This window comes from Roseomonas chloroacetimidivorans (genome assembly GCF_049629625.1).
Taxonomy (GTDB): domain Bacteria; phylum Pseudomonadota; class Alphaproteobacteria; order Acetobacterales; family Acetobacteraceae; genus Roseomonas; species Roseomonas chloroacetimidivorans.
This window is the reverse complement of sequence record NZ_JBNBZS010000019.1, coordinates 1-53622: the sequence shown is the minus strand read 5'-3', so window position 1 is coordinate 53622 and position 53622 is coordinate 1. Positions and strand designations below refer to the sequence as shown.

General features: G+C 69.3%; 59 protein-coding genes and 1 pseudogene (1 of these 60 only partly in view). 29 read left to right on the top strand and 31 right to left on the bottom strand.

Going from position 1 to position 53622, the window contains the following annotated elements; genetic code table 11:
- Together aroB and ACO1BU_RS16030 are read left to right on the top strand one after the other, a co-directional pair.
- On the top strand, positions 1 to 271 hold the 3' end of the coding sequence (gene aroB, locus ACO1BU_RS16035) for a 3-dehydroquinate synthase (RefSeq protein WP_424136971.1). Its footprint begins 1454 nt before the window's first position; the window shows 271 of its 1725 coding nt (coding positions 1455-1725); its start codon lies beyond the left edge, outside the window; its stop codon occupies positions 269 to 271.
- A gap of 77 nt (positions 272 to 348) precedes the next feature.
- The gene (locus ACO1BU_RS16030; protein ID WP_424136970.1) at positions 349 to 903 is read left to right on the top strand and encodes a DUF2889 domain-containing protein; all 555 of its coding nucleotides are present in this window, start codon (positions 349 to 351) and stop codon (positions 901 to 903) included.
- Positions 904 to 934: 31 nt separating this feature from the next.
- On the opposite strand, the gene ACO1BU_RS16025 is transcribed toward ACO1BU_RS16030, so the two are convergent.
- Complete coding sequence (locus ACO1BU_RS16025; RefSeq protein WP_424136969.1) at positions 935 to 1222, bottom strand: BolA family protein; 288 nt, start codon at positions 1220 to 1222, stop codon at positions 935 to 937.
- 90 nt (positions 1223 to 1312) lie between these two features.
- Between ACO1BU_RS16025 and ACO1BU_RS16020 the strand changes: the two genes are divergently transcribed.
- From ACO1BU_RS16020 to ACO1BU_RS16000, 5 genes are read left to right on the top strand one after another with little or no spacing between them, the layout of a single operon-like run.
- On the top strand, positions 1313 to 1903 hold the full coding sequence (locus tag ACO1BU_RS16020; RefSeq protein WP_424136968.1) for a J domain-containing protein: 591 nt from the start codon (positions 1313 to 1315) through the stop codon (positions 1901 to 1903).
- 50 nt (positions 1904 to 1953) lie between these two features.
- The gene (gene cobS / locus ACO1BU_RS16015) at positions 1954 to 2964 is read left to right on the top strand and encodes a cobaltochelatase subunit CobS (RefSeq protein ID WP_424136967.1); all 1011 of its coding nucleotides are present in this window, start codon (positions 1954 to 1956) and stop codon (positions 2962 to 2964) included.
- A 7-nt stretch (positions 2965 to 2971) separates the two neighbouring features.
- Positions 2972 to 3607, top strand: coding sequence for a glutathione S-transferase family protein (locus tag ACO1BU_RS16010; RefSeq protein ID WP_424136966.1), 636 nt, complete (start codon positions 2972 to 2974; stop codon positions 3605 to 3607).
- Entirely contained in the window at positions 3604 to 5481 is a 1878-nt protein-coding gene (gene cobT, locus ACO1BU_RS16005) for a cobaltochelatase subunit CobT (protein WP_424136965.1), read from the top strand. The genes ACO1BU_RS16010 and cobT overlap by 4 nt, the downstream gene beginning before the upstream one ends.
- Positions 5482 to 5518: 37 nt before the next feature.
- Positions 5519 to 6484: an esterase-like activity of phytase family protein gene (locus tag ACO1BU_RS16000; protein WP_424136964.1), complete on the top strand. Its 966-nt coding sequence runs from the start codon at positions 5519 to 5521 to the stop codon at positions 6482 to 6484.
- Here the strand turns inward: ACO1BU_RS16000 and ACO1BU_RS15995 are convergent.
- The 4 genes from ACO1BU_RS15995 to ACO1BU_RS15980 all read right to left on the bottom strand — a co-directional run bounded on the left by ACO1BU_RS15995 (position 6469) and on the right by ACO1BU_RS15980 (position 9996).
- A complete protein-coding gene (locus ACO1BU_RS15995; RefSeq protein ID WP_424136963.1) occupies positions 6469 to 7233 on the bottom strand; it encodes a sensor histidine kinase in 765 nt (254 codons plus the stop codon). The genes ACO1BU_RS16000 and ACO1BU_RS15995 overlap by 16 nt on opposite strands.
- Positions 7234 to 7350: 117 nt before the next feature.
- Positions 7351 to 7647, bottom strand: coding sequence for a 50S ribosomal protein L28 (gene rpmB, locus ACO1BU_RS15990; RefSeq protein WP_424137023.1), 297 nt, complete (start codon positions 7645 to 7647; stop codon positions 7351 to 7353).
- Between the two features lie 110 nt (positions 7648 to 7757).
- The gene (locus ACO1BU_RS15985) at positions 7758 to 8024 is read right to left on the bottom strand and encodes a hypothetical protein (RefSeq protein ID WP_424136962.1); all 267 of its coding nucleotides are present in this window, start codon (positions 8022 to 8024) and stop codon (positions 7758 to 7760) included.
- A 37-nt stretch (positions 8025 to 8061) separates the two neighbouring features.
- The gene (locus ACO1BU_RS15980) at positions 8062 to 9996 is read right to left on the bottom strand and encodes an ABCB family ABC transporter ATP-binding protein/permease (RefSeq protein WP_424136961.1); all 1935 of its coding nucleotides are present in this window, start codon (positions 9994 to 9996) and stop codon (positions 8062 to 8064) included.
- A gap of 210 nt (positions 9997 to 10206) precedes the next feature.
- Between ACO1BU_RS15980 and ACO1BU_RS15975 the strand changes: the two genes are divergently transcribed.
- The 4 genes from ACO1BU_RS15975 (at position 10207) to ACO1BU_RS15960 (ending at position 13370) form a co-directional block, all read left to right on the top strand.
- Complete coding sequence (locus ACO1BU_RS15975; RefSeq protein WP_424136960.1) at positions 10207 to 11052, top strand: NUDIX hydrolase; 846 nt, start codon at positions 10207 to 10209, stop codon at positions 11050 to 11052.
- 347 nt (positions 11053 to 11399) lie between these two features.
- Positions 11400 to 12176 (top strand): hypothetical protein, encoded by a 777-nt coding sequence (locus ACO1BU_RS15970; protein ID WP_424136959.1) that lies wholly within the window; start codon positions 11400 to 11402, stop codon positions 12174 to 12176.
- A gap of 195 nt (positions 12177 to 12371) precedes the next feature.
- Positions 12372 to 12881: a hypothetical protein gene (locus tag ACO1BU_RS15965; RefSeq protein ID WP_424136958.1), complete on the top strand. Its 510-nt coding sequence runs from the start codon at positions 12372 to 12374 to the stop codon at positions 12879 to 12881.
- Between the two features lie 30 nt (positions 12882 to 12911).
- Entirely contained in the window at positions 12912 to 13370 is a 459-nt protein-coding gene (locus ACO1BU_RS15960; protein WP_424136957.1) for a DUF421 domain-containing protein, read from the top strand.
- An 81-nt stretch (positions 13371 to 13451) separates the two neighbouring features.
- Here the strand turns inward: ACO1BU_RS15960 and ACO1BU_RS15955 are convergent, their stop codons facing one another.
- Positions 13452 to 14192 (bottom strand): SDR family NAD(P)-dependent oxidoreductase, encoded by a 741-nt coding sequence (locus tag ACO1BU_RS15955; RefSeq protein WP_424136956.1) that lies wholly within the window; start codon positions 14190 to 14192, stop codon positions 13452 to 13454.
- Between the two features lie 196 nt (positions 14193 to 14388).
- On the opposite strand from ACO1BU_RS15955, the gene ACO1BU_RS15950 reads away from it, so the two are divergent.
- The 3 genes from ACO1BU_RS15950 to ACO1BU_RS15940 all read left to right on the top strand — a co-directional run bounded on the left by ACO1BU_RS15950 (position 14389) and on the right by ACO1BU_RS15940 (position 16387).
- On the top strand, positions 14389 to 15594 hold the full coding sequence (locus tag ACO1BU_RS15950) for an MFS transporter (protein WP_424136955.1): 1206 nt from the start codon (positions 14389 to 14391) through the stop codon (positions 15592 to 15594).
- Between the two features lie 145 nt (positions 15595 to 15739).
- Complete coding sequence (locus ACO1BU_RS15945) at positions 15740 to 15895, top strand: hypothetical protein (RefSeq protein ID WP_424136954.1); 156 nt, start codon at positions 15740 to 15742, stop codon at positions 15893 to 15895.
- A gap of 36 nt (positions 15896 to 15931) precedes the next feature.
- A complete protein-coding gene (locus ACO1BU_RS15940; RefSeq protein ID WP_424136953.1) occupies positions 15932 to 16387 on the top strand; it encodes a cupin domain-containing protein in 456 nt (151 codons plus the stop codon).
- 145 nt (positions 16388 to 16532) lie between these two features.
- Here ACO1BU_RS15940 and ACO1BU_RS15935 read toward each other — a convergent pair whose 3' ends face one another.
- The 6 genes from ACO1BU_RS15935 to ACO1BU_RS15910 form a co-directional block, all read right to left on the bottom strand.
- Positions 16533 to 17339, bottom strand: a complete 807-nt coding sequence (locus tag ACO1BU_RS15935; protein WP_424136952.1) for a lipid-binding SYLF domain-containing protein — start codon at positions 17337 to 17339, stop codon at positions 16533 to 16535.
- 130 nt (positions 17340 to 17469) lie between these two features.
- The gene (locus ACO1BU_RS15930; protein WP_424136951.1) at positions 17470 to 18096 is read right to left on the bottom strand and encodes a histidine phosphatase family protein; all 627 of its coding nucleotides are present in this window, start codon (positions 18094 to 18096) and stop codon (positions 17470 to 17472) included.
- A 56-nt stretch (positions 18097 to 18152) separates the two neighbouring features.
- Entirely contained in the window at positions 18153 to 18953 is an 801-nt protein-coding gene (locus ACO1BU_RS15925) for an ABC transporter permease (protein ID WP_424136950.1), read from the bottom strand.
- Positions 18953 to 19717: an ABC transporter ATP-binding protein gene (locus ACO1BU_RS15920; protein WP_424136949.1), complete on the bottom strand. Its 765-nt coding sequence runs from the start codon at positions 19715 to 19717 to the stop codon at positions 18953 to 18955. Before ACO1BU_RS15920 ends, ACO1BU_RS15925 begins: the two co-directional genes overlap by 1 nt.
- Before the next feature lie 108 nt (positions 19718 to 19825).
- A complete protein-coding gene (locus tag ACO1BU_RS15915; protein ID WP_424136948.1) occupies positions 19826 to 21001 on the bottom strand; it encodes a hypothetical protein in 1176 nt (391 codons plus the stop codon).
- Positions 20998 to 21897 carry a serine/threonine-protein kinase gene (locus ACO1BU_RS15910; RefSeq protein WP_424136947.1) on the bottom strand — a complete coding sequence of 300 codons (900 nt, stop codon included), beginning with the start codon at positions 21895 to 21897 and terminating at the stop codon, positions 20998 to 21000. Before ACO1BU_RS15910 ends, ACO1BU_RS15915 begins: the two co-directional genes overlap by 4 nt.
- Before the next feature lie 132 nt (positions 21898 to 22029).
- Here ACO1BU_RS15910 and rfaE2 point away from each other — a divergent pair, with 132 nt between their 5' ends.
- Entirely contained in the window at positions 22030 to 23481 is a 1452-nt protein-coding gene (gene rfaE2, locus ACO1BU_RS15905; RefSeq protein ID WP_424136946.1) for a D-glycero-beta-D-manno-heptose 1-phosphate adenylyltransferase, read from the top strand.
- Between the two features lie 40 nt (positions 23482 to 23521).
- On the opposite strand, the gene ACO1BU_RS15900 is transcribed toward rfaE2, so the two are convergent.
- Both ACO1BU_RS15900 and ACO1BU_RS15895 read right to left on the bottom strand, forming a co-directional pair.
- Complete coding sequence (locus ACO1BU_RS15900) at positions 23522 to 24094, bottom strand: DUF4142 domain-containing protein (RefSeq protein WP_424136945.1); 573 nt, start codon at positions 24092 to 24094, stop codon at positions 23522 to 23524.
- Between the two features lie 115 nt (positions 24095 to 24209).
- Positions 24210 to 24695, bottom strand: coding sequence for an MmcB family DNA repair protein (locus ACO1BU_RS15895; protein WP_424136944.1), 486 nt, complete (start codon positions 24693 to 24695; stop codon positions 24210 to 24212).
- Between the two features lie 60 nt (positions 24696 to 24755).
- On the opposite strand from ACO1BU_RS15895, the gene ACO1BU_RS15890 reads away from it, so the two are divergent.
- The 3 genes from ACO1BU_RS15890 to ACO1BU_RS15880 are packed head-to-tail and all read left to right on the top strand — an operon-like array spanning position 24756 to position 26552.
- Positions 24756 to 25271: a YcgN family cysteine cluster protein gene (locus ACO1BU_RS15890; protein WP_424136943.1), complete on the top strand. Its 516-nt coding sequence runs from the start codon at positions 24756 to 24758 to the stop codon at positions 25269 to 25271.
- Positions 25268 to 26221: a dihydrodipicolinate synthase family protein gene (locus tag ACO1BU_RS15885; RefSeq protein WP_424136942.1), complete on the top strand. Its 954-nt coding sequence runs from the start codon at positions 25268 to 25270 to the stop codon at positions 26219 to 26221. Before ACO1BU_RS15890 ends, ACO1BU_RS15885 begins: the two co-directional genes overlap by 4 nt.
- Positions 26222 to 26237: 16 nt before the next feature.
- Complete coding sequence (locus ACO1BU_RS15880; protein ID WP_424136941.1) at positions 26238 to 26552, top strand: cupin domain-containing protein; 315 nt, start codon at positions 26238 to 26240, stop codon at positions 26550 to 26552.
- On the opposite strand, the gene ACO1BU_RS15875 is transcribed toward ACO1BU_RS15880, so the two are convergent.
- Positions 26533 to 27636 carry an acyltransferase family protein gene (locus tag ACO1BU_RS15875; protein ID WP_424136940.1) on the bottom strand — a complete coding sequence of 368 codons (1104 nt, stop codon included), beginning with the start codon at positions 27634 to 27636 and terminating at the stop codon, positions 26533 to 26535. The two genes, ACO1BU_RS15880 and ACO1BU_RS15875, sit on opposite strands and share 20 nt — an antisense overlap.
- Before the next feature lie 103 nt (positions 27637 to 27739).
- Between ACO1BU_RS15875 and ACO1BU_RS15870 the strand changes: the two genes are divergently transcribed.
- Complete coding sequence (locus ACO1BU_RS15870) at positions 27740 to 28459, top strand: M48 family metallopeptidase (RefSeq protein ID WP_424136939.1); 720 nt, start codon at positions 27740 to 27742, stop codon at positions 28457 to 28459.
- 71 nt (positions 28460 to 28530) lie between these two features.
- Positions 28531 to 31242: a hypothetical protein gene (locus ACO1BU_RS15865; protein ID WP_424136938.1), complete on the top strand. Its 2712-nt coding sequence runs from the start codon at positions 28531 to 28533 to the stop codon at positions 31240 to 31242.
- 4 nt (positions 31243 to 31246) lie between these two features.
- Here the strand turns inward: ACO1BU_RS15865 and ACO1BU_RS15860 are convergent, their stop codons facing one another.
- The 4 genes from ACO1BU_RS15860 to ACO1BU_RS15845 form a co-directional block, all read right to left on the bottom strand.
- Positions 31247 to 32029: an SDR family oxidoreductase gene (locus ACO1BU_RS15860; RefSeq protein WP_424136937.1), complete on the bottom strand. Its 783-nt coding sequence runs from the start codon at positions 32027 to 32029 to the stop codon at positions 31247 to 31249.
- A gap of 4 nt (positions 32030 to 32033) precedes the next feature.
- A complete protein-coding gene (locus ACO1BU_RS15855) occupies positions 32034 to 33014 on the bottom strand; it encodes a Bug family tripartite tricarboxylate transporter substrate binding protein (protein WP_424136936.1) in 981 nt (326 codons plus the stop codon).
- A gap of 146 nt (positions 33015 to 33160) precedes the next feature.
- Complete coding sequence (locus ACO1BU_RS15850; protein ID WP_424136935.1) at positions 33161 to 33976, bottom strand: enoyl-CoA hydratase; 816 nt, start codon at positions 33974 to 33976, stop codon at positions 33161 to 33163.
- A 72-nt stretch (positions 33977 to 34048) separates the two neighbouring features.
- A complete protein-coding gene (locus ACO1BU_RS15845) occupies positions 34049 to 35272 on the bottom strand; it encodes a CaiB/BaiF CoA transferase family protein (RefSeq protein ID WP_424136934.1) in 1224 nt (407 codons plus the stop codon).
- A gap of 95 nt (positions 35273 to 35367) precedes the next feature.
- Between ACO1BU_RS15845 and ACO1BU_RS15840 the strand changes: the two genes are divergently transcribed.
- The gene (locus ACO1BU_RS15840) at positions 35368 to 36045 is read left to right on the top strand and encodes a GntR family transcriptional regulator (protein ID WP_424136933.1); all 678 of its coding nucleotides are present in this window, start codon (positions 35368 to 35370) and stop codon (positions 36043 to 36045) included.
- A gap of 513 nt (positions 36046 to 36558) precedes the next feature.
- Positions 36559 to 39165, top strand: a complete 2607-nt coding sequence (locus tag ACO1BU_RS15835; protein ID WP_424136932.1) for a hybrid sensor histidine kinase/response regulator — start codon at positions 36559 to 36561, stop codon at positions 39163 to 39165.
- A gap of 132 nt (positions 39166 to 39297) precedes the next feature.
- On the opposite strand, the gene ACO1BU_RS15830 is transcribed toward ACO1BU_RS15835, so the two are convergent.
- Positions 39298 to 39642: an Hpt domain-containing protein gene (locus ACO1BU_RS15830; protein WP_424136931.1), complete on the bottom strand. Its 345-nt coding sequence runs from the start codon at positions 39640 to 39642 to the stop codon at positions 39298 to 39300.
- 203 nt (positions 39643 to 39845) lie between these two features.
- Between ACO1BU_RS15830 and ACO1BU_RS15825 the strand changes: the two genes are divergently transcribed.
- Together ACO1BU_RS15825 and ACO1BU_RS15820 are read left to right on the top strand one after the other, a co-directional pair.
- On the top strand, positions 39846 to 40973 hold the full coding sequence (locus tag ACO1BU_RS15825) for a family 8 glycosyl hydrolase (RefSeq protein WP_424136930.1): 1128 nt from the start codon (positions 39846 to 39848) through the stop codon (positions 40971 to 40973).
- A 160-nt stretch (positions 40974 to 41133) separates the two neighbouring features.
- Positions 41134 to 41352, top strand: coding sequence for a hypothetical protein (locus ACO1BU_RS15820; RefSeq protein WP_424136929.1), 219 nt, complete (start codon positions 41134 to 41136; stop codon positions 41350 to 41352).
- Between the two features lie 16 nt (positions 41353 to 41368).
- On the opposite strand, the gene ACO1BU_RS15815 is transcribed toward ACO1BU_RS15820, so the two are convergent.
- Genes ACO1BU_RS15815 through ACO1BU_RS15805 form a run of 3 tightly spaced genes read right to left on the bottom strand, consistent with a single transcriptional unit; the run spans position 41369 to position 44465 of the window.
- Positions 41369 to 42553 carry a multidrug effflux MFS transporter gene (locus ACO1BU_RS15815; protein ID WP_424136928.1) on the bottom strand — a complete coding sequence of 395 codons (1185 nt, stop codon included), beginning with the start codon at positions 42551 to 42553 and terminating at the stop codon, positions 41369 to 41371.
- On the bottom strand, positions 42550 to 43407 hold the full coding sequence (locus ACO1BU_RS15810) for a TIGR01459 family HAD-type hydrolase (RefSeq protein ID WP_424136927.1): 858 nt from the start codon (positions 43405 to 43407) through the stop codon (positions 42550 to 42552). Before ACO1BU_RS15810 ends, ACO1BU_RS15815 begins: the two co-directional genes overlap by 4 nt.
- Positions 43407 to 44465, bottom strand: a complete 1059-nt coding sequence (locus ACO1BU_RS15805) for a quinone-dependent dihydroorotate dehydrogenase (RefSeq protein ID WP_424136926.1) — start codon at positions 44463 to 44465, stop codon at positions 43407 to 43409. The genes ACO1BU_RS15810 and ACO1BU_RS15805 overlap by 1 nt, the downstream gene beginning before the upstream one ends.
- Positions 44466 to 44612: 147 nt before the next feature.
- On the opposite strand from ACO1BU_RS15805, the gene ACO1BU_RS15800 reads away from it, so the two are divergent.
- Complete coding sequence (locus tag ACO1BU_RS15800; RefSeq protein ID WP_424136925.1) at positions 44613 to 45431, top strand: DMT family transporter; 819 nt, start codon at positions 44613 to 44615, stop codon at positions 45429 to 45431.
- An 82-nt stretch (positions 45432 to 45513) separates the two neighbouring features.
- Positions 45514 to 46575: an alpha/beta hydrolase family protein gene (locus ACO1BU_RS15795; protein ID WP_424136924.1), complete on the top strand. Its 1062-nt coding sequence runs from the start codon at positions 45514 to 45516 to the stop codon at positions 46573 to 46575.
- 12 nt (positions 46576 to 46587) lie between these two features.
- On the opposite strand, the gene ACO1BU_RS15790 is transcribed toward ACO1BU_RS15795, so the two are convergent.
- Genes ACO1BU_RS15790 through ACO1BU_RS15780 form a run of 3 tightly spaced genes read right to left on the bottom strand, consistent with a single transcriptional unit; the run spans position 46588 to position 47876 of the window.
- Positions 46588 to 46956: a DUF952 domain-containing protein gene (locus ACO1BU_RS15790; RefSeq protein WP_424136923.1), complete on the bottom strand. Its 369-nt coding sequence runs from the start codon at positions 46954 to 46956 to the stop codon at positions 46588 to 46590.
- 49 nt (positions 46957 to 47005) lie between these two features.
- The gene (locus tag ACO1BU_RS15785; protein WP_424136922.1) at positions 47006 to 47515 is read right to left on the bottom strand and encodes a cell wall hydrolase; all 510 of its coding nucleotides are present in this window, start codon (positions 47513 to 47515) and stop codon (positions 47006 to 47008) included.
- A gap of 1 nt (position 47516) precedes the next feature.
- A complete protein-coding gene (locus ACO1BU_RS15780) occupies positions 47517 to 47876 on the bottom strand; it encodes a hypothetical protein (protein ID WP_424136921.1) in 360 nt (119 codons plus the stop codon).
- 125 nt (positions 47877 to 48001) lie between these two features.
- Here ACO1BU_RS15780 and ACO1BU_RS15775 point away from each other — a divergent pair, with 125 nt between their 5' ends.
- On the top strand, positions 48002 to 48223 hold the full coding sequence (locus ACO1BU_RS15775) for a hypothetical protein (protein ID WP_424136920.1): 222 nt from the start codon (positions 48002 to 48004) through the stop codon (positions 48221 to 48223).
- 6 nt (positions 48224 to 48229) lie between these two features.
- Here the strand turns inward: ACO1BU_RS15775 and terL are convergent, their stop codons facing one another.
- Positions 48230 to 49297 (bottom strand): phage terminase large subunit, encoded by a 1068-nt coding sequence (gene terL, locus ACO1BU_RS15770; protein ID WP_424137022.1) that lies wholly within the window; start codon positions 49295 to 49297, stop codon positions 48230 to 48232.
- 198 nt (positions 49298 to 49495) lie between these two features.
- Between terL and ACO1BU_RS15765 the strand changes: the two genes are divergently transcribed.
- A complete protein-coding gene (locus ACO1BU_RS15765) occupies positions 49496 to 49789 on the top strand; it encodes a hypothetical protein (RefSeq protein WP_424136919.1) in 294 nt (97 codons plus the stop codon).
- Positions 49790 to 50120: 331 nt separating this feature from the next.
- On the top strand, positions 50121 to 50357 hold the full coding sequence (locus ACO1BU_RS15760) for a hypothetical protein (RefSeq protein WP_424136918.1): 237 nt from the start codon (positions 50121 to 50123) through the stop codon (positions 50355 to 50357).
- 608 nt (positions 50358 to 50965) lie between these two features.
- On the opposite strand, the gene ACO1BU_RS15755 is transcribed toward ACO1BU_RS15760, so the two are convergent.
- The 4 genes and pseudogenes from ACO1BU_RS15755 to ACO1BU_RS15740 form a co-directional block, all read right to left on the bottom strand.
- Positions 50966 to 51502: a hypothetical protein gene (locus ACO1BU_RS15755; RefSeq protein ID WP_424136917.1), complete on the bottom strand. Its 537-nt coding sequence runs from the start codon at positions 51500 to 51502 to the stop codon at positions 50966 to 50968.
- A 926-nt stretch (positions 51503 to 52428) separates the two neighbouring features.
- Entirely contained in the window at positions 52429 to 52989 is a 561-nt protein-coding gene (locus ACO1BU_RS15750; RefSeq protein WP_424136916.1) for a glycoside hydrolase family 108 protein, read from the bottom strand.
- Positions 52989 to 53234 carry a hypothetical protein gene (locus ACO1BU_RS15745; protein WP_424136915.1) on the bottom strand — a complete coding sequence of 82 codons (246 nt, stop codon included), beginning with the start codon at positions 53232 to 53234 and terminating at the stop codon, positions 52989 to 52991. The genes ACO1BU_RS15750 and ACO1BU_RS15745 overlap by 1 nt, the downstream gene beginning before the upstream one ends.
- Positions 53231 to 53622 (bottom strand): annotated as a pseudogene (locus ACO1BU_RS15740) (hypothetical protein); the annotation flags it as partial. The pseudogene ACO1BU_RS15740 and the gene ACO1BU_RS15745, both read right to left, overlap by 4 nt.

Genomic DNA, 53622 nt, shown 5'->3' with positions numbered 1-53622 from the left:
CTCACTTTCCGCCCGGCTGGGCTACTGCGCCCAGGAATGGCCGGGCCGCGTCATGGAGCATCTGGCGGCGGTTGGCCTCCCCGCACGCCTCCAGGACCTGCCGCGCCGCTTTTCGGTGGAGGCGCTGATCGGCCGGATGCGCAAGGACAAGAAGGTGCGGGACGGCGCCCTGCGCTTCGTCCTGCTGCGCGGCGCCGGCGCCGCGTTTACAACCGCTGAGGTGCCGCCCGCGGCGGTGGAGGCGCTGCTGCGGGACGAAGGGGCCAGCTGATCGGAAGCACGATCTGACAGCACCCCTGACGGTACCCCTGGCTTCCGCGGGCCGCGCTCCCTATTCTGCACTGCACCATGCCGCTCTCAGCCCCCGCCGACCGGGAACCCCTCCACCGGCGCGACATCACCATGCACGGCTACCGCCGCGCCGATGGCCTCTTCGACATCGAGGGGCATCTGGTCGACACGAAGACCTATCCCTTCGGCAATCTCGACCGGGGCACCATCCAGCCGGGCGAGCCGCTGCACGGCATGTGGCTCCGGCTGACCGTGGACGATGAGCTGGTGATCGTTGCCTGCGAGGCCGCCACCGATTTCTCGCCCTACGGCATCTGCCCCCAGGCTGCCCCGAATTTCGCCGCGCTGGAGGGGTTGCAGATCGGCCCCGGTTTTACCCGGGCGGTGAAGGAGCGGGTCGGTGGCGTACATGGCTGCACGCATCTGCGGGAAATGCTGGCCCAGATGGCCACGGTCGCCTTCCAGACCATCTACCCCGTGCGCCGGCGGAAGGAGCAGGCCAGCCCGGAAGCCGCCGCGGCCGCACGGAACCGGATGATCGGCACCTGCCTCGCCTATGCCCCGGACAGCCCGATCGTGACGGAGCGCTTTGGGAAGGTGGAGCCGGGCTAGGACGTGGAGCGCCCGGCAGCGCCGATCCCGCTCAGACCTCCCCTGGCGCCCGTAGCTCCAGCGCCAGCGCGTGCATCCCGCCCCCGAATTCATCCGCCAAAGCCGCGTGTACGGCACGGGACCGCGCCAGCCGTGTCATCCCGGTGAAACCCGGCGCCACGATCCGCACCGCGTAGTGCGTCTCGCCCCCGGGCCGCGCCCCGGAATGGCCCGCATGCAGCCCGCTATCGTCGCGGACGGTCACCTCCGCCCCGGGAAAAGCATGCAGCAGGGTGGCGCGAAGGCGGTCGGCCCGCGTGTTCATGTCCGGTGTGCTCATTCAAGTGGCTTTTCCATGTCTTGAGGGCGGGTGTGAAGGCACGTTTCGTGCCTTGCCGGCAAAGTCGCCTGCGCTCATAAGGTCCCCATCATGGCCCGACGCGGCACGACGCCCCTCCGATCCACTGTCCCTCCCGGCAGCTCCATACGATCCTGCGACGCCCCTGGCTGCGAGGCCACGGGCGAATTCCGCGCACCCCGGGATCGCTCCCGCCTGCGGGACTATTATCATTTCTGCCTAGAACATGTCCGGGCCTACAATCAGGCCTGGGATTTCTACCGTGGCATGAGCCCGGAGGAGATCGAGCAGAACCTGCGTGAGGATTCGGGCTGGCAGCGGCCCACTTGGCCCCTTGGGCGGCTGGGCGCGCAGGCCCATATGGGGCCTGAGGGCCTACGGGATCCGCTGGGCCTCTTCGCCGACACCAAGCCGACCCCGAAGAAGACTGCGAAGGAAGCGCCGCCAGAACTGCGCGCCGCCCTCGATGTGCTCGGCCTCGGCTGGCCAATCGACGAAGATGGGCTCCGCGCCCGCTACAAGGATCTCGCCAAGCGCTACCATCCGGATGCGAATGGCGGCGACAAATCCTCCGAGGAACGGTTGAAGGATATCAACCGTGCCTACAGTCTGATCCGCAAGCGCCTCGCGACGCTTGCCCCGCAGCCGAGTCAGGCGGCCTGACCCCAGAGAGTCCTGCCGCCCACCACCTCTTCACGGAACCGGACCCACCCATGAACAAGGTCACCAACATCGTCGAGAGCCGCCCCCCCGTGACATCGGCGATCGACATGCCCGATGTGCAGGTTTCGGTGCGCGACGTGTTCGGTATCGAGAGTGACCTGGTGGTGCCGGGCTTCTCCGTCCGCACCGAGCACGTGCCGGAGACGGACCCGACCTACAAGTTCGACCGCGATACCACCCTCGCCATCCTCGCGGGCTTCGCCTTCAACCGCCGCGTGATGGTTCAGGGCTATCACGGCACCGGCAAGTCCACGCATATCGAGCAGGTCGCCGCCCGCCTGAACTGGCCCTGCCTGCGCGTGAACCTGGACAGCCACATCAGCCGCATCGACCTGGTCGGCAAGGACGCCATCGTCCTGAAGGACGGCAAGCAGGTGACGGAGTTTAAGGAAGGCATCCTTCCCTGGGCCCTGCAGCATCCCTGCGCCATGGTCTTCGACGAGTATGACGCTGGCCGCCCGGACGTGATGTTCGTCATCCAGCGCGTGCTGGAGGTCGAGGGCAAGCTGACCCTGCTCGACCAGAACCGCGTGATCCGTCCGCACCCGGCCTTCCGCCTCTTCGCCACCGCCAACACCGTGGGTCTGGGCGACACGACCGGCCTGTATCACGGCACCCAGCAGATCAATCAGGGCCAGATGGACCGCTGGAACATCGTGGCGACCCTGAACTACCTGCCGCATGCGCAGGAGAGCCAGATCGTCATGGCGAAGCTGGGCGTGCCCGAGAACGACGCGAAGGCCCGCAAGCAGGTCGAGGCGATGGTTGCCCTGGCCGACCTGACCCGCGCCGGCTTCATCGCCGGCGACATCTCCACGGTCATGTCGCCCCGCACGGTCATCACCTGGGCCGAGAACGCCAAAATCTTCGGCGATGTCGGCTTCGCCTTCCGCCTCACCTTCCTCAATAAGTGCGATGAGGCGGAGCGGAGCACGGTGGCCGAGTACTACCAGCGCTGCTTCAATGAGGAGATCCCGACGGGTCTCTATGTGAAGCGGTAATCCGCCCATGGCGGCGCGCTTCCTGCTGCATCACGCGCCGAACTCCCGCTCCGCCGGCAGCCTCTGGCTGCTGGAGGAGGCCGGGGCGGATTACGAGCTGTCCTGGCACAGCATCGAGGCGGCGACCCACAAGGCCGCCGATTACCTGGCGATCAACCCAGCCGGGAAGCTGCCCGCCCTGGTGGATCGCGGGCCGGCGGGCGACTGGACGGGCGTTGTGGTGACGGAGGCGGCCGCCATCTCCGCCTATGTCGCGGACACGCTGCCGGAAGCCCGTCTCGCGCCGCCCATCGGCACCCCCGCCCGCGCCGCCTATGCCTTCTGGATGGCCTATGGACCCGGCGTGCTCGAACCGGCCATGGCCGACATGGCCTTCCCCCGCGCCAAGGAAGCCCCTGCCCGGGCGCTCGGCTGGCCAGCCTTCCCGGAAGCCGTGGCCCGCGTCGAAGCCGCCCTTTCCACCGGGCCCTGGCTCCTCGGCGCGCAGTTCACCGCGATCGACATCAATATCGGCGGGCTTCTCGCCTGGGTCACGCAATGGGGCCTGTTTCAGCCCGGCCCGAACATCGCCCGCTATCTCACCGCCATCGAGGCCCGCCCTGCCCGGCAGGCCGCCATCCGTAAGGGAGCCGCGCCGGCATGAGCGGCAGCAACAAGGACAACACCCGGCAGGAGGAGTTCAAGCGCGCCACCGCCGGCGCCCTCCGCGCCATGGCACGCTCCTCCGAGGTGCAGGTCGCCTTCCAGCCCGGCCCTTCAGGCCTGGCTGGCAAGCGCGCCCGCCTGCCGCTTCCCACCCGCGCCCTGCCGCCCACCGAGATGGCGAAGCTGCGCGGCGCCGCCGATTCCGTAGCTCTCAAGCTGCGCCACCATGACGAGGCCACCCATGCCGCCCGCACCCCTGGCCGCCGCGAGGCGAAGGAGGTGTTCGACGCGCTGGAGCAGGCCCGGGTGGAGGCTGTAGGCGGCCGCCACATGGCCGGCGTCGCGGCCAATCTCCGCGCCCGCCACGCCGAGCAGGCGGAGGCCGAGGGCTATGATCGCATGACCCGCAAGGACCAGCTGCCGATGACGGCAGCGCTGTCCATGCTGGCGCGGGAAAAGCTGACCGGCGAGCCCGCCCCCGAGGCCGCCCGCCGCGTGCTCGATCTTTGGCGTGACACGCTCGGCCCCAGAGCCGACCAAGCCCTGTCCGAAATGGCGACCAGCGCCGAGGACCAGGACGCCTTCGGCCGCGCGGCCCGCAAGCTCCTGGCCGCGCTGGACCTCGCCGAGGCCGAGGTGGAGGCAGAGTCCGAGGAGTCCCAGGACCAGGAGGACGAGGGCAGCGAGACCTCCGGTGCCCAGGACCAGCAGGGCGAAGGCGAGAGCAAGCCCCAGGAATCCGAGAGCCTGATGGGCGCCCAGCCGGAGCAGACCCAGGGCGAGGCCGGCGAGGAAGAGGCTGGCGAGGACCAGGAGGATGATGGCGCCGCGGCCGAGGGCGAGGATCGCCCGGGCGGCCCGCAGCAGCGCAAGGAGGTGCCGGTCACGGACGACACTTCCGCCTATCGCGCCTACACCCGCCAGTTCGACGAGGAGGTCTCCGCAGACGACCTTTGCGACCCGGAGGAGCTGTCGCGGCTGCGCCAGCAGCTCGACCAGCAGCTCTCCCATCTCCAGGGCGTCGTTTCCAAGCTCGCGAACCGTCTCCAGCGCCGCCTGCTCGCCCAGCAGCAGCGCGCCTGGGAGTTCGACCTGGAGGAGGGGCTGCTCGACGTGGCCCGCCTCGCCCGTGTCGTTGCCTCCCCTACGCACTCCCTGACCTATAAGCGGGAGCGGGAAGCGGATTTCCGCGATACGGTCGTGACGCTCCTGATCGACAATTCTGGCTCCATGCGCGGGCGGCCGATCACGGTCGCCGCCATGTGCTGCGACATCCTCGCCCGTACGCTGGAGCGCTGTGCGGTGAAGGTGGAGATCCTGGGCTTCACCACCCGCGCCTGGAAGGGCGGCCAGTCGCGCGAGCGCTGGGTGCAGGACGGCAAGCCGCGCAATCCGGGCCGCCTGAACGATCTGCGCCATGTGGTCTACAAGGCCGCAGACGCCCCCTGGCGCCGGGCCCGCAAGAATCTGGGCCTGATGCTGCGCGAAGGTCTCCTGAAGGAGAACATCGACGGCGAGGCGCTAGAGTGGGCCTATAAGCGGCTGCTCGCCCGGCCGGAGAAGCGGCGCATTCTCATGGTCATCTCCGACGGCGCGCCGGTGGATGACAGCACTTTGTCAGTGAACCCCGGCAACTACCTGGAGCGGCACCTGCGCAAGGTGATCGGGGATATTGAGGGCCGGGACATTGTGGAGCTGATTGCCATCGGCATCGGCCACGACGTGACGCGCTACTACCGCCGCGCCGTGACCATTGTGGATGCCGAGGAACTGGGCGGCACCATGATGAAGAAGCTCGCCGAACTGTTCGATGAGGACGCCGCCCTGGCGTGGCAGCGGGCGGCCGCGGAACGAGCCCCGGTGATGGTGTGAGGCCAGGAGGCTACGCCTCCAGGCTCGCACCCGGCGCATGGGCGGGCTGAGGCGCCGCGCTCTCGGGCGCCGGGCCGCCCTGGCCGCCCTCATCGGCGCGACGGCCTGTCAGCGGCCAGATCTGGCAGACCTGTCCACCGTCCTCCCGCAGGTCGCGGCGGACACGCCGCTGCGCCCGCTGGGCACGCTGGAGATCAACACGGCGCAGCTCGGCGTCGATGGGTTGTCCGGCCTCCATATCGGTCCGGACCTCACCCTCACGGCGATTGCTGATCGCGGCAACTGGTGTCAGGCGCGTCTGCTGCTGGCGCCGGACGGCACGCCTCTGGGCCTCGCCTTCCCCCGGGTTGGCCCACTGCGCGATATCGCCGGTCGCCCCCTGCCCCGTGTTCTAGTCAACGACGCCGAGTCCTTGGCGGCCCTGCCGGACGGTTCCTGGCTGGTTGGGTTCGAACGACTGCACCGCATCTGGCGCTACCGCCGCCTGGATGGGCCGGCCGAACCCGTCGACGCCCCGCCGGAGCTGCGCTTGGCCCCGACCAACGGCTCGCTGGAATCACTTGGCGTCCTGCCGGATGGCCGCTGGCTCGCCATTGCGGAAAGTCAGCGGCCGGAGGAGGACAGGCTGAGCCGCATGGCCTGGATCGGCGGCCCCGGACGCTGGCGTCGCTTCACCTACCGCCCCCGCGCCGGTCATGACCCAAGCGATCTCTGCCCCCTGCCCGATGGCGGCGCGCTGGTACTGGAACGCCATTTCAGCCTGACAGGGGGCTTCTCCGCCCGCATCGCCCGCCTGCCGCCTATTCCGGCCGCGCCCGGGCTGCTGCAGGGGCCGACCGTGGCCGAGCTGGCCGCCCCATTGCCCACTGACAATTGGGAGGGCATCAGCGCCTTCCGCCATGGCGGGCGGAACCTCGTTGCCGTCATCTCAGACGACAATTCCATGTTCTTCCAGCGCACCCTGCTGATGGTGCTGGCCTGGGCGGATCAGCCGACGGCCTGATCCTCCAGCACGCGGGCGCGGGGCAAGGTCAGCCAGCTGCGTGTCCCGATGCCCGGCGCCGACTCAAGTGTCAGCTCCCCACCATGGGCCCGCATCAGCTCCCGCGCCACCGAAAGGCCAAGCGAGAGGCCGCGCGTACCCTCCCCACCCTCCAGGTCGCCATGGGCCAGGCCCGCGCCCTCGTCCTCGACCACCAGGGCCACGGTCTCGGCGGCACGCACGATGCGCAGCGCAATCCGGTCGCCCGACCGCGTCTCCCGCACCGCGCGGGTCAGGATCTGGGTCAGTGCCCGGCGCAGGGCACGACGGTCTGCCAGCAGGGTCAGCGCATCCGCCTCCGGCGGGATCCGCCAGTGCCGCGCGCCCTCCCCCATCGGCAGCGCCACCTCTGCCACCACCTCCCGCAGCAGTAGCCCGAGGGGGATCCGGCCGTCCCGCAACCCGCGCGCGCCAAGAGGATGGGCCGCGTAATCGCCCACCTCCTCCGACAGGGCGAGCAGCCGGCGGGCTTCCGTCTCGATCAGGGGCGCGGCTTCGGCTGGGACGCGGGCGGCAAGGCCGAGCAGGGACAGCCCCGGCGTCTCCAGCTCCCGCGCCATCATGCCGAGGGCGCGGCGGGCGGTGTCCAGGCGCAACTCCGCCTGTGCCGCCTGGGCATCGGCCGCGCGGGCACGCTCCAGCAGGCGCCAGGCGGCCAGGGCAAGAATCGGGGCGGCGCCGGCCGCCAGGGCGATGACCATCAACTCCATGCGGCCCAGCCTGCCAGGGCCGGGCTGCGGAAGGGTAAATGCCGGCGCCCGCACAAGCGAAGGGCGCGAGGGGAAACCCCTCGCGCCCTTGGATAGGCTCGCCGGTCCGAAAGGGGCTTAAGCCGCCGCCTTCTTCGCCTGCGCCTTAACAATGCGGCGCTTCAGCACCTTCGCCTCATCCGGCAGGCTACGATCGGGCGTGCCGAGCAGGAAGGCGTCCAGGCCGCCATTGTGCTCCACCGTGCGGATGCCGCGGGTGGAGAGGCGGAGCTGGATGGAGGTACCCAGCACATCCGAGAAGAAGGAAGTATGCTGGAGGTTCGGCAGGAAGCGCCGGCGGGTCTTGTTGTTGGCGTGGCTGACGTTGTTGCCCGTCAGGACGCCCTTGCCGGTGATGCCGCAGCGGCGGGACATGGTGGAAACCCCTGGGTCGTTCAGCCGCGCGGCCATGCGAAACCGCACGGGCACGGGTGGTGGTCTGATAAGAAGGGCAGCGTATGACCTCCGCGCCGCCCGGAGTCAAGTCAGGATGCGGGCGGCCGCTCGGGCTGCTGCTTGCGCATCTCCTGCAACTCGCCGCTTTCCACGGAGAGCAGGGCGCTGCGGAGGACATTGGCGATGGCCGTGTCTTCCATGCTGCGGGCCATCAGCCCCAGCGCCCCACCCAGAAGGGCAGAGGCAATGGAGATCGGCTGTATGCCCTGCTCCATCATGTATTCGATGGCTTTGTCGGTCACGGAACCGGCATGGCTCAGATCTTCCGGAGCCATGCCTTGCGGGTCCAGGGACATGCCCGGGGCCTCCTTATCAAATGTTGCGCCCAGATGGTCAGGCGGTGGCGGGAGCGGAAGACCCCATGGATGAAGAGCTGTCCAGATCTTCAGCTTTCTTTTCCGCCGGGGGCAGCTCGTCCCGCGCCGCGGCGGCCGCCTCGGCCAGGGCCACGGCTTGGGCCTGGCGGCGCCACATGCTGGCATAGAGGCCCTCGGCGGCCACAAGCTCGGCATGGGTGCCACGCTCGGCGATGCGGCCTTCCGACAGCACGATGATTTCGTCCGCCTCCACCACGGTGGAAAGGCGGTGCGCGATCACAAGGGTGGTGCGGCCCCGCGCCACGCCCCGCAGGGCGGACTGGATCTCCTGCTCCGTGCGGGTGTCCAGCGCGCTGGTCGCCTCGTCCAGGATGAGGATGCGGGGATCCTTCAGGATGGTGCGGGCGATGGCCACCCGCTGCTTCTCGCCGCCCGATAGCTTCAGGCCGCGCTCACCCACCCGGGTCTTGTAGCCCTCTGGCAGGCGCATCACGAAATCATGCACCTGGGCGAGCTTGGCGGCCTGGATCACCTCTTCCTCGGTGGCGTCGGGGCGGCCATAGGCGATGTTGTAGAAGATGGTGTCGTTGAACAGCACCGTGTCCTGCGGCACCACGCCGATCGCGGCGCGCACGCTCTCCTGCGTCACGTCGCGGATATCAGCGCCATCGATGGTCACGCGGCCGTCCCATACATCGTAGAAGCGGAACATCAGGCGGGAGATGGTGGATTTGCCGGCGCCGGTGGGGCCGACGATGGCCAGCATCCTGCCGGGCGGCACCTCGAAGCTGACGCCGTGCAGGATCTCCCGGTTCCGGCCATAGCCGAAGCGGACATTCTCGAAACGCACCTCACCGGGGCCGGCCGGCAGGGCGGGGGCGCCCGGCTTGTCCGCCACCTCCCGGGGCTGGCGCATCAGGGTGAACATGGCCTCCATATCCACCAGCCCCTGCTTCATCTCGCGATAGACGAAGCCCAGGAAGTTCAGCGGCAGGTAGAGCTGGATGAGATAGGTGTTCACCAGCACGAAGTCGCCAACACTCATCCGCCCGGCGACAACGCCCTGCGCCGCCATCAGCATCACCGCTGTAAGCCCGATCGCGATGATCGCGGCCTGGCCCATGTTGAGGAAGTTCAGCGAAACCTCGGACTTGGTATAGGCATGCTCGTATCGCGCCAGGGAGGCGTCGTAGCGCCGCTCCTCATGGCGTTCATTGCCGAAATACTTGACCGTTTCGTAGTTCAGCAGGCTGTCGATGGCCCGTGTGTTCGCCTCCTGGTCCGTGTCGTTCATCCGGCGGCGGAATTGCAGCCGCCAGTTCGTGAACATCAGCGTGAAGGCGACATAGACCGCGATCGTCCCCAGTGTGACGGCCGCGAAGGTGAAGTCGAACAGCCGCCACAGGATCACCGCAACCATCAGGATCTCGAAGATGGTCGGGATGATGTTGAACAGCATGAAGTCGAGGACGAAGTTGATCCCCCGCGTCCCGCGCTCGATCACCCGGGACAGGCCGCCGGTCTGCCGGTCCAGGTGGAAGCGGAGCGACAGGGCGTGCAGATGGGTGAAGACCTGCAGCGCGATCCGCCGCCCGGCCCGCGCCTGCACCCTGGTGAAGACCGCATCCCGCAGCTCCCCGAAGGCGCTGGAGGCGACGCGGAGCAAGCCATAGGCAATCACCAGCGCCACTGGCACAGAGAGAATGGCAGCCACCGTGCCGGCAGCGGCGCCTGCATGGGGCGCCAGCGCGTCCACCGCCCGGGCATAGGCGATGGGAACGAGAACATTGGCGACCTTGGCGGCAGCCAGAAGCAGCAGGGCGATGACGACGCGGGCGCGTAGCCCCGTCTCCCCCTTGGGCCAGAGATAGGGGGCGAGGCTTCGCAGCGTGGCCAGGGTGCCGCGCTGGGCGGGAAGGCCGGAGGACTGGTCGGGCTGGGCGGGGGGCACGCGGGAACTCCGATTCGGGCGCGCTGCCGGGCTCGGACGGCCCTCAGGGGCCAGTGCCGCGCCGGGCGGTCCGGGATATGGGCTGCCTCGTTCCACCACGGGGATGGAAGGGCGTTCGGGTCCCACATGGGGCCTCCCGGCGCCGGGCGCCAGCCGGGAGGGCTGCATGGCGGGGATGCCTAAGGACGTCGCACCGGGCAGAATGGGCGAATGGAACGCTTCGCCCGCCACATCACCGCCTGCAACAACATCCCCTCCCCTGCGGGCTATCTGCCTTTCCGCATCGGGGATGCCCAGGTGGGATGGCTGGAGCCGGATGCGGCGCGCGCCCTGACTTTCCTGCCAAAGATCGTGCATTTCGGGCCGGAGGGTGTCTCCCTGGCCGCTGGTGTCCGGGGCAGCGCGGCCCGGACCGGCGCCATGGCCGAGATCGCCCGCACCCTGGCCAAGGCCGGTTTCGGGCGCATCCGGGGTGAGGAATTCGACGTCCGCGCCAGCCCCTTCGGCCCCGTGCTGGCAACGGTGGATCGTGGCGTGCTGCCGGCCATGGGGATCATGAGCCAGGGCGTGCACATGAATGGTCTCGTCCGGCGGCCGGACGGGCTGCATCTCTGGGTTGGCTGGCGGTCCAAGACCAAGGCAGTCGCACCGGGCCAGATGGACAATGTGGTGGCGGGCGGCATCCCCGCCGGGCTGACGCCGGAACGCTGCCTGGTGAAGGAAGCGGAAGAGGAAGCCTCTATTCCCGCTGAGCTGGCGCTGAAGGCGCGCTCTGTCGGCCGCGTCTCCTACATCATGCGGACGGAGGAGGGTATGCGGCGCGACCTGCTGCATCTCTTCGACCTCGACATGCCGGAGGACGTCGTCCCCCGCCCGAATGACGACGAGGTGGAGCGTTTCGAGTTGTGGCCGATTGCCCGGGTGCTGGAGGCGGTGCGGGACACGGATGACGTGAAGTTCAACGTAAATCTCGTGCTGATCGACCTCTTCATCCGCGAGGGCCTGCTGCAGGACCCGGACGGGTCTCTGCGAGCGGGGCTGGACCAGCTCGTCTGATCGCGGGGTGACGCCAGATGGGCCGGGGAACAGGGTCGCCCGGCCGAGCCATAGGCGGTCAGCCCGGCCGCCTTCGCGCCGTGGATGTCACGGGGATGCACGGCGACGAGCGCCGGCCGCTCCGCCCCAAGATCCGCGGTCGCGAGGCGGAGGAGCTTCGCCTCCCCGACCGAGACGGCCCGCGCCGAACCAGATCACCGGGCGCCGTAACAGCGCCGAAGCCGCTCCGGGCACCAGGCCTGACCGTGGGGCAACATCTCTCATCCAGCCAAGGAATCCAGGACGAACTCTGGAAACACCGGCTGTAACAAAGCGTTGCTGGCGAGGCCCGAAGACAGGAGAACCGTGTGCCGAACTGCCGCCTGAGCACCGCTGCGCTGATCCTGGCCAGCGTATTTTCCATCATCATCGTGCCAGCGGCGAAAGGGGAAGAGGTCGGAGATCTCGACATCAACATGCCCAATACGCTGGACGACGCCTTCGTCGGCGATCGTGGCAGTGCCGAGCTGCAAGGGGCCGCGCGTTACGACCATGGGCGCCGGGGGGACACGGTGCGCTTCTTCCCGCGCCTGCAATATGTCCCCCTGGAGGGGCTGCAGCTCTCGGTGGGACTGCCCTACAGCATTGGGTCCGGTCCGGACGCCAATCAGGGCGAGGTCAATCTGGACGCGCTGTACAACCTCAACCGCGAGACGCGCTGGCTTCCCGCCTTCGCCGTCTCCACTGAAGTGAATGCGCCGGTTGGACCTGGGGGGCACGGCTGGGACCTGCAGCTTTGGGGCATCGCCAGCAAGACCGTCGATTCAGGCCCAGCCCAGCGGCGCCTGCACCTGAACCTCGTCTGGATGCACCATTTTGACCCGACAGGGGACGAACGGCAGGACCGCTACCGCGTCACGCTGGGCTATAGCCAGCTCCTGGAACAACGCACCGCACTGGTCGCCAATATCCTCCGCCAGACCCAGGAACGCGGGGAGCGTCCCGCCACCATCATCGAGGCCGGGTTGCGCCATCAGATTTCGCAGAACGTGACGCTCGGTGGCGCGCTGGGCACTGGCATCGGACGCGACTCGCCCCGCTTCCGTGCCATCGTGAGCGTGCAATTCAGCCTGGGCGGGGGATAACGGCCGTGAAGTGCCGTGCCGCCGGACGCCGCCCAGGACGCCCCCCCCGACACAGCGCTCCGGGTACCGGCGCGTTGCACCTGAACCGGACTCCAGCAGGTGAGTTTACGGCAGGACGCGCCGGAGCCATGTAAGATGTCTTCTGATCGGCCTCCCTCGACAGCATCGCGGAAATCGGAGCCGGGAAGGAGAAACATGCCGCCCCGGCAGAGCGATCTCGAATTGCGGCCGACCCGGGCGGACTTTCTCCTGGATCTGCGCATTGTGCGTTGTGGGTGGGTGGTTTTTGCCCTGTCCGTATTGGCGGCTCTGTCGGGTCTTCTCGGTCGCGGGCCGCTCAGCAGTGCAACCTCAGGCGAGGCCGGCGCGTCCCTTCGCGCGGAATACCATCGCTTCGGGCGTTATGAGGGTCCGACCGAGCTGCGGCTCCACATAAACCCCGAACTGGCCCACAACGGCACATTGCGGATCTGGATAGACCGACGCTTCCTTGAGGCGCTTGCGCTGGAAAACGTGCTTCCTCAGCCCGATACCGTGGAACTCGGAACGGATCGCCACACCTATGTCTTCGCCGCACCGAAACTGGGCGGCCAGACTGCCATCACCTTCCGCTACAAGCCGACGGTGAAGTTCCGCACCGTGCCCGTGCGCCTCGGCACCGAGGACGGGCCGGAACTCGCCTTCTGGCAATTCGTCTATCCGTAACGCCGGCAGCCCACCTCAGAGGAAAAGCGCATGGACTCGGTCCTCCGCAGCCTCGCCATCTACTTCTTCCTGCTGCTGGTCTTCCGGCTGGCGGGAAAACGAACACTGAGCGAGACCTCGAATTTCGAGTTGGTGGTGCTGCTCATCATCAGTGAGACGATCCAGCAGGCGATGGTCGACAACGATCACTCCATGACGAACGCTTTTCTGTCGATCGTCACCCTGCTCGGGGCAAGTGTCGCCATGTCCTGGCTCAAGCAGCGCTCTCCCACGCTGGAGCGCTGGGCCGAGGGCACTCCCATGCTGCTGGTCGAGAATGGGCGTCCCAACCGCAGCCGAATGCAAGCCGCCCGGATCGGCGATGACGAAATCCTTGCTGCTGCGCGCCGATCCCATGGGCTCGAGCGAATGGATCAGATCCGGCACGCCGTGCTTGAGATAGACGGCGGCATCTCGATCATTCCCGCAAAGGACGCAAAGGCGAGCTAGGGACGGGCTCGCCGCGTTCCAGCCACATGCCGGGACGCGTGAACACGGGCGCCATGGCCGCGCGGCAACGGCCAAGCGGCATCACACGTGCTGGCCACCGTTGATGTGAATCTCCGCCCCGTTCACGTAGGAGGACGCGCCGGAGCAGAGAAACAGGATCGTTTCCGCCACCTCCTCCGCCGTGCCCAGCCGCCGCATCGGGATCTGCCGCTCCACGATGTCCTGGGTTCCAGGGGAAAGAATGGCCGTGTCGATCTCGCCCGGCGCGATGGCATTTACGCGCACCCCATGGGCGCCGAATTCAAAGGCCAGCTCCCGCGTCAGCGCCGCCAGCGCTGCCTTGGAGCAGGCATAGGCTGCCCCCGCGAAGGGATGCACTCGCGATCCGACGATGGAGGTGACATTCACGATGCTGGCGCCGCCCGCCTTCAGTTCCGGAAAAAGTCCACGCGCCAGCGCAGCCGTGGAGAACAGGTTCACGTTGAACACCGACATCCAGGTTGCGTAGTCCGTATTCAACGCGCCCAGCCGCGCTCCCTCCGCCCCTTTGGGCGAGATTCCGGCATTGTTGACCAGGGCGTGTAACTGCCCCTCCGGCAGGCGCGACCGGACCTCCTCGATCATGGCCTGCACCTGCACCGGGTCGGACAGATCGGCCTGGATGTGCCCCCAACGCGCCCCGGGCCAGCGGCATTCCTCCGAGAAAGGCTGGCGGGAGACGGTGAGGATGCGCCAGCCCTCGCCCTGGAAGCGCTTCACCGTGGCGTGGCCGATGCCCCGGCTGGCGCCGGTCAGCAGCATGATCCGGGTTCCAGCGCTCATGGGTCCATCCTTCGGGTGGAAGGAAGTCGGTCTGGCATGGCATCGTGCTCCCGCGTCAGGCCCTGTTGGGCGACCGCACCGGGTTCAGATGCCGTGACGCGGGGGCGTGGCGCAAGCGGTGGATTACAGCGCAAGCAACGGGAAGCGCGTGGGCCGAGGTGCGGCCAGGCTGGGCCGCCATCACCGGACCGTCCCCATGCTGAAAGCCTTTCCGCGGCTCGCTGCCTCCAACCTCGCGGCGCAATCCTCCGAACAGGTCGCGCTGGCCGCAGCGCCGTTGGTTGCCGTGCTGACGCTGGGCGCGGGGGCGGCCGAGACGGGTTGGCTCCAGGCCGCGCAGACGCTGCCCTTCCTGTTGCTTGCCCTTCCGGCCGGGGTACTGGCCGACCGCCTCCCCCGCCGCCGCCTGATGATCGGCGCGGAGCTTCTGCGGGCCGCCACGCTGCTCGGCATTCTCGCCCTTGCCGCGCTGGGACGGCTCGACCTGGCGGGGCTTGCGGCACTCGGCTTCCTCGGGGCCACGGGCACGGTGGCGCAGGGCGTGGCAGCCCCGGCATTGCTGCCCGCCCTGGTTCCGCGAGAGAGCCTCGCGGCCGCGAACCGATGGCTGGAACTGGGCCGGAGCGGCGCCTTCGCCGCCGGCCCGGCCCTGGGCGGCGCGCTGCTCGGCTGGATAGGCGCCTCTCCCGCCTATGGGCTCGCCGTCGCGCTCTCTCTCCTCTCCGCCGGGCTTCTGGCGGGGTTGGCGGAACCGCCGCGGCCCCGTCGCGCGCGCCGCCATCCCGGGCGCGAGTTGCGGGAGGGCATCGCCTTCGTGCTTTCCCACGCGCTGCTGCGGCCGATCCTGGTCACGGCCCTCCTGTTCAACACGGCCTGGTTCATTCTCCAGGCCGCTTATGTGGCCCATGCCGTCCACCATCTCGGGCTGACGGCCTCCGGCGTCGGTCTCACCCTCGGCCTCTGCGGCGCCGGGATGGTGGTGGGAGCCCTAGGGGCACCGATGCTGGCCGCGCGACTGCCACTGGGCGGAATAATCGCGGCGGGCCCCTGCACGGCGGCCGTGGCAGCACTGCTGATGTTCGCCACCCTGGCCATGCCCTCGGCGATCCTGGCGGGGCTGGCGCTCTTTCTCTTCGGTGCCGGGCCAATCCTCTGGTCCATCCACACGACCGCCCTGCGCCAGGCGGTCACGCCAGCACCGATGCTCGGGCGTGTCACGTCCGTGGTGCTGACGGCGACCTATGGCGCCCGGCCGCTCGGTGCCGCGATCGGGGCACTGCTGGCGGAACGCTTCGGGGTGGGCGCCTGCCTAGCTGCCTCGGCGGCGGGATTCTTGTTGCAAGCCGGGGTGATCCTCGCCTCCCCGGCGCGGCGGCTGCGGGCGCTGCCCTGCCCGGCGTGACAGGGCCGGGCAGCACTGCTTTGTCATCGTAAGCGACGGCCAAATGACATATTATTCATCACCGGACGGGTATGCTGGCGGGGGACTATCCCGCCGGCTGTCCGGGTTTTCATGCCGGCAACAAGACAAAAAATGGGAGGCCGTGATGATGAGGACCTATTCTACCCCGACCCGTAGCCTAAGCCCGCACCAGAATGGCAGGTTGGTTCCCTCGCTGATCGCGCTAGCCCTGGTGGTCGCGCTTCTGGTGATCGAATACGCGCTGGACTGGCCGGTCCATCTCCGGGGCGAGGCGCGCTAAGAGAGCGCCGGAGTGCGGGATCGGAGGGAGATGCCAATGGCCGATACAGCGCCAAGCTATCACCTTTTCGGCAATATCCTGACCTTCCGGGCACGGCCATCGGAGGGCTCCCCCTTCCTGCTGTCGGAATGCCGCTCGGCGCCAGGCGCGGGCGCGCCGCCCAACCGTCACCCCGGCGACGAGGAGTCGTTCTACATCCTGTCCGGGCGCTACGAATTCAGCGTGGACGGCGTGGCACGGCTGGTCGGGCCAGGAGACTACGTGCCGATTCCAAGCGGGGCGCCCCACCACTTCCGGAACGTCGGCACGGATATGGCCTCGATGCTGATCCTGAACTGCCCGGGCCACCAGCATGAGGCATTCTTTTCGACGCTCGGCGAGGCGGTGGCGGCGGACGCCTCCCCCATAACCCCGGCCGGCCCTCCCCCGGAGAAGATGCTGGCCGAGTTGCGGCGCCTCTCGGCCGAGTGCGGGGTGGAACTGCTGGTCTGACGGCCCGCCATGGTGCTTGCGGGCCGTCAGTACGGCCGTGTGCGTATTTTCCCCAGGCGGGCATGGACGGGGCCTAACCGCCCCGCCTCGCTGAAATACACGAACCCCGCGCGCCCTTTCAGGGAATGGCCGCGTCAAGCGCCGTCTAGCGCAGCGTCTCGCGCGTAACGCTACCACCCGGCGCAGCCTGCATCGGCGGCATTCCACCGCCCATGCTACCCGGGCCGGGCACGGCGGCTAGCGGAGCCGGCGCGGCAGGCGCCGGGCCGCTGAAGCGCATCAGCACCGCCCTCAGCGGGTCCGCGGCCGGGTTATGCGCTTCCATGTTCACCACGACCTGCCGCGCCGCGACGGAGCGGCCGTAATAGCCGGTGTTGAAGTCATTGCGGCTGGAGAGCAGCGAGCCCTCCAGCGAGATGCCGGCATAGAGGCCTCGGGTGCGGGCGAAGCTGACGATATCCGCGCCCACCGCCGTCGTGGTGGCCCCCGCAATTCCGGCGCCCAGCGTGGCGACCGCCACGGAGGCGTCGGCGCCGAGCTTGACTTGGCTGTCCATCACCGCATTCAGCCCGCGCTCGGTGAGGATGAACATCATCACCTGCATGTCCTGTATGCCGATCTGCAGGCCGAAGCTGGCCGAGCCGATGGTGTAGAAGGCTGGCGAGGACCAGGATCCCGCCCCATCACGCGCCGTCAACACGCAGTCGCCGCCCTGGCCGCCGAAGACGAAGCCGGCACGGAAGATGCGGGGGCAGATCATCACCGCCCGGGCATCATTCAGCACCCGCCGGGCGTCGCGCAGCGCATTCGCGTCGCCATCCGAGAGCATTTCCTGAACCGTCAGCGTGGCGCGGTCCACGAGCGTCTGTTCTTCGGCCTGAGCCATCGCCCCGCGCGGCAGGAACCCCAGCGCGGCTGCCAGGGCACCCAGCGCAATGATCGTGCGTCGCATGAAGTTCTTCCCCCAACCCCTTGCTCAGACGGGAGACTAGCGAGTCGAAGGCGGCGAGACCAGGGCGGCCTCGTGGCGAGCTGCGGATGGGCCGCCGCCTCGGGGGCGGAGTGCCGACCCGGGGATCCGGTCAGACGAGCGGCGGTTCCTCATTCACCCCATTGACCCGCCAGTGCCCGTTCTCCCGCTCCAGCCGGGTGAGGGAGAGATTCTTCACGCTGAACTGAAGCGCCTGATAGGGCGTCAGGGCGCAGGCATGGGCCAGGGCGGCGCGGATCGAACCGCCATGGGCGACGATGACGGCGTCGCCGCCCTGATTCTCCTCCGCTACCCCCTCCAACGTGGGGCCTACGCGCTCCACCACGTCGGAAAAGCTCTCGCCGCCCGGGGGCTTCTCGTCGGGGCCATGCATCCAGAAGGGATGGGGCGGGTCACGCAGCATGGCGATGAACTCCTCATGCGTCAGCCCCTGCCATTCACCCAGATGTTGCTCGACGAAATGCGGCAGCTCTAACAGCTCCTGCTCCGGGTAGCCCGCGGCGAAGATGGCCATCGCGGTGGCGCGGGTGCGGGCCAAGGGGGTGCAGTACCAGCGGGCGCCGGCCGGCAGGCGGTTGGCCAGCCAGGCATGGGCCGGGCGCTCCCGCACCAGCGTCTCCTGGCAAAGCGCGACATCGGCCGCGCCATAGGCGGTCAGGCGCGCAGGTGCCTCGACCAGCGCGTGGCGGATCAGGAAGATTCGAGCTATGTCCGGCATGCGGCCCTCTACCTTGCGGCGCCGTCGGCGCCTACTCCCCACAGCGCGAAGGGCGCCTATTCACCGATCGTCAGCAGCGCCCCGCGCTCCCGCGCCTGGTGGAATTGCCGCATGAACAGCCAGCCCATGGCGGCCAGCCAGATCAGGTCCAGCGCGAAGGCCCAGCCGAGGTGACCCCAGGCGATCCGGTTCTCCAGCAGGGCCGCGCGCATCCCCTCGAAGACATGCGCAGCCGGGGTGGCAAGTGAGAATGGCTGGAGCCAGCCGGGCAGCACGGAGACCGGATAGAACACCGCCGCGAAGGGCGTGAGGCCGAAGAGCACCGACCAGGCCAGCGCCTCGGCCCCCGCGCCATGGCGCAGGATGAGGCTGGTAACGCCCAGCGCCACGGCCCAGCCCATGATCATCAGCGCGGCGAAGAACAGCACCACGACAGGGCCCAGCGAGAACAACCCGAAGCCATAGAGCAGCCAAGCCAGCAGCACCGCAGGAAGCACGCCGGTCAGCATGCGGATGATGCTCATCCCCACGAGGGCCGCGACAAGTTCCCAGGGCCGCAACGGGGAGACGAAGACATGGCCAAGATTGCGGGACCAGATCTCCTCCAAGAAGGAAATGGCAAAGCCCATCTGGCTGCGCAGCGCCACTTCCCACAGCAGCACGCCGCCGAGCAGCGCGCCCGCGGCGAGGCTGGCTGTGTTCTGCTGCACGCCCGCGACATAGGCTGTGACGAAACCCCAGACGATCATCTGGAGGATCGGCCAGTACATCAGCTCCAGCACGCGCGGCCAGGAGCGGCGAAACAGGGCGAGATGGCGGTACATCATGCCCCAGACCCGCCTGGCGGAAGCGCGCATCAGGCTGCCTCCGCGCCGCGACGGTTGCGGGCAATGTCGAGGAACACTTCCTCCAGGTCATCGCGGCCATATCGCGCCAGAAGTTCGGCCGGCGATCCACTGTCCACCAGCCTTCCCTTCTTCAGCATCAGCACATGGCCACAGAGGCGCTCCACCTCCGCCATGTTATGCGAGGCCAGCAGGATCGCGCAGCCGCTCTCCGCGCGGTACCGCTCCAGCCAGCTGCGTACCCAGTCGGCAGTATCGGGATCGAGGCTCGCCGTGGGCTCGTCCAGCAGCAATACATCGGGGCGGTTGATCAGCGACTTCGCCAGGGCCACCCGTGTCTTCTGCCCGGCGGAGAGTTGGCCGGCCGGGCGGTCCAGCAAATCCGTCAGGTCGAGCTGTTCCGCCAACTCCGCGATCCGCGCCTCGGCGCGCGGCACGTCGTAAAGATGCGCATAGACGCGCAGATTCTCTCCCACGCTCAGCCGATGCGGCAGGGCAATATAGGGTGAGGAGAAATTCGCCCGCGCAAGCGCCGCGAAACGGTCCCGCGCCATGTCATGGCCCAGCAGGCGCGCGCGGCCGGCGCTCGGGATCAACAGGCCCAGCAGCATCGCGATGGTGGTGCTCTTCCCCGCGCCATTGCCGCCCAGCAGGCCGAATGTCGCCCCGCGCGGCAGGGTGAAGCTCAGGGAGTCCACCGCCAGTGTTTCACCGTAGCGCTTGGTCAGGCCCTCTGCCGCAATGGCGGGGACAGCGGAATGGACGGGTTGGGGCATGGGCCCCGCATAGGCCGCCAGGTCGGACGCAGGAAGGAGATGTGGCTTCACGCCTGCATCAACGGCTCCGGTGAACCGAGGTTCAACGGCTCCGGTGAACCTCGCGGCTCAACGACGCAGATGCCGGTCCGTCGCGCGGCCCTGGAACAGGGTGATACCGTTCTCCCACCCCCAGGCGATGGCGGCGGCCCGATCCGCCCCGGTCAGCACCACTTCTATCCCTTCCCCAGCCAGTGCGGCGATCGGGCCAGGACTGGCGGGCAGGGATTCATGCCAGGCAAGCCGCACCAGCCCCGCCCCCAGCCGGGCCGGCGGCAGCAGGCTGAGTACGGCCCCGCTTGGCGCCTCCAGCGCCAGCCCATAGCCACGGCTGACCGCCAGGTCGCGCCCGAGGGCGAAGCCGGCCGGATCCGACAGCACCTCCGCCGCGGGCACGGCCAAGGTCAGCATCGGCCGCACCGCCCCGGGCAGGCGTGCGTCCAGTGCCAGCATGGCGTCCGAGGTCAGCGCCGCCGCGGAAAGGAAGAGGTGCAGCGGCACCGGCCGGGCCAGCCATTCGGGCCGGGCAATGCCCGCCAGCATCCGCAGTTCCAGGGCAAGGCGGATCCGGGCGGCCAGCGCGGGAACCGCATCCAGCCCGCAGCCCGGCAGCAGCCGGTCGCGCAGCGCCTGCGGCATTGGCGCAATGGATTCGGCAATGATCGCTGACTCCCCCTCCGGCGTCAGGCGGCAGACGGGCTGGCGGCGCAGATAGGGTGCCGGATCGGCACGGGCGAGGCTGGGCAGGATGGCGGCCAGCGCCTCCGCCTCCAGCACTGGCGCCTCGGGGCTGGCGGCCGGAGCGGCAAGGGCGAGGCCAAGGCTCTCCTCCAGCGCTGCCAGTAAGGCGCTGGACTCCTCGGGCAGACGCAGGGTGCGGACCACCTCCGGAATGGCGGCCTCCTCCACTGAGCCGTCCAGCACACGCAGCACGGTGGGCCGCAGCGTGTCCGGTGGGGCGGTCGCCACGGCCATGTCGCCATCAGGCAGGTGGAAGACCCGGGCACGGCGCGCATGCTGTGGCAGGGCCAGGGCCTCGCGCAGCAGGCGGCGGTGATGCGGGCGCTCGAGGCCCTTGGGCAAACGGGACAGGCGCAGCCAGAGAATATCCCGCACCGCGTCGGAGGCGATGCAGCGCCGCACCAGCCCGGCCAGCTCCGCCGCGTTGCCATCGGGTCCGGTCAGGGGCGGCGGATCGGCCCGTCGTCTGGGCTGGACCTGGGCCGACGGAGCGGCCGGGATCATGCCGGACCCCGCCCCCATGCGCCGAGAAGCCGGTCCGCCTGCGGCCCCGCGAAGCGCCCAATTCCGCGGGACAGTCCCCATTCAAGCCCGGCCGCGTCCGCAACGCCCTCCAGCACCACGCGCGCAGGATCCAGGGCCTGCCAGAAACCGTCTGGCAGGGCATTCAGATCCGGGTCCAGGGTGAGATGAAGCGCCATGCCGGGCAGGTAGGCGGGATCGAGAAGCGCCAGCGCCGCCGCCGTCAGCCCTGCCAGGGCAAAGTGCGAGGCCGGGGGCCGGGCCAGGGCACCCAGTGGCAGGACCGGCAGGACCGGCGCCCCGGCCTGGCATTCGGGCGGCTGGTCCAGATGCAATACAGCCTGGGCTGGCGGAGCAATGGACCGGGCGCGGCGGGCCACGATCTCCCAGCCATGCGCCTGCCATGGGGCCCCCGCCCAGCGCGGCCCGAGTGCTGCGGCGATAGCGGGCGCGGAAGGCAGGACGCGCAGCCCGGCAGGGCGCGGCACCCCACCCGGCCCGAATTCCAGGATCGGGCGTCGTTCGATCAGGGGCTCCAGAGGCGCCGCTGCCAGGATCGCTTCCGGACCGGTGCCGGATGCCTCCGGCACGGGCGGCATCGCCAGCGCTTCTGTGACAAGCACGGCATCGCGGCCGCGCAGCACGGCCGACAAGGTACGGCGGGCCAACTCCAGCGCGGATGGCGCGGCCTCCAACCGCCAAGCCCCGTCTGCCGCGGAGGAGATGCGGCCGCCGCGGTTCCGCGCGGCATCCTGAAGCAGCGCGTGGGCGACCCGGTGCGCTTCCGGCGCCAGGCCCGGACCAGGGCGGAACAGCAGCGCCCCGAGCGGCGTCTGGGGCGGCGGCCCATGCTCGGCGGGACGCGAGAGGGGGATCATCGTGCGGTGGAATCTGTACTGGCCAAGGTTAAGGTTCCGTCACCGGGCGCAACGCCCCGGTTGCCACCCGCCCCGGCGGCGGGCTACGCCGAAGTGATGACCGGCCCCGCGCCTGAACCTTCCGTTCCGCCCATGGCGGCCGCCGACCTGACCGAGGCCGTCCGGGCCCTCAAGCGCGCCTCCGTGCTGGTGATCGGCGACGCCATGCTGGACCGCTATGTCTATGGCGGCGTCGGACGGATCTCTCCCGAGGCGCCGGTGCCCGTGCTCAGCGTGGATCGCGAGGTCGCCATGCCCGGCGGCGCCGGGAATGTGGTGCGGAACCTCACCGCGCTCGGCGCGGCGGTGGCCTTCCTTTCCGTGGTCGGGGATGACCAGCCGGGATCGGACCTCACCGGGCTGATCGGCGGCCAGCCAGGCGTCGAGCCCTGGCTGCTGGTGCAGGGCGGCCGCGTGACCACGACCAAGACCCGCTTCATCGCTTCCGGCCAGCAATTGCTGCGCACGGATCACGAGGTGGCCCGCCCCATCCATCCGCGCCTGGCGGACCGGCTGGTGCGGATCGCACAGGATACGGTGGCGGCGACCAAGGTCATGGTCCTGTCCGACTACCGCAAGGGTGTGCTGGCCGGCGACGTGCCGGAGCGGCTGATCGCCGCGGCGCGCGCCGCCGGCCGCAAGGTGGTCGTGGACCCGAAGGGGGAGGACTTCGCGGCCTATGCCGGTGCCGACCTCATTACCCCCAGCCGCAATGAGTTGCGCGAGGCAACGGGGATGGAGGTGGAGACCGAGCCCGCCCTGGTCGCCGCCGCGCGCGTGCTGCGCGACCGCCATGGCTTTGGCGCCGTGCTGGTCACGCGCAGCCAGGACGGGATGACGCTGGTGGAGGGCGATGCCGTCTATCACTTCCCGGCCGAGGCGCCGGAAGTGGTGGATGTTTCCGGTGCCGGGGATACGGTGGTGGCGGTGGTGGCGGCGGGCATGGCGGTGGGGTTGCCCCTGGCCGTTGCGGCGCGCCTCTCCAACGTCGCGGCCGGCTTGGCCGTCGGCAAGCTCGGCACGGCGGTTGCGCGCGACTCTGACATCCTGGGGGCGCTGAGCGCCGAGCGCGGGGCGCTTCGCAAGGTCGTTTCCCGCATGAAGGCCGCCGAACAGGCCGAGCGCTGGCGGCAGCGCGGCTGGCGGGTGGGCTTCACCAATGGCTGCTTCGATCTTCTGCATCCCGGCCATGTCCACCTGCTGGAGCAGGCACGGAGCTGGTGCGACCGGCTGATCGTCGGGCTGAACGCGGATGAGAGCGTGCGCCGGCTGAAGGGCCCGGCCCGGCCGGTGCAGGGTGAGGCGGCGCGGGCGGCCGTGCTCGCCTCGCTTACCACCGTCGACCTCGTGACGTTGTTCGATGAGGACACGCCCGAGGCGCTGATCGAGGCCGTGCGGCCCGATGTGCTGGTGAAAGGCGCAGACTATCAGCTGGAGCAGGTGGTGGGCGGCGCCTTGGTGCAGGAATGGGGCGGGGTGGTCCGGCTGGCCGAGCTGCTGCCGGGCAATTCCACCACCGCCACCGTAGCACGCATCCGGGGTTGAAGGCCGGGGCTGGCGGCGGCCCGGCCGCCGCCTTCCGGCTTCAGCCGCGGCCCTGCAGCACGCTGATGTCGATCAGGTGCTCGCGGATGCGATCGCTGGCCAGCAGCGCCATGAGCTTGTCCGGCATGGGGGCCTGGCTCCCCGCCATGGCCGTGGTCAGGTTCAGCAGCTCCTGATGGCCCTGTTCCTGTACCTGCAGGAACATCCGGTCGAACTCGGCGCCATTCGCCGCCTGCAGGCGCTGGAGGGTCTGATACTTCTCCCCGCCGAATTGCGGGTCGGGAAGGTTGTGTCCCGCCATCTTCATGGCCTGGGCCATGCCCTCCTGCTCCCGGACCTCGAAATTGGCGAAGCGCTTCACATCGGGGTTGGACGCCTTCTCCATCCCGACGCGCGCAGTGGCGAGGGAGAAGCCCCCGGCCTCATGCGTCATTTTCACGAGCTGGTCCGGTGCCATGCTGGTCATGTTGGCTGGCGGGGTATTGGCCTGCGGCGCGGCGCCCGGGCCGGGGGACCGGTTCATGGCCCCTCCCCCTGTGGCACCCTGGGCCATGACGGACACGGGCAGAAGGCTGGCCCCCGCGAGGGCGAGCGAAATCGAACGGCGGTTCATGGCGATGCGGCTCCCTGGCGACGCCTCTCAATGGGCGCCGCCCGGAAAACGGCCCGATGGTCCGTGAGTTCCGACCTCTGGAATGATCAGCCGCAGGTCCGAGCGGCATCCGCCCCTATTCGCAGAGCAGGGCCGCCCGCATTTCCTGGGCCCCCACCGGATCGCAGGCGGCTGCGAGCCGGCCCGCCGCCAGCACGGCGTAGCGGTGCATCAGCGACTTGCGCCGGGCGCCGGCCAGGGCCTTTTGCTCCGTGTCCCGCACCATCACGGCGTCGAAGCCATCGCTCACGATCAGTCCGATCTCCTCGGGGATCAGCTCCTGCGGGAAGTCGATATCCACGGCGAAGTAGAGCCGGTCGCACCAGTCCCGGTACTCGTGCCACTTGTTGTCGGAGAGGAAGTCGCGCGGGCCGGACTTCACCTCGATGGCGTAGAGATGCCCCTCCGGCGTCAGGGCCATGATGTCCAGCCTCCTTCCGCAGGGGATGGGCATCTCGGCCAGAGGCGCCCAGCGGTTTCGGGCGCAGAAGCGCATGGCGGCACGGCAGGTGGTGGCCGTGCGTTCGGGGATGCTCAGGTCCAGCGGCATGGCCCGATTCACGCGGAGTCTCCGGGCAGGTCAAGCTTCCAGTTGGGGGCTCGGCGGGTGTAGGGAAGCGCCGTGCCGGACACCCCCCTCCCTTTCTGGAAGCGGAAGTCCCTCTCGGCCATGACGAAGGCCGAGTGGGAATCCCTTTGCGATGGCTGCGGCCGCTGCTGCCTCCATAAGATCCGCGACGACGACACGGAGGAGATCCACTTCACCAATGTCGCCTGCCGTCTGCTGGACACCCAGGGCTGCGGCTGCCGCGACTATGCCAACCGACGCGACCACGTGCCGGACTGCGTGCAGTTGAAGGCGAAGATGCTGCCGGCGCTGGACTGGCTGCCGCCCACCTGCGCCTACCACCTCCTCGCCCGCGGGCAGGATCTGCCGGACTGGCATCCGCTGGTGTCGGGCGATCCGGAAAGCGTCCACAAGGCTGGCATCTCCGTGCGCGGCCGTGTCATCTCAGAGCGCGAGGCGGGGGCGCTGGAGGACCATGTCGTGACCTGGCCGGGCGAATGGCCCCGCCGTCGCGCCGCGCGTGGCAACCCGGCCGGGGCCGCGAAGACGAAGGGGAGGAAAGCTGGATGAAGGCTCTTTATGGCGGGGTGAATGCCGCGCTGATCACCGCGATGCATGCGGATCTCTCGCCGGACCATCGCCGCACCGCCGCCCATGCGAAATGGCTGCTGGCGAATGGCTGCGACAATCTGGGCGTCCTGGGCACAACCGGCGAGGCCAATTCCTTCGGCCTGAATGAGCGCCGCGCGATCCTGGAAAACCTCGTCGCCAACGACGTGCCGGTGACGCGGCTGATGCCGGGCACGGGCCTGACCAACATCACGGATACAGTGGAACTGTCGCGCCATGCCCGCGACCTCGGCTGCCCCGGCGTGCTGGTCCTGCCGCCCTTCTACTACAAGAACCCCAGCGAGGAGGGGCTCTACGCCTATTTCTCCGAGGTGATCGAGCGGATCGGCGGGGGGCTGGCGATCTATCTCTACCACTTTCCCGCCCAGTCCGCGGTGCCGCTGAGCATCGGGCTGGTCGGCCGCCTGCTGGACGCCTTCCCGGGGGTGGTGCGTGGGATTAAGGACAGCACGGGCGATGCGGCCCAGGCGGAAGCCTATCTCAACGCCTTCGCCTCGCGCGGCTTCGAGGTCTATCCGGGCGGGGACAGCCTGCTCCAGCGCATGCTCGGCCTGGGGGCCGCGGGCTGCATCACGGCGGCCACCAACCTGACCGCGCGCTATGCCCAGATCGTCTATACGAAGCGCACGGGGCCGGAGGCGGATGCCGCCCAGGCCATGATGAATACCTGCCGCGCTGCCGCCGCCACCGTGCCGCTGATCCCCGGCCTGCGGGAAATCCTGGCCCGCAGCACCGGCGACGAGGCCTGGCGCCACACCCGCCCGCCCCATACCCGCCTGACCATCGAGGAGGCCGACCGGGTCTGGGCGGCCTGGCAGGCCACCGGCGCCCTGCCCCTGCCGGGGCTGGCAGAGGCCGGCATGACCCTTGCTGCGACGGCGGCCGCGTAAGTCTTCAGGAACACCGATGTCCGAACCACTCCGCTGCCGCATCCCCGCTATCGCTACTGTCCAGGCTGATGACGAAACCGCCCGCGTCACCCGTTGGGATTTCCCGCCAGGGGCAGAGACCGGCTGGCACCGGCATGGCTGGGCCTATCTCGTGGTGCCCGTGACGGACGGCACCATGCTTCTGGAGGAGCCCGGTGGCGCGACGCGGGAGGCGACGATCAAGGCCGGCGTCTCCTACACCCGCCCGCCGGGGGTGGAGCACAACGTGGTCAATGCGGGGGTGGTGCCTTTCTCCTTCGTGGAGATCGAGTTCAAGGCACATCCCGGCTGAGGCGGCGCCCGGCCCGATGGGTCGGAACCTCCACCAGCACATGCAGCAGGGTCGCGGCGGCCAGGGCGAGGGCCGTGGCGGCCCCGATGGCGGCCAGGGGCGGCGCGCCCGCCTCCAGCAACAGCCGCATCACCGCAAAGCCCGCCACCCCATGCACGACGTAGAGTGGATAGCTGATACGGGCGAGGGCATCGAGCGGCCCCGGCACGCGCTGGATCCGGTGGCGCAGGGCGAAGAGTGCTGCGAACAGGACCAGCGCCGCCCCATAGGCGACCAGCCCCGGCCCCAGCTGCGCCCGCATGCCCCCGCCGGCCCAGTGCAGGGCGAACAGGACCAGTAAGGATGCCCCGGTGCCCAGGCAGGCGACCGCCCCCTCCGTGCCCCGGTGCCAGGCGCCGAAGACTGCGCCGACCAGCATGAAGATGATCATCTGCCCGCTCAGGGCCAGCTCGGTGACGGGAACGAGCAATGGCGGGGGTAGCGGCAGGGCGCCCAGCACCGCCACGACGCCCGTGATGGCCAGGGCCGTGTTCAGCAGCGGCCCCACCTGCCCCGCCCGCAGCGCCGGGGCCAGGAGAAGGCAGAGCAGGTAGAAGCGCAGCTCGATCTCCAGCGTCCAGACGATGCCGTCGATCGAGGGCAGACCCAGCAGATCCCGGATGAACAGGAGCTGGGTGATCCATTGCAGCGAGCTGAAGGGCACAGGCGCACCGAAATGCCGGGCGCAGGCCCAAACGGCCAGCATCGTGACGGTCAGCCCGGCGGCATAGGTCGGCCAGATCCGCAGCACCCGCCCGATCGCGAAGCCCGCCCGGCTTCGCCCCACCAGGGAGAAGGGGATGACGAAGCCGCTGATGAGAAAGAACAGCGCCACGCCGAAATGCCCGGCAAAGCCCTCCGGCAACCAGCCATGCAGAGCGGCCAGGGCCGGGGCGGGGCCTTGCCAGGCCGGGACCCCCAGGAAGGCCGCCGCCATCTCCCGGGAATTCCAGAAGAATTCGGTGTGGTGGCTTAGCAGCACCGAGAGGGCCGCCAGCCCCCGCAGCCCATGGGCGAAGGCGATCCTGGGAGGATTTTGGCTCAAGTTATTGTTTTTCCCAGGTTGTTGCGCCGCGTCCACCACAGGACCTTCTATATCTCTGTCAAGCCGTTGAACCTTACCCCCTCCTCGGTCCATGCTCTGCCCCATGGAACAGAACGAGACCGAGAGCGTTCCCCTCCGCGCCCATCCGCTGGCCCTGCCGACGCCGACACCGGTGCGCTGGAATCGCTCCAACCGGGCGCGCCGGGTCTCGCTGCGGATCGACCCCCGCGCTGGCGAGGTTGTGGTGACGCTTCCACCCCGATCCGGCCGCAAGGCCGGGATGGCGCTGCTGAACACCCATGCGGCCTGGGTGAAGGAGCGGCTCAGCAGCCTGGCCCCCGCCGTGCCGCTGCTGGAGGGGCAGAGCGTGCCGCTGGGCGGCGTGCCTCACATGATTCGCCACGACCCCACCGCGCGCGGCCCCGCAATCCTCTGGAACGGGGAGATCGTGGTGGCCGGCGATCCGGCCTTCCTGACCCGCCGCGTGGGCGACTTCCTGAAGGCGGAGGCGAAGCGGCGCATCTCGGTCCTGGCGGCGGGCCACGCTGCGACGCTGGGCGTGAAATATCGCCGCATCACGCTGAAGGACACCCGGTCCCGATGGGGAAGCTGCGCGCCGGACGGCACCCTCGCCTTCTCCTGGCGCCTGGTAATGGCGCCGGACTGGGTGCTGGACTACGTGGTGGCGCATGAGGTCGGGCATCTCAGGGAACTGAACCATTCCGATCGTTTCTGGGCCCATGTCTCGCGGCTGACGCCGCACCGGGAAGCGGCGCAGGATTGGCTGCGGCGGCATGGCCCGACCCTGCTGCGCGTCGGGTAAGGCGCGCTTCAGGATTAAGGGACTGGTAAGGACCTGGCGCTAGGCTGGAGAGGCTTCGCGGAGGCAGCCCCGTGTCCGGTGCCGTCAGCAGCGGCTCGGCCGCCTTCTACACAAGCTATCCCAGCGGCTACGCGCCGGCCGCGTCTTCTTCCATTGGCAGCTCGGCGGCCCCGTCCACGGTCACGGATATCGTCGATATCCGCGTTCCCCTGCCCGCCGGATCCTTCACCATCCGCGCCGGGGACAGCCTTTCCGTGCGGGAACTGTTCGGCTCGCCCGAAGCCGATCTGATGCGCGTCGCCCTGCGGGGCGATGGCGGCGGAAGGCTGGTGCTGCGCGGCGTGGATGTGACCGGCCGGACGGATTTCGACCCGCTGGACTATAATGAGCTGCAATTCGTCGCCGGCGCTGATGGCAGCCTGCAGGATATGGTCGCGGTGGCCCGCAAGGGCACCAAGGATGAATCCGGCACTTGGCGCAACATCGCGGATAGCGAGCCCGTCCAGATCACCGCGCAGGTTACGGGGGTCCGCTCGCTGGACGCCGCGGCGGCGCTGCGGACCGAGGCCGCGGCGGGCGATGCCGATGCGGATTTCCTTCGGGTGGCGCAGGACGCCGCCGTCTTCACCTCCTATGGCAATGCGAAGGCTCCCACCCTTTCCACCGCAGGCAACATCACGCTGAAGGCAGGCGACGGCGTGGCGCTGCACGACCTGTTCACCACCGGCAGCGGCGGCGCGGAAGCCGCTCTCTATCGCGTGGCGCTGCGCGACGACCCGGATGCCCCGGGTGCCCGGCTGATGCTGAACGGGGAGGATGTGACCCATCGCGTGGACTTCACGCCGGAGGAGTTCACCAACCTGCAATTCGTCGCCGGCCCGGATGGCAGCGCGGCGGATCTTCTGGTGGTGGCGCGGGCGGGCACGAAGGACGAGACGGGCAGCTGGCGCAACCTCGTGGACAGCCCGGCCATGCAGATCACGGCCAGCGTCACCGGCGCGCGCTCCGTCAACGCCGCCGCCGCGCTCCGCACCGCCACCAATCCCGGAGATGCGGATACGGGCTTCCTGACCATCGCGCAGGAGGCGGCGATCTTCGCACCGATCGCGGGGCGCAAGGCACCGGCCGTTTCGGCCATAGGCGACCTGACGGTGAAGGCGGGCGATACGCTTTCCATCCGCGATCTGTTTCCGACCGGCGGAGCGGTGGAACCGGCGCTCTACCGGGTGGCGCTGCGCGACGATCCCGATGGACCCGGCGGCGGCCGCCTGCTGCTGAACGGCGAGGATGTCACGGACCGCACGGATTTCACGCCGATGGAGTTCCTGGCCCTGCAATATGCGGCGGGGCCGGAGGGTGGAGCGCAGGACATCCTCGTCGTGGCCCGCGCGGGAAGCAATGACGGCGCCGGGGGGCTGATCGCGATCGCTGACAGCACCCCTGCCCTGGTCCACGCGGCGGTCACCGGCACACGCTCGCTCAACACGGCGGAGGCACTGCGCACGCCCCTTGATCCCGCGGCGGCGGATGCGGATTTCATGACCGTGGCCGCCGAGGCCATGCTCTACGCGCCACTGGGCAGCCAGGTCGCGCCCAGCCTTGCCACCGCCGGCAACTTCACCACGGCGGAGGGCGACCATTACGCATTGCGGGACCTTTTTACCTCGCCTTACAGCGCCACGGTGGAGGTTACCGGCTACCGCGTGGCACTGCGGGACGAAGATATTGCCTCCGGCGCGAAGCTGATGCTGGACGGGGAGGACGTGACCCATCGGATCGGCTTCACCTCCGCCGAATTCAACACGCTGCAATTCGTGGCGGGCGCTACGGGCAGCGCGCAGGACATCCTGGTGGTCGCGCGCAGCGCGGATGCCGCGGGAATGGCAGTGGATAGCCGCGCAGTGCAGATCACGGCCCGCAGCACGGGCGAACGATCCATTAACGCCTTACCGGCGCTGCGCGACGCCTCGCCGGATGATGCCTTCGCCCGCATCGCGCAGGATGCGGCCGTCTATGCGCCGCTTGGCAGCCAAGTGGCCCCGGCCCTCTCCGCCCTGGGCGACTTCACCGCAGCGGCGGGCGACCTGTTCTCGATGAACACGCTGTTCGACACGGCGGGCGGCATCTTCGATGACGGCGCGAGCTATCGCGTGGCCATGCGCGACGATCCCTCGGGCACGGGCGGCGGTAGGCTGATCCTGAATGGGGAGGATGTGACCGGCCGCACCGAATTCACCGGTGCCGAGTACAGTGCGCTATTATTCCAGGCGGGGCCGGAGGGCAGCGCGCAGGATCTGATGGTGGTGGCGCGCCGCACGGGAAGCACGGGGCTGATCACCGACAGTCCAGCCTTGGAGATCACTGCCCGCGCCACCGGCACGCGCTCCATCAACGCGCTCTCGGCCCTACGAACGGAGGACGGGGCGGATGCCGGCTTCGACCGCATTGTGCGGGACGCGGCGGTCTACGCGGCCAGCTCCGCCCCGGCGTTCTCCAGCGTCATCCATCCGGCACAGCCGGTACGATCGGCACAGGCGCTCGCGGCGGCGGCCGGTGCCTATCGCGCGACGGGCAGCACCGCCGCAGGCACGAACATGCTTGATCTGACCCCGCTCTTCGCTGGCGTGGTGGGGGCCAGCCAGGTAGCGGGGGCGGGCTCGGCCCAGCTTGCGCAGCTCTCCAACCTTGTCGCGCTGCTGGGCGGCGGGACGGTGGGTGGGGTCCGCAGCACGGGGGGGGACATCGCGAAGCTCACCACCATCGCGCTTCGGACCAGCGCGTGATCCGTCAGACGCCCCGCTGCAACCCACCATCCACGGCAATGGCCTGTCCCGTGACGTAGGCGGCAGCCGGCGAGGCAAGGAAGGCCACCATCGCCGCCACCTCTTCCGAGGTTCCGAGACGCCCCATGGGAATATCCGCGGCGACGCGGGACAGGACCGCGGCCTCGGTGATGCCCTCGTCCTTCGCCATCTGCGCCGCGCGATTTTGCCAGAGCGGCGTCAGCGCGCGGCCGGGGGAAACACTGTTCACCCCGATCCCATCCGGCGCCAGTTCCAGCGCCAGGGTCTTGGCCAGGGCCAGCACCCCGGCCTTGTGGACGTTGGAGACGACCTGATGCGCCGTGGGCTGCCGGGCGGAGACGGCGCCCAGCAGCACCACCCGCGCATCCCCCGCCCGGCGCAACGCCGGTAGCAGGGCGCGGATGGCGCGCACGGTGCCCAGGATGTTGAACTCGTAGTTCTGAAGCCAGGCCTCGTCCGGCAGATCCTCGAAGGCACTACGGCGGCTGCCGCCTGCGGCGCAGACCAGGGCATGCAGCGGCGCTTCGCCGAGATCTGCCGCCAGGGCGGCGACGCTCGCGGGATCGGACTGGTCGCACACGGCAATGTCCGGCGCCATGCCCGCCTCGGCGTGCAGCGCCGCAGCGGCCTCCTCCAACCGGCCCCAGTCGCGCGCCGCGATGGTGACGGCGGCGCCGTCCCGCAGCAGCAGAGCCGCCGTCGCGCGGCCGATGCCGGAGGAGCCGCCGATCACCAGGGCGCGGCGCCCGCGAAGGTGAAGATCCATGCGCCTATTCCGCCTTCGCCCCGGTCGCGCGCACGATCGGCGCCCATTTGGCCGTTTCCTCGCGGATGAAGCGGGCGAGATCCTCGGGCGAGCTGGGAAGGGGCTCCACCCCCTGCCCTTCCAGGGCGTTCGAGACGGCAGGATCGGCCAGGGCTTCGCGCATGACGGCGTTCATCCGCGCCACGATGGCGGGCGACAATCCCTTCGGGCCGACCAGCGCGTACCAGTTCTGCACCTCATAACCCGGCAGGGTTTCGGCGACAGTGGGCGTGTCGGGCAGCGAACGGACACGCTTCAGCGTCGGCACCGCCAGCAGGCGCAGCTTGCCGCTCTGGACCTGCGGCAGGGCGGTGGGCGCGGTGGAGAAGGCGTAGTCCACCTTTCCGCCGATCAGGTCCGTCATCAGCGGCCCGCCGCCTCGATAGGGCACATGGACGGTCTTCACCCCGGCCATCTGGTCCAGCAATGCGCCCGCCAGATGCCCGGCCCCACCCACGCCGGAGGAGCCATAGGTAACGGTGTCCGGGTCCTTCTTCGCCGCCGCGATCAGTTCCGCCACACTCTTCCAGGGGCGGTTCGCCGGGACCACCAGCACGTTCAGCACATTGCCGGACATGGCGACGGGGGTGAGGTCCGCCTGCGGATTGAAGGACAGATTAGCGTAGAGAGTGGGATTGATCGCCAGCGCGCCGATCGTGCCCATCAGGAAGGTGTGGCCATCGGGCTGGGCATGCACCACCACCTCGGTGGCGATGTTGCCGCCGGCGCCGGGGCGGTTGTCGATCACGACGGGCTGGCCGAGCAGTGCCGAGAGCTTCGGCTGCATCACCCGCGTACTGATGTCGGTGGCACCGCCAGCGGCGAAGCCCACGACAATGCGAATGGGCTTGCTCGGCCAGGCCTCCTGGGCGGTGGCGCGAAGCGCCGGCATGGACAGGGCAAAGCCTCCCAGGCCGGCGCCCAGCAGGGCGCGGCGATGGATCATGGAACCTCTCCTCCTCTGCCGGCTTTGCCGGCTCTGCCGGGGTTTCCCGGCTTCAGCGGCTTCCCCGGGCCCGTCTCGCGCGGGTCTCTCGGGGGCCGGTTGAACGCGTCAGGCCGTGTGATGCGCCTCCGTGCGGGGCGCCGGGTTCAGCGCCCGCGGAACTGCGGCGGGCGCTTTTCCATGAAGGCGCGGCGGCCCTCGATGTAATCCTCGCTGGCGAAGCACCCGAGGACGAGGCGGTTGCAGAGTTCCTCGTCCGGCTGCGCCTTCAGCGCCTCGCCCACAATGGCCTTCACCGAGGCAACGGTAAGCGGCGCGTTGCCGGCGATGGTGGTGGCGTAGTCGTTGACGGTCGCCTCCAGCGCATCATCGGGCACCACGCGATTGGCCAGCCCCATGATGCGGGCGTCCTCGGCGGTGAAGCGCTTGGCGGTGAAGAACAGCTCCTTCGCGAAGGAGGGGCCGACGAGTTGCACCAGCCGCCGGATGCCCGGTAGCGGGTAGCCGAGGCCGAGCTTCGCGGCCGGGATGCCGAAGGAGGACTTCTCCGTGCAGATCCGCATGTCGCAGCACACGGCCAGCGCGCTGCCGCCGCCGATGCAATGGCCGCGGATGGCGGCGATCGTCGGCTTCGGGAAGTCGGCCAGCATGTCATAGACCTTGGCCGTCTGCGCCTGATAAGCGTCCACCGCCTCCTTCGAACCGCGCTCGCTCTCAAACTTCGAGATATCCGCGCCGGAAACAAAGGCCTTGCCGCCAGCGCCCGTCACCACGAGCACGCGGATCTCCGGATCCGCCGCGAAGTCGGTCAGGATCTTCTCGGCCGCCAGCCACATCTCCATGGAGACGGCGTTGTGGCGCTCGGGGTTGTTGAAGATCATCCAGCCGACGCCGCCCTCCTTGTGGGAGAGCATCTTGTCGGTGCCAAGCGCCGGGTTGGGCGGCGGAAGCGCGTCGGGCATGTCCGTTCTGTATCCTGAATCTGGCGGTGGGCGGGTTTAAGCCTTCGGACGAAGCCCTCCGGCAATCCGCCCCTAAATGACCTGGCGGGCCTTGAGGGCCGCGATGTCGTCCTCGGAATAGCCGAGCTCAGCCATGATCTCGGCTGAGTGCTCGCCAATGGCGGGCGGATGGCTGGCGATGCGGCTGGGCGTGCGGGACAGGGTGAAGGGCTGCCCCACATAGGTCTGTGCCTTCGTGCCGTCGTCCAGCGTCGTCGCGATGCCCAGATGCTGCACCTGCGGATCGGCGAAGACCTGGTCGATGCTGTAGATCGGCCCGGCCGGCACGCCCGCCTCGTTCAGCGCCGCCACCCATTCCTCGCTCGTGCGCTCGGCGATCTTCGCATCGATCAGCGCATTCAGCGCGTCGCGATTCTCTGAACGGCTGGCGGAATCCTTGAAGCGCGGGTCCTCCAGCCATTCCGGCGCGCCCACGGCGATGGCGAAGCGCTTCCAGATCGCATTGCCCGTCGCGGCGATGTTGATGTGGCCGTCCCTCGTCTTGAAGACGCCGGTGGGAATGCTGGTCGGGTGATTATTGCCGGCCTGCTTCGGCACCTCATGTGCCTGCAGCCACCGCGCGGCTTGGAAATCGAGCATGAAGGCCTGGGCCTGCAACAGCGAAGTCTGCACCCACTGCCCCTTGCCGGACACCTCGCGCTCCAGCAGCGCGACCAGGATGCCCTGGGCCGCGAAGAGGCCGGCGCAGAGATCGGCGATGGGGATGCCGACGCGCACGGGCCCCTGGCCCGGCAGGCCGGTGATGGACATCAGCCCGCCCATGCCCTGGGCGATCTGGTCGAAGCCCGGGCGCTGGGCATAGGGCCCGTCCTGCCCGAAACCGGAGATCGAGGCGTAGATCAGGCGCGGATTCTCCGCGGACAGCGCCTCGTAGCCGATGCCAAGCCGGTCCTTCACGTCGGGGCGGAAATTCTCCACCACCACATCGGCCTCGCGCGCCAGCTTCTTCAGGATGGCGACGCCCTCGGGCGACTTCAGGTTCAGCGTCAGCCCGCGCTTGTTGCGGTGCAGGTTCTGGAAATCCGGGCCGCCGCGCGGCCCGCCCATCGGATCGCCCTGATCCAGCCCTTCCGGCATCTCGATCTTGATGACCTTCGCGCCCCAATCAGCCAGCTGCCGTACGCAGGTCGGGCCGGAACGGACGCGGGTGAGGTCGAGCACGGTGAAGCGGGACAGCGCGCCTCCCGCGGTCGCGGCCTCATCGCCCGAGGGGGCGGGGTTCGGGGCGTCGAGCATGGAAGATCCTCCGTTGCCCAACAGGCTGCGGCCGCTTGCGATCTCTGTCAACAGCCTGTTGACAGCTTGCCAACGGCCGTGATGCCCTGCCTGCCATGGACACCCTTCCCCCATCGGGGCCGCTCTCCGGCCGTGCACGGGCGGCGGTCGAGCAGCTCATCCTGTCCGGTGAGATCGCACCCGGCACCCGCCTGAATGAGGTGGCGCTCGCGGCGCGCCTCGGCCTCTCACGCGGGCCGCTGCGGGAAGCGCTGCGCGGACTGGAGCGCGACGGGCTGGTGGTGGCGGGCCCCGCCGGCCAGGGCATGAGCGTCCGCCGGCTGGAGCCGGAGGAGATGGCCGAGCTCTACGACATGCGCGCCCTGCTCCAAGGCTTCATCCTGGCCCGCCTCGCCCAGCGCGTGGTGGAAGGCACGCTTCCCGCGGGTACGGCCGACGATCTGCGCGCGCAGGTGGACGCGATGGAGAAGGACGCGGAAGCAGGGGACGCCGCCAGCTATTACCGCCGCAACCTGGCCTTTCATGAGGCGCTGCACGAGGCCGCCGGGCATCGCCGTGCCGCCGGCCTCTACGCCTCGCTCATCAAGGAAAGCCATCTGGCGCGGCAGCGGTCTCTCGCCCGCCCCGCCCGCATGCGTGAAAGCAATGCTGAGCATGCCGCGATGCTGGAGGCGGTGCTGGCAGGCGATCCAATCCGCGCCCGTGCCCTGGGCGAGGCCCATGTGGCGCAAGGCGGCAAGCAGCGCTGGCTGGAATCCCTGGGCCGGGGCTGACCATCCGGCCGCGCGTGATGGCGTGGCCAGGCCAGGTGATCAGTCGGCCCGGCAGAAGCCAGCACTCGCCCATTTCACCGGCCCATTCGGCGCGGCCGAGGGCCTGGCCACATGGCTCAATGCCTGATCGAGCGCGCCCTGCCCCTCATGCACGACGATCGTGGGACGGGGGTGGACGGGGCGGGTCCGCCCATCCGTGCGAAAGGAACAGCTTGGCGCCGAATCGCGCGAGGACCGAGAGGTCGGAATCCTGCGAATCGTCGCGGACCACGCCGCCTCCGGCATCACGCTGAAGCTGACCTGGTGGATGACGGAGGTCGTTAGCCCGCTTGGCCCGGGGGCCGCAGGCAGCGGCCACAGCGTGTTGCCGGAGGGGCCCGCTGCCCTGACGCAGCATGGGTCAGGACGCCATCCCAGGCAAATCGATCCAGCCTCGCAAAAGGCGGTTAGGCCTGCGATGATGGCGCCGGTCGCAGATTGATGAACAACGAGCCATCCCCCAACCGCAGGGTCTTGAAGCCGGGCCCTGCCGGGCCGGCTGCCCCGCGCCCATGGCGCCTCTTCGCCGCCACCGTGTTGATCGTCGGTGCCTGTTTCGCCGCCGTCTACTTCGTCCTTTTCGACCGAGGCCTGCGCCAGGCGGCCGAGGAGGCAGAACGCCTGACCCTGGGCGTGACCGCGGCCATGGCAGACCAGCTTGCCCGCGCCATCCAGACCGTCGACTTCCTGCTGCTCGACCTGGCCGAACGCAGCATTGGCGCCGACCCGGCCGCCACCGCCCGCGCCCTGGCGGGCCGCATTCGCGACGTGCCGCAACTCCGCGCCGTGCTGATCGTGAACGCCAACGGACTTGTCACCTCCGCGACGGAGGAGAGCCTGCGCGGCACCTCGGTGGCTGACCGGGAGTGGTTCCGGATGTTGCGGCTCGGCGGCCCGAACCTGCGGTTGGGAGCCCCGGAGGTAGGACGCTTCCTCGGGGGCTCCGCCGCCATGCAGGGGCGCGCCATCCAGGCCGCCGGCATCTGGTCCATCCCGCTGGCCCGCGGGCTCCGCACCCCGCGCGGGGAGTTCAACGGGGCGGCGGTCGCGTTGCTCAACCCGGATTACCTGATCTCCGTCGGGCGCCGCCACGCAGAGGCCTTCGGCGTCACGGTCCGGATCCACTCCCTCAACGGCCTGCTCCTGGCGCGGTCTGACGGACGGATAGCTGGGATAGGCGAGGCGGCCCCCTCCGCCTGGCTGTTCCGCGACTTCCTGCCCCGGCAGGAGAGCGGCACCTATTCCGGCCTCGACCAGGACGGACAGGACGTCTTCGCCGCCTTCTCCACCATTCGCCAGGGCACGCTGGTGATCGAGGCGGCGCGCCGCAAATCGGCGGCCTTCGAGGGGGTGGGGAGGCTGGCCGCCCTGCTGATTGGTGGTGGCGTGGCGATCGCGGCCATCATGCTCGTCGCGTTCTGGCTCATGTCCCGCCAGGCAGCGGCGCTGAAGGCGCAGGGCGATGCGCTGGCCGAGAGCGAGCGCGAGGCCCGCGCGGCCACCCGCGCGAAGGAGGAGTTCCTCGCGGCGATGAGCCACGAGATCCGCACGCCGATGAACGGGGTGATCGGCATGACCGGGCTTCTGCTCGACTCACCGCTCGACGGCATCCAGCGCCGCTACGCCCAGACCATCCAGGGCAGCGCCGAGCACCTGCTGATGGTGCTGAACGACATCCTCGACTTTTCCAAGCTGGAGGCGGGGATGATTGAACACGAGCACATCCCCTTCACGCTGGAGGACGAGATCTCCACCATCGTGGAGCTTTTCGCGGCGCGCGCCGCCTCCAAGGGCGTGGAACTGGTCGCCTCCCTGCCGCCGGACCTGCCGAAGCAGGTGTTGGGCGATCCCGGGCGCTTCCGGCAGATCCTGTTCAACCTTGTCGGCAACGCGATCAAGTTCACCGAGACGGGCTGGATCGAAGTCTCGATTTCGGTCACGCCCTATGAGGACGAGGAGGATGGCGCACTGCGTCTCACCTGCTCCGTGGCCGACACCGGCATAGGCGTGGACGCGGCCAAGCTGCCGGTGCTGTTCGAGCGCTTCACCCAGGCCGATGCCTCGATCAGCCGCAAATATGGGGGCACAGGCCTCGGCCTGGCGATCTGCCGCAAGCTGGCGGAGCAGATGGGGGGCGGGATCGAGGCGACGCAGCGCCGGGGTGGCGGCAGCGTGTTCCGTTTCTGGATCATGGTGGGCGAGATGGAACAGCCGCCGGCGGGGCCGCCACTACTGGCGGGCTATCGCATCCTGGTGGTGGACGACCTACCGCTCAACCGGGAGGTGATGGTGCGCCAGCTGAACGCCGCGGGCGCCTCCGCCCTGGCGGCCGAAAGCGGAGCGGCTGCGCTGAACCTGCTCCGCCTTGCGGCGCAACGGGGCACCGCCTTCCACGCGGTCGTGCTGGACAATGCCATGCCGGGCATGGGCGGGCCGGAACTGGCGGCGCGGATTCAGGCGGAAGCTGCGGTGCTGGGCAACCCGGCCCTCGTCCTGGCCTCCTTCGGGGTAGAAGCGCAGCAAATGCCAGCCCAGCGCATGCCGCCCGGGCTGATCGGCGCCATGCTGCTCAAGCCCGCCCTGCCCGGGCGGTTACTGGAAGCGGTGCTGCAAGCCCTTACGCCCACCCCCGGCAGCGTCCCGGTTGCGCTCCGCCCCGTTGCGCAGCGCCTGGGCGGGCCCGCGACGCAGCGCCCAGGGCGCAACATCCTGCTGGTGGAGGACAACGCCACCAACCAGATCCTCATGCAGGCCCTGCTGGCCCGGATGGGTGCGGAGGTGACCGTAGCTGGCAACGGGGCCGAGGCGATCGAGCATTGCCGCCTTAGGAGCTTCGACGCGATCCTGATGGATCTGCAGATGCCTGTCATGGATGGGCTGGAGGCGACCCGGGCAATCCGGCGCGGAGGCCCGAACCGGCACACGCGAATCATCGGGCTGACTGCCGCGGCAGGGCCCGAATTCGAGCGGCAATGCCGCGAGGCCGGGATGAACGACTATCTCTCCAAGCCCGTGCAGCGCGACCAGCTTGGTCAGGCGATCGGGGTTGCGCCGCCGGTCAAGGCGCCGGCCGCGGAGTAGCACCTTCTGCCGGGCCAGAGCCGGTGGTGTACGGCCCGCATCGCCGGTCACTGGCCGGAAATACTGGACCCGCATGGCTGGAAAAGCCGGTCATGCGACATCGGGGAATGGGGCGTCATCGCCCTAGCGGCATCAGCGCCGGCCGGGTTCAGCGGCCAGGGATGACAACTCGGACAGCGCGGCCTTCGCTGCATCCCCGATTCCGAGGATCATCTGCTGGACCGGCGTGCGGTCAGCGGGGTGCATGGCCTGCCGGGCGAGGCTTTCCAGGGTGCGGGCACCGATAGAACCGGCCGCGCCAGCCAGGGCATGGGCCGCGCGCCGGTATTCCTCGGCGCTGTCGGCGCGCGCCGCGTCCACCATTTGGCGAACCAGCCGGGCAAGATCCTGCTCGAAGGTCTGCACGATGCTCACGAACACATCGCGGGGCAGTTCCGCCGCCAATTGGCTGGCCACTTCAGGATCAATCGCGTTCACTCCCGCAAGGTGCCCGCCACCATACCAGCCGGTCAATCTGGAGGCTCTGCGGGTCAGGCTCGAAGCGTGGGGGAAACCTTGCCTGCAGGTAGCACCCCAAAGCGAGCGCATCAGGCTGCACACGAAAAATTGGGATTTTCACAACCTTAACGTGTGCTCGTGTGTTAGGCATACCTTAGCGACCAACGAACAGGTTCCGCAGCATGTTCCAACCCGAGAGCGACCCCGCCTCCCACAGCGCCGGCCTGGCGCTGGGGCGGCGTCGCATGGTTGGCCTGCTCGCCGCTCCGGCTCTGCTGGCGGCTCCGGCCGTTGTCCGGGCCCAGGGCATGCCGGAATGGCTGGTCGACCTGAAGACGGAATGGGCGATGTTCCGTGGGCGCTTCCTGACCCGCGAGGGGCGCGTGCTCGATTCCGGCAAGGGGGATGAGACCCATACGGAGGGCCAGGGTTTCGGCATGCTTTTCGCGGCCGAGGCGGGTGACGTCACCAGCTTCGACAAGATCCTGGACTGGACGCGCCGCTATCTCCGGCACGACCGGGGCAATCTGCATGCGTGGCGCTTCCGCGGCGACGCGGTGGACCCGGTGGCCGACCGCAACAACGCCACCGATGGCGATATCCTGATCGCCTGGGCCATGATGCGCGGCGCCGACCTTTTCGCCCGTCCCGCCCTGGCGCGGGAGGCGGCGCTGATCTGCCGCGACATCCTGGCCCATTGCACACGGGAAGTGGCGGGGAAGTTGGTGCTGCTGCCGGCCACCCAGGGTTTCGAGAGGCGTGACCACGTCATCCTGAACCCCTCCTACTATATCTTCCCCGCCCTGGCGGATTTCGAGAAGATCGTGCCAAGCCCGATGTGGCGCCGCCTGACGGTGGATGGGCTGGCCATCCTCCAGGAAGCGCGCTTCGGCCGCTGGAGCTTGCCGGCCGACTGGATCGAGTTCTCTCGCGAGGCGTCTTTCCAGCCCCGCCTCGCCTCCGGCTGGCCCACGCGCTTTTCCTGGGATGCGGTCCGCGTGCCGCTTTACCTGGCCTGGGCGCGGCAGACGGATGCCCCCGCCCTCACCGGCTGCGTGAATTTCTGGACGGACCCGACCAACCGCTCATTTCCGGCCTGGACGGATCTGCGCACCAATATGCCCGCCCCCTATCCCGGCCATGCGGGGGTGCGCGCGGTGGCGCAGTTCGCCTGTGCCACGCGGGACCGCAGCCTCAAGCTGAATGACCTGCCCCGCGTCGCGCAGGCCAGCGACTACTACGCCGCCTCGCTGATCATGCTATCCCGGATCGCCTGGCAAGAGGCCCGTGCAGGCGCGCCGATCGTCTGACTCGCTCTCCCGCCCCCCCGGCGCGTTGGACAGGGGCGTGGCCGCCGCCTTCCTTCACTCATGGCGCTTTCCGGGCTGACAGGCACCGTGGGGAACCGCTCTAATCCGGGGCTGGCCGGTCATGATCCGGTCATTGCGATCCGCTTTTCCGGAGCCCTTGATGCGCCGCCTGATCCCTGCCCTGTTCCTGACCGGCACCGCGGCCCTTTTCCTGGCCGCCTGCGCCGAGCCTGGCCCCGCGGAGCGCGCCGGTCGGTCGGTGGACCGCGCTGCCGAGCGCACCGGCTCGGCCCTGGGCAATGCGGCTCGCGACACCGGCAATGCCCTCGACCGCGCCGGGAACTGGGTCGGCGAACGGGTGGATCCGAACCGCCGCTGACCGGCGTTCCGCCGCTTCAGAGGTGCCGGCGCGCGCCCCAGAGCGCGATGATGGCGCCGATTCCGCAGCCCGCCATGGCAAGGGCCGTGGCCACGCCGGTGCCGCCCTCCACGGCGCCAGTCAGCAGGGTCAGCACGGCGCCGGAGCCCATCTGCAGTGCGCCCAGCAGGCCCGAGGCTGTGGCCGCCCGCTCCGGCCTTACGCTGATGGCCCCGGCCACGGCATTGGGCATGGCCACTCCGTTTCCCACTGCCACCACGGTCATCGGCAGGAAGAAGCCCGCCAGTGAGGGTGGCAGGAGAAGTTGCGCCCCCAGCATGCCGCCCGCCCCCAGGATGATCATCCACAGCCCGGCGGACAGCATCCGCACGAGGCCCAACCTGGCCGAGTAGCGCCCCGCCAGCCAGGAGCCGGCGGCATAGCCGACGAAGACGAGAAGCGAGGCAGTGGCATAGACGCGCGGGGGATGGCCCATCTCCTGCACCACCCTCGGTGCCCCTGCCTGGAAGGTGAAGAAAACGGCGGTGGCACAGGCGCCGATGGCCCCAATCCAGAGAAAGGCCGGCAGCCGCAGCAGGGAGAAATAGGCGAGACCCATGCCCCGCAGCCCCGGCAATGGCTGCGGCGTATGCAGGGTTTCCGGCAGGCGCCGCCAGACGGCCAGCAGCAGGGGCGAACCGAAGATGAGGCAGGCCGCCAGGGCGGCGCGCCAGCCGAAGCGTTCCTCGATCAGGGCACCGACGATCGGGGCCAGCATTGGCGCCACGGTCATGGCCATCACGACATAGCCGATCCGACTGGCCGCTTCCTCGCGCGGCCAGACATCGCGGATGATGGCACGGCCGAGCACCATGCCCGAGCAGGCGCCGATCGCCTGGGCCAGGCGCCCGATCCCGAGCGAGGCCATGCCCGGAGCAAGGGCCGAGAGGACCGAGGCGACGAGGTAAAGGCCGAAGGACCACAGCAGCACCGGGCGCCGCCCGTAGCGGTCGGCCAGTGGCCCGTAGAGGAGCTGCCCCAGGGCCAGCCCCAGGAGGTACAGGGTCAGGCTGAGCTGCGCGGCGGCGTAGGAGACGCCGAGATCATTCGCCATCCGCGGCACGGCCGGGATGAGGATCTGCATGGTGAAGGGGCCAAGGCCCGTCAGGCCAACCAAGAGCCAAAGGGCCGGCACACGGGCCGGCCCTTCCCCTGGCCTCACCAGCGCAAGCCTCGCAGAGCGCAAATGGGAGAGACCCCTTCGGCCTTCGCGCGGGCGGCAAGGGTTTCGGAATCGGCGTTCGCCAGCCCTTCCTCGGCCGCGAGCCCTCCCAGGACCCAGACGGCGTCCAGCCCCGCCGCCTGCGCGCCGGCGAGATCCGTGTGCGGGCTGTCCCCAACGGCCACGACCTGGTCGCGTGGCAGGTCCAGCAGTTCCATCACGGGGTCATAGGCGGCCGGGTCGGGCTTGCCGATCTCAAGCGTCCGGCCGCCCAGGGCGGCGTAGCGCTCGGCCAGGGCGCCGGCGCAGATGATCGCCCGTCCGCCCACCACCACACGACGGTCCGGGTTCACGCAGAGCATGGGCAGGTTGCGCTTCAGCGCGGCCTCCAGCGCCGGCTCATAGGGCTCGATGGACTGGGCGCCGCGTTCCGGGTCCGGGCCGGTGTTCAGCAGCCAGTCGGCCCCGTCCGCGCGGTCGGTGAGAGTGATGCCCAGTTCCTCCACCACCGAATGGTCGCGGGGGGTGCCGATATGGAAGGCATGGGGGCCGAGATCGCGCACGAAGGGGTGCTGGCGGTCACGCAGCAGGCGCCAGGTGATCTCGCCGCTGGTCATGGCGGCGTCATAGCGGGCGCGGTCGATGCCGAAGGCGGTGAGCTGCGCCTCCACCACATGGGAACGGCGCGGGGCGTTGGAGAGGAAGACGATGCGCGCGCCCTTCTCCTTCATCCGGCCCAGGGCATCGTTCACGCCGGGGAAGGCGGCCTGGCCGTCATGCACGACGCCCCAGATATCCAGCACGAAGCCACGATAGCGCTCCGCCAGGGGCGCAACGCTTTCCAGGATCTGCATCAGGCTTCGACTCCGACGGCTTCGGACAGGGATTTCACGCCGTCGCGGCGCAACAGGGCGGCGAGGTCGCGCTTGATGCGCCCCACCAGGGCGGGGCCGCCATAGGCGAAGGCGGCGTAGAGCTGCACGAGCGAGGCGCCGGCCTTGATCTTGGCATAGGCCGTCTCGCCGCTCTCCACCCCGCCCGCACCGATCAGCACCAGCCGCCCGCGAGACAGGCGGTGGACGCGGCGGAGGAGTTCGGTCGATGCATGGAAAAGGGGACGGCCGGAAAGGCCGCCTGTCTCCGCCTTGCGGCCGGAGCGGAGCGTTTCGGGCCGGGCGACTGTCGTGTTGGAAACGATCAGCCCGGCGATGTCGCGGCTCGCGCAGGTTTCCACCACCGCCTCCACCGCGCCTTCGGCCAGATCCGGGGCGATCTTCACCAGGACGGGCGGGCGGCGGCGCAGCTCCGCGCGGGCCGCAAGAGTGGCGTCCAGGATGCCGGCCAGCCGGACCTCGCCCTGTAGATCTCGCAGGCCGGGCGTATTGGGGGAGGAGATGTTGATCGTGACGTAATCGGCCTGGTCCGCCACGGCGACATAAAGGGCGGGATGGTCGCGCTCGGGATCCGCCCCCTCCTTGTTGATGCCGATATTGGCGCCCAGCACGGCGGGAAGCGGGCGCGGCAGGGCCGCGAGGCGGGCCGCGAAGGCCTCCACGCCCAGGTTGTTCATGCCCATCCGGTTGATGACGCCCCGATCCTCCTCCAGCCGGAACAGGCGGGGCTTGGGGTTGCCGTATTGCGGGCGGGGGGTGGTGGTGCCGGCCTCCACAAAGCCGAAGCCGAGCCGCATCAGCGGCAGAACGGCGGCCGCATTCTTGTCGAAGCCCGCCGCCAGCCCGATGGGGTTGCGGAAATCGAGGCCGAGGACGCGGGTGGTGAGAATCGGGTCATCCGGCCCGCGGTCCCTCCCCGCCAGGCCCCAGTTCAGGGCCCGCAGCGACAGGTCATGCGCCTTTTCCGGATCGAAGCCCCGGATCAGAGGCATCAGGGCAGAGGCGAGGGCGGGGCGCATCACCGCCGCTTTTGCCGCAGTGCAGCGCGGAGGGCCAGGGGAGAACGCCGGGGCAGTGTTCCGGAGTATGCGTTGACGGCGCACCAGCGGAACGGGACAAGCGCGCCCTGGGGAATCGGGGGGAGCAAGTTGCGCGGACCGTTGCTGATGCTGGCCGCGATTGGGCTCTTCGCCTTGCTGGACGCCAATTCGAAGGTGCTGTCCGGCGGCTATCATGTCAGCCAGGTGCTGGTGTTCCGCTATGTGGTGCTGCTGGGCCTGCTTGGGCTGGCGCGGATGGTCCGGCGGGACCTGGGCGGCGGGCTCGCCACGCGGCGGCTGCGGGCGCATCTGGCACGCGCCGTCCTGATGGTCGGCTCGGGCGCCGGCTTCTTCCTGGCGCTGCGGCACCTACCCCTGGCCGAGGGCTATCTTGTCTATTTCACCGCGCCCTTCCTGTTGCTGGCACTGTTCAGGGTACTGCTGAAGGAGCCTGTGCCGGCTGCGGCCTGGGGGTGGTGCGCACTGGGGTTCCTGGGCGTTCTGATCTCGCTTTGGCCGGGTCTTTCGGCCGGCGGGTCCTGGGTGGCCTATGGCTGGGCGATGCTGGGTACGCTGTGCCACGCGCTGGTGCTGGTGGTGAACCGCAGCCTGCGCGACGAGAGGGGCGCCGCGCGTCTGATCTTCTGGAGCGCGGCGCCGGTCCTGCCGGTGCTGCTGCCCTGGGCGGCCATGGAATGGGTGACGCCCTCCTGGCATGACGCGCTGGCGCTTTCGGCCAATGGGGTGCTGGCGGGCGGGGCGACGGTGGCGCTCGCCATGGCCTTCCGCCATGCCGGGGCGGCCCGGCTGGCACCGTTGGAGTTCACCGCGCTGGTCTTCGCCGTGGTGCTGGATGTGACGGTATGGGGGGTCTGGCCCGCGCCCCTGGTCTGGATAGGGGCGGCGATCGTGACCTTCGCCGGAGCAATGGCGCAACGACGCTGAGGCCGCGTTGACAGAGGCAGTTCGGACGTCCCTCCTTCGCGCCCGCCCCGAAGGGGCGGCCAAGATTGCTGGAGGAAGACGCATGCCCATCCCGCCCCGCGCTGCCGGGCTTTTCGCGCTGCTCACCGCCCTGGCTGCCGGCCCTGCCCTGGCGCAACCCGCCGCTCCGGAGGCTGCACGGGCCGCTCAGGGGCCGCTCTCCATCGAGCGGCAGGGATCCTTTTTCGTAGGCGGGCGGACGCTGCATTCGGACACGCTGTCCACCCAGCCGGCTTACGGGCCCAGTGGCACCATCACGGTCGATCAGGTCTATGTCCGCTATCAGGTGCCGGCCAATGCCGGGGCCCGGCCGCCACTGGTGTTCATCCATGGCTGCTGCCTGACGGGCAAGACCTGGGAGACGACGCCGGACGGGCGCATGGGGTGGGATGAGGCTTTCCTCCGCCATGGCTACCCGACCTATGTGATCGACCAGGCTTGGCGCGGCCGTTCCGCGGCGCATCCGACGCCCATCAATGCCGTGAAGACCGGGAAGGCCGCGGCCGATACGCTGCCCACCGTGTTCGCCGCCGGGCAGGAGGATGCCTGGATGATCTTCCGCTTCGGCCGGCGCCATCCCGAGGTGTTCCCGGGCATGCTCTTCCCGCTGGAGGCACAGGGCGAGTTCTGGAAGCAGATGGTGCCGGACTGGAACTTCTCCGTGCCCTCGCCGAACCCTACGGTGGTCGGGCTTTCGGAACTCTCCAAGCGCCTGAACCGGGCCGTGCTCATCAGCCACTCGCAATCCGGCATCTACCCATTCCAGACGGCGGCGATGAGCCGGGAGGGGATCGCGGGAATTGTCTCGATCGAGCCAGGGGCCTGCCCGGCGGCGGATAGCGACATGGCGCCCTACAAGGACCTGCCGATCCTCGTGCTGTGGGGTGACTTCGTGGACGAAGCCCCGCGTTGGGCACCGCGCCTGCGCGCCTGCCGCGACTTCGCGCGCGCGGCCAACGCCGCCGGGGGCAAGGTGGAGATCGCGGTGCTGCCGGAGATGGGAATCCGCGGCAATTCCCACATGCTGATGCAGGACCGGAACTCGCTGGAGATCGCGGACTGGCTGGCCGGCTGGATCAGCCGGAATGTCGGGGAGCGGCGCTGAGGCGCCGCCCTTTCAGGGCACCCAGGACGGGAAGCGGTGCAGCCCGTCCGGGCCCAAGGGCAGGAAGACGGCGCCGCGCACAGCGGCCAGCGGCAGCGGCGCGTAGAGATGGGGAAAGAGGCCGGGCCGCTTGCCGCCGGCCGCCGGTTCCCAGCGCAGCGCGGCGCCGAGCGCCGCGGTCTCGGCACTGATGAGCCAAAGATCGGGCTCGCCGGCGCGGTGCTTGGCAGCGCTGGCCCGGAGTTGGGCGGCCGTGGAGAAATGCAGGAAGCCGTCGCGCCGGTCATCGGCGCTGCCGTGATAGGCGCCGGCCTCCTGGGCGGCACGCCAGTCGGCCCCGCGCATGAGGGTGTGGACCAGAAGTTCGGGCGTGTCGCTCATGGGAGGTTTCAAGCGCGCCGGGCCCTTCCCGTCCATGCCCCTTCCCCGATCAGGCCGCCACGACCAGGGCGGGGGCGGCCGGATGGGCGGGGCGCTCCCCCGTTTCCAAACGGTAGAAGATCAGGCCGCCAATCTCGGCCGAGGGGTCCTGCGCCACCGCCCACGGGGGAAGCTGGTCGGCGGGGTGCCAATGTGTGGCGCCGCCGGTTGGATCCGCCAGGCTCCCCGCCAGGGCACGGGCGGCGATGCGGCGGCAGATGGCAAAGGCCGGATCGGCCTGGGGTGGGCGGGCCAGCAGGACATGGTCAGGGTGCCGCGGGTTCCAGGCCGGGAAGAGAAAGGGGTCGCGGCAGGTGGCCGCGACCTCCGCCGTGGCAGGCTCGGGCAGGCGCGCATGGCCGCCGGGCGCAAAGGGCGCGGCACCGGGCCGGCGCGCCGGGCGCGGCATGGCGGCGCGGGCGCGATTCACGGCCAGGGCCGCCAGGGCCTCGATGGCGCGGACCGGGTGTGGACCGGCCTCGACATAGAGGGTACGGGCCAGGATTTCGGTGGGGTCCATCTCAGCGGTCCTCGGCGAGCACGCGCATCTGCGCGGCGGTGCTGTGGGCGGCGCGGGTGGCCTCATCCAGCTTCTGCTCAATGCGGATGAGGTGGGCGGTGAGGCGGCCATCCACGTCGCGGATCAGGGAAAGGGGCACGTAGGTGCGTGCCACTTCCAGCTTGAAGGCGGCCAGGTCGTCGCGGGTGCGTTCCAGCGCGGCCTGGTGCTGGGCGGCGTCATGCGCCTCCCGCTCCGGCGGAAAGGGTGGTGACTGGGCGATACTGCGGCGAAGGTTGTGCAGCATCCAGGCGAGCACCGCCATGAAAGGCGTTTCCACCGCGGCGGCGACCCATTGCGGGTCGGGATTCATGGACAGCATGGGTCCTCCTTGCGGGATCGGGCCATGATTGGGGGGCTACGCAGAGGCTCAACCACCCCGGGGTTGAAGGAGGGTGGCTGCGGTCCGACTTGCCGGGGCAGCGTGAGGGGTGCTTTGTGCCGGTGATGTGGAACGAGCCGTATCTTGAGACCTGCTGCCGGGCGGCCCTGCACCGGTTGTTCCTGACCCATGGCGGCACGCGCCCGGCAGGGCTGCCGGATGAGCCGTGCCTGCGCCGGCTTTGCACCATGGGCTTGGTGGACGAGGTCTCGCCAGGCCGCTTTGCCATGACGGGCGACGGGACGAAGCGGCATGCGACCGAGGTGCTGAAGAAGGTGGCGGCCTGAGGCCAGTCAGCCCCGCCAGGACATTCCGCGCGTCACCGGCGGCAGGCCCGGCAGCCGCACCGGTTCCGCCAGAAGGCAGCCCGCCACCGCGTCCAGCGCATCGTCCCGCGCGCCATTCGCGCCCGGTTTCCATTCCGCCATTTCTTGCGGAAAGGGCGTGCGGAACACGGTTTCATGCACATGCAGGCGGCGGGCTGCCATCGTGGAGTCCAGCGCGCCGAGGATGCGCTCCGCCTTGGGGCGATGGTTCACATGCTCCACCACCGTACAGGCGGCGCCGGCGCGGGCCAGTTCCCGCCGCAGCAGGGCGGGCAGGAACTTGCCAATGCCGTTCGTCTCCACCCGCACCACCGGCAGCAGCAGCTCCCGCGCGAGGATGGCAACGCGGCGGCATTGTTGCGTGGCCGGATCCGGCTGACCGTCCGGATCCTGCGTGATGTAGGCAACGCGATGCAGGTAGTGATTGCCCTCCCCGTCCGAATAGGTGGCGGCGAGAACGCTGGAGTCCCCCTGCCCCGACCTGCCATAAGCCGGATCCCAGAAGCCGCCGCCGGAGACGAGGCGCCGCCCGAATAACGAGAGGATCGGACGGCCATTCGCCTCGCGATAGTCGGGCTCCTCGCCATAGCGGACGAGCAGCGCAGGATCGAGCCGCGCCGCTTCGGCCGCCGCGCATTCCAGCATCATCTGGCGCCGGAACTGCAACGGGCCAACGCGGTCGCGCAGCGCCTGGATGCCCTCGCGCGGGAAGCGCTCGGGCCAGGCACTGCGACCCGCTACATCCAGCAACGGGATACGAAGCCGGCGATAGGTGGCGAGGAAAGCGCCCTCCACCTCGACCGGCGCATAGAGGCTGTCGGCGCAATGCGGCGTGCCGACATAGAGGATGGTACCCCCGGGCGTCAGGATGAACTCGCATTCGGCAAGGCGTCCGCGCAGCTCCTCGCGCTTGCCCGGCGTATCGCAGTTGCCGGCGACCTCCACATCGTCGCAGATGATCAGCTCCGCCCGCGCGCCGGTAACGTTGCCGCCGATCCCCTGGGCGAGCATGGAGGGCTCGCGGAGAACTGCGATTTTTGCCTTATTTTTCTGACGTTTTGCAAGAACAGACCAAGCCTATACCCGGCCACATACCCGGTCGTCGCGGTCGCTTTGATCTGGAACGCACCATGAACATCCGCCATAGTCCTTAGAACCCCGGCGACCCTCCCCGGCAGCAACCGAGGATTTCAGATGGCTCAGAAGCGACCGCCCTCCCCCCAGCGCCAGGCCATGACGCGCCTGACCGAAGCCATGGCCCGCGGCGCGACCCCCGACCGCATGGTCCGGCAGGTCGAGGCCGTAGTGGCCACCCTGCGCGAACAGGGTGACCCTGAGCAGGTCCAGCAATGGCTGGAGGAAATGCGCGACGGCTTCGCCGAGAGCGCCGAGGCCGCGCTGGAGGCGGTGGATGAGGTGGAGAGCACCGAGAAGGCGGCGCGTCGCGCGGCCGAGAATGCAGCTCGCGCGATGGCAGCGTGCCGCGATGCCTTTGCCCGACATCTCGCCGCGCCGGTGGCGGCCTGAGAGAAGGAGGCAGCATGTCAGTGGTCCGCAAGTTAGGTACCGCCGGGCTCTTCCTCCCATCGCTCTCTGGTCTGGTGATAACCGCTACCGTTGATAGTGGGGTCATCGTGACGCTGGAGTTTCCACCGGACGAGGCTGCCATGCGAGACGGCCGCCAATCGGCTGTCCACATCGCTCTTAGCCGCAAGCAACTGCGGGAGGTGGGCAAGGCGCTCCTCTCAGCAGAGGCGAACCTGCCCCAAGTCTTGGTTGGGCGCGCATGAGATGGGATCACCTCTACCGTCCTCAGCCCTGCGCGTCCTGGCCCGCGGCACAGCTGCAGGCGGTGGGGGTGGCCTACCGTGACGCAGCCGGGCAGGGCCTGGACACTGTGGAGTGCCTGAACCTTGCCCGCGCAGCCTACCTCGCCGCTGGCGGCGCCGAGGAGGAGATGGACCACACCATCGCCAGCATGATCGCGTCCCTGTCTCGCGAGCGTGGTGACTGGCTGTGGGGCCCAATGGACCGGTGGTGGGAGCATAACCGGCCAGCCAGCAATGTGCCCGACCCGCTGGACGGATTGGCCTGATGCTCACCCTGCGCCCCACCCCGCCAGATCCCGTCACCGCCGAGAAAGGTCGCGCCGAGCTGGTCTCGATCTGGGATGGCCTGGATCAGGAGGGGCGCCGGGTACTGCTGGCCCAGGCGCGGGCGGTGGCGGAAGTGACGGGGCGAGGGCAGTCAGCCGGGCCGGACAGAAGTGAGCCAGCCGAGGTCGAAGAAGCGATAAAGAAGGCGGCGGTTCACCCGCCGCCTCCTCCGGTCAGAGGCCCGAAACGGTCAGGCCCGAAGCGATCGGACTGAACCGGCCGCCATAGCGACGAATCTGCGGCCAGCCCCTCCAATGCGCGCTGACGATTTCGGCGTTGCCGTTCCGGACGCGGGGGTACCCCCCAATCCAGAGGTAGTCATCGTGGTGGTTGGGCGGTTGCCCGTCTCGCCTGGGTGGCATGGGTATCTCCCCTGATGCCGTTTTCCCTTGCCCCAACGAGGCACCGATGCGATTCTACTGGCTCTTGGGTCCTAGTAGGCGCCTCGGTGCCCGCTGAGATCACGGCTGGGGTGCGGGAGTGCCCCAATCCGACACGGAGGCGACTTCCTGCGTCAACAGGGGTCGCCTCTTGTGTTTCTGGCCGACTAGAGGTCAGCGGCCGCATCCTCAGTATCGGACGATACGTCCGCCCCTGCATCCCGCGCGGCGTCTGCCGCGTCATGGACGTCATGTCCCGCCTCACCGCTAGGCGGCGGTAGAGGCAGTCTGATACCGGCCGCAGTCGCTCCTTCTGGGGTGATCCGATAATGCCCGTCACCCAAGCGCTCCACCAAACCCCACTGGGTGTAAGTGGACATTTGCGACCGCAGAGTATTGCGATTGAGGGGAACCCCGAGGCGTTCTGCGGCACTCTCCCAGTCATCAAACGACAACCCCTGGGGGTAGACCTTGGCTGCCTCGCCCATCAGTTTGGACCAACGCCCCTTGACGCGACGTGGGCGCCCATCCTCCCCGACTTCATCAGCATCTGGATCAAGATCGGAGCGCAAGTGCCCGAAAAGGCGTAGCGTTGATGGCTTCTGAACGCTCGTAACGACCGTGTCGAGCAGGGCAATTGCGCCCTCCCAGCCGCGCAACTCCGCCTCAAGAAGATGAACGCGGTGTTGCGCTTCCTCGGCCAAGCGTCGCGCATCCGCCAACGCCGAGCGTCGCTTGTGGAGTTCCGCAGCAAATGGCTCTGGTATCGGCATGATCGGAAAATAGCGATGTTGGGGACGTTCTGGCAACTCTAATCGAACACACCCAACAACAACGAGATAGCTTGCGTTGCCGAAAACGGACGGGCATGATCGTCAGCGGCGGCCGTCGCCGCTCCTTCCTACTGCACCCCTTAGCTCTACGGGCGGGGGCACAGGGGTGCCCCCGGTGCCGGGGGTCTGATCCCCGGCACCAAGGAAGGAGGTGATTGCTGTGAGAGTAGCTTGCTCTTGGCCGAGGCCGGTGTCCGTCGTGGACTACATCCGGTTTCGGCTCGGGCGGTGGGAGTTCGTCACTTCCCACTGCCGGTCGTGGCCTAAGCGATAGGACGCTTAGACTGCGGTGAAGGGCGGCGACGGTCGCCACCCACAGATGCATAGAATCATGTCTGACTGCCCTGTGTCCAGGGGTTGCGGCATAAGAGCGGTCCTGGGCTGGGTCATGCCGGCCGGTTCGGGTTCGCCGCTCTCCAAACCGCCTCTCCTTCGCGGTAGCCCTCCATCCACGCGCTCGTAAGCTCCACCTCTGCAATCCTGTACGGACACTCAACGACAGGCTCCCATGGGGGCCGATTGCCGGCCGTGAACCCGGCGCTCTTAGCCATAGCGATCTGAATTCTTGCAGGACGGACCATGCCCGTTAGCTTACGGCGAGCGACCTAGCGTTGCGAGACGGCTAGCCCGCCAATCCCAAGGTCACACACGTATATAAGCGCGGAGGAAATCGGCCCCTCAGCCAGCCCCTCAAAACGCCCCCCGCACCAGCCACGCGACCGCCAGGACCAGCACCGCCACGGCCACGCCCGCGACCGTGAGAGCCGCGAAGACGAGGCGCTGGTCGCGCCAGGCGCTCATGAAACGAGGGCCGCCGTCCCCAACGCCCGCTTGACCCACCCCCACTCGAACCGCTCCTGGCTCGGGTTCGCCTCGGCGATCTCCAGGTAGCGCGCTGCCTGGAGGGAGCGGCACAGGCGGGGTAGCAGGTCCCTCCCCTCAGATCCCCGGACGCTCAGGAAGATGGTCAGGGCGTGCCGGGTCAGGGCCCCGCACATCCCATCCACGGCGAGGTCGGGATAGATCTGGCCGCCGTCGTTCAGCGCGTTGAGCCAGCGCTGCAGCATCTTCCCGGCCGTGGCCGGACCCATGTTGATGCCGGTGTCCAGCAGCCAAGCCGCCAGCTCGGGATGGATGGGGTCGATCTGGTCGAAGGCGGGCTGGATCCAGTAGCGGGCCCGGTAGATCTCCAGCGCCATGTCGGCCGTGAGGTCCCGCATGGCGCCGCGGTATCCGAAGGCCCGGGCCACGGCGATGGTGATGCCGTGGTTCGTCTCGCCGCCCGGGTCCAGGGCATCGTTGGAGTACCCCCCTTCGGTAAGGGAGGTCTCCGCCATCTGGCGTTCGAAGGTGCCCATCAACCGTGTTCCCGCGCGTCAGCGACGGCCGGCGGATAGGGTGGCGAGAGTATTCCCTGCCTCTCCACCATCAGCTTTGCCACCTCGCGGGCCACCCGGTCCCAGAAGTCAGGCGGGGGCGTCAGGGCGGGCTGGCCGAGGTGCTTCGCCAGATGGTCAGGCGCCTCTGCGTGGCATGGCCCTGGCGGCGGATAGGGACTGCCAGGGACTGGGCTGAAGACCACATTCCCGACGGTGCCGCTCACTTCTCCCCCTCCAGCATCTTCACCGCCTGCTCGCGGCCGCGCTTCAGGTAGGAGAGGACCTCCTTCTTGTTCCCGTTCTTGCTGTCCGGCGCCTGCTCCACGGCGGCGGCGAGGGCGTCGAAGGTGACCAGGATGTCGGCGCTGCCAGCCGCCGGCGCCTGGTCCTGCTGGCCTGGCGCGGGCGTCAGGAAGGGGCGCAGGGCCTGGAGGGACGCCACCGCCCGGTCGAGCAGTTCCCCGGCGCCGACAGGCTGCTCAGTCTCGGGCTGCTCAGGCTGGTCCGGCGTCTCGGGCTCGATGGGCTGCTCCACCGGATCGGGCTCAGTCGCGGGCGGCTCCTCGATGGGCTGCTGCGGCTGCTCGGGCGCGGGCTGGTCCGAGGCGCCGG

Bases quoted from the DNA above. Each gene is read 5' to 3' on its own strand.
- ACO1BU_RS16030 (WP_424136970.1), top strand. From the start codon at position 349: ATGCCGCTCTCAGCCCCCGCCGACCGGGAACCCCTCCACCGGCGCGAC.
- ACO1BU_RS16025 (WP_424136969.1), bottom strand. From the start codon at position 1,222: ATGAGCACACCGGACATGAACACGCGGGCCGACCGCCTTCGCGCCACC.
- ACO1BU_RS16020 (WP_424136968.1), top strand. From the start codon at position 1,313: ATGGCCCGACGCGGCACGACGCCCCTCCGATCCACTGTCCCTCCCGGC.
- cobS (WP_424136967.1), top strand. From the start codon at position 1,954: ATGAACAAGGTCACCAACATCGTCGAGAGCCGCCCCCCCGTGACATCG.
- ACO1BU_RS16010 (WP_424136966.1), top strand. From the start codon at position 2,972: ATGGCGGCGCGCTTCCTGCTGCATCACGCGCCGAACTCCCGCTCCGCC.
- cobT (WP_424136965.1), top strand. From the start codon at position 3,604: ATGAGCGGCAGCAACAAGGACAACACCCGGCAGGAGGAGTTCAAGCGC.
- ACO1BU_RS16000 (WP_424136964.1), top strand. From the start codon at position 5,519: ATGGGCGGGCTGAGGCGCCGCGCTCTCGGGCGCCGGGCCGCCCTGGCC.
- ACO1BU_RS15995 (WP_424136963.1), bottom strand. From the start codon at position 7,233: ATGGAGTTGATGGTCATCGCCCTGGCGGCCGGCGCCGCCCCGATTCTT.
- rpmB (WP_424137023.1), bottom strand. From the start codon at position 7,647: ATGTCCCGCCGCTGCGGCATCACCGGCAAGGGCGTCCTGACGGGCAAC.
- ACO1BU_RS15985 (WP_424136962.1), bottom strand. From the start codon at position 8,024: ATGTCCCTGGACCCGCAAGGCATGGCTCCGGAAGATCTGAGCCATGCC.
- ACO1BU_RS15975 (WP_424136960.1), top strand. From the start codon at position 10,207: ATGGAACGCTTCGCCCGCCACATCACCGCCTGCAACAACATCCCCTCC.
- ACO1BU_RS15965 (WP_424136958.1), top strand. From the start codon at position 12,372: ATGCCGCCCCGGCAGAGCGATCTCGAATTGCGGCCGACCCGGGCGGAC.
- ACO1BU_RS15960 (WP_424136957.1), top strand. From the start codon at position 12,912: ATGGACTCGGTCCTCCGCAGCCTCGCCATCTACTTCTTCCTGCTGCTG.
- ACO1BU_RS15955 (WP_424136956.1), bottom strand. From the start codon at position 14,192: ATGAGCGCTGGAACCCGGATCATGCTGCTGACCGGCGCCAGCCGGGGC.
- ACO1BU_RS15950 (WP_424136955.1), top strand. From the start codon at position 14,389: ATGCTGAAAGCCTTTCCGCGGCTCGCTGCCTCCAACCTCGCGGCGCAA.
- ACO1BU_RS15945 (WP_424136954.1), top strand. From the start codon at position 15,740: ATGATGAGGACCTATTCTACCCCGACCCGTAGCCTAAGCCCGCACCAG.
- ACO1BU_RS15940 (WP_424136953.1), top strand. From the start codon at position 15,932: ATGGCCGATACAGCGCCAAGCTATCACCTTTTCGGCAATATCCTGACC.
- ACO1BU_RS15935 (WP_424136952.1), bottom strand. From the start codon at position 17,339: ATGCGACGCACGATCATTGCGCTGGGTGCCCTGGCAGCCGCGCTGGGG.
- ACO1BU_RS15930 (WP_424136951.1), bottom strand. From the start codon at position 18,096: ATGCCGGACATAGCTCGAATCTTCCTGATCCGCCACGCGCTGGTCGAG.
- ACO1BU_RS15925 (WP_424136950.1), bottom strand. From the start codon at position 18,953: ATGCGCGCTTCCGCCAGGCGGGTCTGGGGCATGATGTACCGCCATCTC.
- ACO1BU_RS15920 (WP_424136949.1), bottom strand. From the start codon at position 19,717: ATGCCCCAACCCGTCCATTCCGCTGTCCCCGCCATTGCGGCAGAGGGC.
- ACO1BU_RS15915 (WP_424136948.1), bottom strand. From the start codon at position 21,001: ATGATCCCGGCCGCTCCGTCGGCCCAGGTCCAGCCCAGACGACGGGCC.
- ACO1BU_RS15910 (WP_424136947.1), bottom strand. From the start codon at position 21,897: ATGATCCCCCTCTCGCGTCCCGCCGAGCATGGGCCGCCGCCCCAGACG.
- rfaE2 (WP_424136946.1), top strand. From the start codon at position 22,030: ATGGCGGCCGCCGACCTGACCGAGGCCGTCCGGGCCCTCAAGCGCGCC.
- ACO1BU_RS15900 (WP_424136945.1), bottom strand. From the start codon at position 24,094: ATGAACCGCCGTTCGATTTCGCTCGCCCTCGCGGGGGCCAGCCTTCTG.
- ACO1BU_RS15885 (WP_424136942.1), top strand. From the start codon at position 25,268: ATGAAGGCTCTTTATGGCGGGGTGAATGCCGCGCTGATCACCGCGATG.
- ACO1BU_RS15880 (WP_424136941.1), top strand. From the start codon at position 26,238: ATGTCCGAACCACTCCGCTGCCGCATCCCCGCTATCGCTACTGTCCAG.
- ACO1BU_RS15870 (WP_424136939.1), top strand. From the start codon at position 27,740: ATGGAACAGAACGAGACCGAGAGCGTTCCCCTCCGCGCCCATCCGCTG.
- ACO1BU_RS15860 (WP_424136937.1), bottom strand. From the start codon at position 32,029: ATGGATCTTCACCTTCGCGGGCGCCGCGCCCTGGTGATCGGCGGCTCC.
- ACO1BU_RS15855 (WP_424136936.1), bottom strand. From the start codon at position 33,014: ATGATCCATCGCCGCGCCCTGCTGGGCGCCGGCCTGGGAGGCTTTGCC.
- ACO1BU_RS15850 (WP_424136935.1), bottom strand. From the start codon at position 33,976: ATGCCCGACGCGCTTCCGCCGCCCAACCCGGCGCTTGGCACCGACAAG.
- ACO1BU_RS15845 (WP_424136934.1), bottom strand. From the start codon at position 35,272: ATGCTCGACGCCCCGAACCCCGCCCCCTCGGGCGATGAGGCCGCGACC.
- ACO1BU_RS15840 (WP_424136933.1), top strand. From the start codon at position 35,368: ATGGACACCCTTCCCCCATCGGGGCCGCTCTCCGGCCGTGCACGGGCG.
- ACO1BU_RS15825 (WP_424136930.1), top strand. From the start codon at position 39,846: ATGTTCCAACCCGAGAGCGACCCCGCCTCCCACAGCGCCGGCCTGGCG.
- ACO1BU_RS15820 (WP_424136929.1), top strand. From the start codon at position 41,134: ATGCGCCGCCTGATCCCTGCCCTGTTCCTGACCGGCACCGCGGCCCTT.
- ACO1BU_RS15810 (WP_424136927.1), bottom strand. From the start codon at position 43,407: ATGCAGATCCTGGAAAGCGTTGCGCCCCTGGCGGAGCGCTATCGTGGC.
- ACO1BU_RS15805 (WP_424136926.1), bottom strand. From the start codon at position 44,465: ATGCGCCCCGCCCTCGCCTCTGCCCTGATGCCTCTGATCCGGGGCTTC.
- ACO1BU_RS15800 (WP_424136925.1), top strand. From the start codon at position 44,613: ATGCTGGCCGCGATTGGGCTCTTCGCCTTGCTGGACGCCAATTCGAAG.
- ACO1BU_RS15795 (WP_424136924.1), top strand. From the start codon at position 45,514: ATGCCCATCCCGCCCCGCGCTGCCGGGCTTTTCGCGCTGCTCACCGCC.
- ACO1BU_RS15790 (WP_424136923.1), bottom strand. From the start codon at position 46,956: ATGAGCGACACGCCCGAACTTCTGGTCCACACCCTCATGCGCGGGGCC.
- ACO1BU_RS15785 (WP_424136922.1), bottom strand. From the start codon at position 47,515: ATGGACCCCACCGAAATCCTGGCCCGTACCCTCTATGTCGAGGCCGGT.
- ACO1BU_RS15780 (WP_424136921.1), bottom strand. From the start codon at position 47,876: ATGCTGTCCATGAATCCCGACCCGCAATGGGTCGCCGCCGCGGTGGAA.
- ACO1BU_RS15775 (WP_424136920.1), top strand. From the start codon at position 48,002: ATGTGGAACGAGCCGTATCTTGAGACCTGCTGCCGGGCGGCCCTGCAC.
- ACO1BU_RS15765 (WP_424136919.1), top strand. From the start codon at position 49,496: ATGACGCGCCTGACCGAAGCCATGGCCCGCGGCGCGACCCCCGACCGC.
- ACO1BU_RS15750 (WP_424136916.1), bottom strand. From the start codon at position 52,989: ATGGGCACCTTCGAACGCCAGATGGCGGAGACCTCCCTTACCGAAGGG.